This window comes from Amycolatopsis sp. EV170708-02-1 (assembly GCF_022479115.1).
Lineage (GTDB): Bacteria > Actinomycetota > Actinomycetes > Mycobacteriales > Pseudonocardiaceae > Amycolatopsis.
The window spans coordinates 1-56,442 of the sequence record NZ_CP092497.1; the positions used below are offsets into that span (position 1 = coordinate 1).

Consider the following 56,442-nt stretch of genomic DNA (forward strand, 5'->3'; position numbering starts at 1 on the left):
AGCAGCCACACCGCGCACCGAGGCGAACACGGGGTCACCGACAGTTCAGCGTGAAGACGGTCGTGGTGATCCCGCTGCGCCGCAGTGTCAGCGTCGACCACCTCACCCGTCGACTTCGTCAGGTACTTGGTCAGGTAGCCGATATGACGCCCGGATTCCTCCGTGCCGCCAAGATCCCCTTGGAGTGCACCTGACGGCCGAACGTGACCACGTGCGCCGGTTCCTCCACCGCCTCCGAGCTTCGTCGAACGACGGCAGAGGCTCCCGCGTGTCCGGGTCCACAAACGAGCGGGAATCCATGTCCCACAACGGTTCCCGGTCCGTGTACACGATCTCGTCATGGTTGGGCCACCACACCTGATGGTAGGTAGCCTCCGTGACCATCCTGATGACTTCGTGGGAGATGGAGCCCCGGAGCGCGGTGTGCAGGTGCGGAGCCGCCCGCCGTTGGGGTTCCACGGTGGCGAAGTACTGCACATCCCAGCCGACCACGCGCCGCAGGTTCTGCCACCACCTGTCCACCAGCGCCGAGAAGTGCACCGCGTCCCGAGCCGCCGCCGGTAGTCATACGTCGACGGGTTCACCGGCGAACCATCGGACCGCACCGGGCCGTAGGTGTCGCAGGTGAGCGTGACGAACATCGACGGCCGGAACTTCCCCGCGTACTCACGACCCACGGTGGTCTTGGCGACCTTGCGCCGAGGCAGGTTCGGCGCATCCTGCCGCCGCTTCGTGGACCGCTTCACCGGACGCTTCTCCGGAACGTCGAGAGCGGGCAGGCGCCCCGTCATCCCGGACGCCCGCAGCTCCTCGTCCACCGAGGCGACCTCTGCCCGCAGCTCCTCCGCCTCGACCTCATCCCCGGCTTCGATCGCGTCCCGGTAGTGCGCCGCCAGGTCAGCCCGGAACTCCAGTAGCTCCGTTTGCGTCTCTGACGGCCTCTCGCGGGTGATCACGGGTTCTTCGGTCATGTGCCAGCCCTCGCGGCACTGTGCCTGCCTCAGCGCCTTTGCCTTGCGAGCACAGGGAAGGCACACCGACTCCACAGTGGACCCGCACGGCACAGGCACGTAGCGGATCTCGCCGGTTTCGGTGTCTCCGACCTCCATAGTGAACGGCCGAACACACACGCCGTGCTTCTCCGCAGTGGCCTTCACGACCTCCGCTGACAGCGTCCCGCGGCTTACCCTGACCCCTACTCCATTCGGGGGTGCCGGCCGGGCGTCCGCACCCGCTTCTACCTGCGAATTCGTGATTTCGGTGGTGGTCATGCCGTCCCCCTCTCGCCGCGCCGATCTGACAGGTGCACCACCGACGCGCCACCGTTGGTGACGTAGTGCTCCAGATGCTTGACCGTCTGATCGGACACCCAGCCCGCCCGCACACGCAGCGGTTCGCGGATGCCCTCTCCCCACACGTAGCCGACACCGGCCGCCGACTCCGGAATCCGGTTCGCCCACGCCCCGCGCTCGAACGCGCCGTCACCGAGCACCATCGGAACCTGCGACTTGGACGTCACCCGCAGCGCCACCCGCCGGGGCAGCAACTCCCGCACCGGAACGGTTTCCTTCGTCGGCTCCTGCACATAGCCGCGCACCGTGAACAACAGCGCACGGCCTTGCGTGGCCAGCACTGCTACCCGCTCCACAATGGCCTCACGGGTCTTGCGGTCGGTGTAGCGGGTCAACGCGCCGATCTCGTCGAACTCCAGAAGCTCCAACGGATACTCCGTCGAGAGCGGCACCTCACGGGTGTTTCCCGCGAAGACGCGCTTACGGTTCTCCAGCTCATCGATCAGCGCGTCCAGGATCTCCAGAGCCTCCTTACCGCTCTGGCCGTAGCGGGTGAAGATCCCGCGCCCGTAGGACAATTCCATCGCTTTCGGGTCGATCCCCGACACACGCACCAGACCGGCCCGGATGGCCGGGGCAGCCGACACCAGCGGCGACCACATCACCGAGCCCTTACCGGCCCCGGTCGCGCCAGCCACCAACGTGTGCGCGCCACGACCCATCAGCGGCAGCGTCCACGGCGTGCCGTACTCCGTCGACCCCGCATAGACCGCCCGCAGATCCACCCCCGACCCGTCGGTGGGCAGCAGCTCCGGGACAGGCAGGCACGTCACCGCCGCGTCGAGCAGATCACGGCGCATGAAGTCGATGGACACCACATTGGGTTCCAGCTCCCGCACCTGACACCGCTGAACCTTGCGCGCCACCGCCAGCTCCCGCGCGACCTCATCGAAGTCTTCCGGCTTCTGGCCCGGAACCAGCCGGACCCGGACCTCATCCCACGACGGGCCGGAGCGCACGGACAGCAGTTTCGGCACTGCCACCCCGGATGCCTGCCGAGCCTTCGCGACCGCCTCACGCTTACGCCGACGTGACACCAGATTCACCGTCACATCAACGGGAATCGCGTCATCCCGGACAGTCAGGCCGCAGGCGTGCAGCCAACCGGCCAGCTTCCGACCGTAGAGCGCCCAGCGCAGCCACCACCCGCGCAGCCACCGACCGCACCACTGGTCATAGCCCACCTCGTCCAGCCGCCACCACACCAGCAGCACGACCGCCAGCACGCCCACCGTGACGACGAGCGAGATCCAGCCCAGCCAGGTGCACCAGGCCCACAAAGCCAGCAGTGCCAGGCAGGTACGCCAGCGCGTGACCAGTTGCCGAACAATCCAGCCGACCACCCGCAACAGGCCCCACAGCGCCATTCCGAGCACCGCCAGCGCGGCCAATGCCTCCAGCACACTCGCCAGGACACGGCCGACCTTGGCCAGCACCCACAGCACCACCGCCAGACCGCCGCCGACCGCAAGGGTGGTCATGATCTCCTGCGTGTTCATCGCCGACCACCCCGCAGACCAGCAGCGGGAACCACGATCGGCAGCGGCAGCATCCCCATGCACGGGGAGCACTTCTCCTCACCCGGCAGCAGCCGAGCGAACCGTTTGCATTCCGTACAGCGCGTTCGGGTGACCCCCGTTGACGCGCGCCGCGTGTCATCATTTATCTTATTCATTGTTCACTTGCTCCAGTGGACAGGCGCAGAACCGGTTTCAGTTTGCCGACCAAGGCCGGTTCTGCGTTCTTATGGGACACTTTTAGCCGCGTGAGGACGTGTTTATGTATCGCACGTCCTCACGCGCGTTTTTGTTTCTATATTGACTTTTCGTTCGGTCTATCTGAATTAGTAGCGCGAGATTCGATCCGCTCCCCACTGCGTCGAAGCCTGCCTGCCGGGTGGGCGAAGCTGAACACCCTCGGCCAGCAGGACCCGCCGAGTCTGGCCGCAGCTCATGCCATGAATGTCAGCCAGTTGCTGAATCGTGTGGCCGCCGTTGTAAGCGTTCACCAGACCCGGAGGCGCTGGCGGCAGCGGGACCTTTGGGGGGCGAAGCTTGACCTTCGCACCGAGGAGCGCCGTTCGGACCGCCCGATAGCTGAACCCGTATTGCTGAGCCAGGCCCTCGATAGTTCTCCCCTCATTCACGTAACGGTCGGCAAGCTCGACGACCACGTCAGAATCAAGCGCCATCAGCGAGTCTCCGCCTTCTCTTTCGCGATCCTCGCCGCCAGCTCCTCCGCCTTGTCTTCCTCGTGTGCGACCCAGTACCGAATCTCGTGATGATGGAAACGGTCCACATCGGACACTGCGCGGTACATCTTTGCGTTGGCCTGCCGCCATTTCAGCCACGTTGCGAGGTTCGAGCCCGGCAGCGGCCGAGTGGACGCCGCAACGTGGTGAGCATCCTTGAGCGTTTGCGGCTCATTCCTGCCCGGGTAGTCATCACAGACCCCGTTCCTTGCGCGGCTTTCGAGCAGCGCCGCCAGTTCGTCCGCGCAATCGCGGAGTCGGCGAAGGAAGGCGGCTCGGTCCGGCCAAGTGCTCCGGTCGCCCGGGGGCCTGATCAGCAGCAGGCCAGCCGTACCCGACAGCACCAGCGCCGGGGGTGATTCCGGACTCGAACCAGTCTCCTCCACTGTCGCCTCGTCCCACCGGGAGATCACCCATGTCGGACCGAACCCCTCCCGCATACTCGTCACCTCCTGCCCTGCGTTCCCACTCCCGTGCTTGGTCTTCGAACGCTTGCGCGGCCGAGCCCACGGCGGCAACCACCCACCACGGCTGATCACGGTCACCGGCCAACGCCCGCCAGGCCTGCGCGACCGACCGCGACGCCGCCGCCATCTCCCAGGCAACCTCCGGATTCGTGCCCCGCGACCGTGCGTCCGCGTCCGACGCGTCCCGATAGGCGCGATAGGCCGTCTCCCACGCTGATACCCGCTTGTTCGGCATCACGACACCACTTCCCTGTAGAAGTCAGTGCCGTCACGCGGCCTTGGCCGAGGACTCACCCGCCGTCGACCGGGCCGCCTTCCCACCCGGGGCCGAACCCGAGCCACTCGCCGCAGCCTTGAACCCGGTCGCGCGGAACATGTAGGCCAGGTACTTGAACTCGCCCTGCCCGGTCACCTTCGGCTCAGCGGTCAACCCGTCGAGCTCCACCGGCCGCATCCCCGGCATCACCTCCGCCGTCGTCGGCACCGGCTGCACATCAGCCAGCAACGTGATTTCAAACGATGCCCGCTTCGCCTTCGCCTCACCCGGATCGGTCGCCGTGAACTTCCACTGCCGCTTACCCGTCACTTCATCGACCCTCTGCCGCACCGGCCGCCCCTGCGCCTTGTCCTCACGCGACTGGTACTCGTTGTCCGCCGACACCTCTCCCACCATCACCAGACCCATAGGGAACGCGTCGTCGTGCTCGATGCTGAACCGGATACCTTTTTCGATCGCCATGTCGTGTTGAACCTTTCCGCTTGTCGTTTCCGCCTTTACCGGCGTACCTACAACAATCGGCCAAACAGGTGTCCCGTCACGACACCATGGAGTACTCACCTGAACGCATCGCGTGCTCATGTTGTCTCATCTTGTCTTGTCTCGCGTGCTAGATTGGTCTCATGAGCACCGATACGGCCACGTCGGAGGCCCGCCCCATCGTTCTCAAAGTGCTGCTCAGGGGACGGCACTTGCAGAGCTACCGCGCGTTCTGTCGCGAGTACGACAAGGTGGCCGAGAGGGTCGACAAGAGCCTACGAGGCGGCGCCCCCAGCAAGGCCCAGTTCTATCGGTGGCTATCCGGTGACATGGTCGGCCTTCCCTACGCCGACCATTGCCGCATCCTTGAAGCAATGCTCCCCGGCTGGCAGGCCGAACAACTCTTCGAGCCCCACGACGGCGGAATCGAGTTCGTACCCGAACCACCGAGTGCCACCCCGGAGCAGCCCGAGGAAACTCGCCTCGAACCCGAAGTGCGCCGCGCTCCGTACGGAAGCCAAATCGGCGAGGAATTTACTCTATCGGTTCCCCGTGCCGAATTCGGCGAAGCGAAGATCGACGTATTTTCCCTACCAAACCCCCAGCCCGGAAGTCTCCTGGATCTCAACTGGGAAACTTTTGGCCTTGGCATTGAACGACTCGGAAGCCAGATCAAGAACCTCGGAAGCCGTCTCGACGTCGATATTTGCTTCGGCATCAACGAGGCCGGATTGGTAATGGCTACCTTTCTTTCTTCCTCACGGTTCTCGCGATGCCCTATCGGATACCTTCGCTGCAACAAGGTTCGCGGCGGAATTGAACTCGATGACGCTTCCGTCTTCCCGGAATCAAAAGACCATCCCACGATCGTATTGTGCGATTTCGAAGTCAAACACTCGGACGCAATTGGTTACCTCGCAAAACAGGTCCGAGAGCGCTACCCGACGGCAGACCTCTACTTTGCGGTGTTTGGCGCCATGACCCACGGGGACGACCCCCGCGCGTACAGCTTTGACGACCTCGCGGGCGTGCAAAACCTGCGCAAGGCAGACTTCTCGGCTATCTTCATCGCTGCAACCATGAGCCCGCCCGGCATTGAACCCCCATTGGAACTGCGCTAAACCTCGAAGGTGGCCAATCAATGAAGCCCGACAGCTTGATTCCTGATCTGGCGGCAAATATCGCCAATTCAGTCAAGGCAATGATGCTCGAAATACGCCCGCGGCTTGAATACGCCGCCCTTTCAGGCAAGCGTAGTGAGCATGAAAACCTACGACACAGTGACAACTTTCTCTCAGACTTCGACCTCTGGATGCACCAACGCTACAAAGAGGAAATCGCCAAACACGTCCGTTCGTTCGTGTACGCCTCAGAGGAAGCTGATCCCGAGGTGATCGGCCCGGACCCAGACCCCGATCTGTGCGTCTTGGTTGATCCGCTGGACACGAGCGAACTTGCCGTGCGGGGCCTGTACGGCTACACCCACATCATGGTCTACTCGCGCTCGCTTGCGCGACCGATCGTTTCGGTGATCGGAGATATCTTCCATCACATTCAGCTCTACATTGGCGCGCGAGATGCACAAGGCGTGGACCGCGCGTTCATGGTTACCGCCGACTCGACGGAATACGTTCTCGATCGACCGTCCCAAGCCTCTCTGTCGCAAGCGTTGGTCACCAACTACCTCATGCGGCCAGACACACGGTTTGTCTCCCTTGCACAGCAAAGGGATTTTCTCGCTGCGCTCAGCGCGCCGTCCGCCGGGGACAAGAAGAAGGGGCGCATTGGCGTCGACTTCGGCTCGGTGAGCTTGTGTCATGTGGCCGCAGGGATGACCGATGCCACCGTCGAATTTGCCAAGGGTTTCGCCATCTGGGATCTCGCACCAGGCCACTACATACTTCACGCAGCAGGCGGGGCCGTCATCGACCTGCACGGCCGACCGATCCCTCTTGACTACGGCTTTCATTCGCTTGCCGACATTGGTGCAGCGATGGACCCGCGCCAAAAGTTCATCGCCGCCGGTAGCGCCAGCCTTGCCGACGAGATCCTGAAATCCTTGCGCGTGTAGCCCCTCTGTACCTCTCACTTCGGCAGGCGACGGCTACATGCGTTGCCTGCCGAATTTGGCTCTATGGGATCAAGGCGCCGCCGTTGGCGGCGCGCGGGTCACCACCCGTCCGGCGGGCTACGCCCAGGAGGCGACGCCGGCCTCCCGCTCCGCTCCGGCAGGCGCCGCCGGGCGAGCCCGCCGCAGGGCAGCACCCGCAGCGCGCCACCAACGACGACGGAGACCCAGGAGCAACACGGCCAGGTCACCCGACCCACCCGACTGACGTGGAGTGGTCACCGGGGCTCCCTCGCCTTTCAGCGTCTAACACCGGCCCGCCCGCATCAAGGCGGGAAAGCGTGCCTTGACACGACCGAACCGGCGCTAGAGGCAGCAGGGACGAGGGGGACGGGGGCAGAACAGGGACCGGCATTGGGCCAGGACACAGCGATAGCCCCGCCTCTTGTTCTGAAGCGGGGCTATCGTTTCCTGCTTTCCCACATGATCAGGTTGCTAACACCCAGCTCGAACCCGGGCATGACCGCCTGCCCGCCAGGCCGTCTACAGGCCGTCAGACGACAGGACACGGCCGGACACAGCGGGACACAACCGGTCCGAAAGAGGCAGGTCAGAGCACCTTTAGCCCCCAGGCACCGAGGTGGCATCCACCAGGCATCAAGTTGTACGACTTCTACATCTACGCCACGGCCGCGAGCCTCGTCTTCGGCACCGTGTTCTTCCCCGCCACCGGCGACCGGCTGACCGGCGTCGCGGCGGCCTTCGCGACGTACGCCGTCGGGTTCTTCGCGCGGCCGCTCGGCGGCATCGTGTTCGGGCACGTCGGTGACCGGGTCGGCCGCAAGACCGCGCTCGTGGTCACGCTGACCATGATGGGCGTGGCGACCTTCCTGGTCGGCTGCCTGCCCGGCTACGACCAGATCGGCACGTGGGCGCCCGTCCTGCTCGTGGTGCTCAGGTTCGTCCAGGGGCTCGCCGTCGGCGGCGAGTGGGGCGGCGCCGTGCTGATGGCCGTCGAGCACGCGCCGGCGGACAAGAAGACCTTCTACGGTGCCTTCGCGCAGGCGGGAAACCCGGCGGGCGCGTTGCTGGCCACCGGTCTGTTCAGCCTGCTGAGCATCGGCGGCACCGAATGGCTCGCCACCTGGGGCTGGCGGATCCCCTTCTTCGCGTCCGTGCTGCTCATCGGCGTCGGCCTCGTCGTGCGGCTGAAGGTCGAGGAGTCACCGGTCTTCGAGGAGACCGCCGAAGAGACCGGCGTGCCGATCCTCTACGCCGTCCGCACGAACTGGAAGCCGATCCTGCTGGGCATCTGCGTGCTGCCGGTCGCGGTCGGCGGCTACTACCTCGTCACCACCTTCGCGACGGCGTACGCGACCGATCCGGCTGTCGGTGTCTCCGAATCGCTGGTGCTCAACGCGCTCACCATCGCGGCCTTCGTGGAACTGGCCGTGAGCTTCGGCGCGGCCTGGCTCGGCGACCGTTTCGGCCGGGTGCGGGTGGTCGTGATCGGTCTCGTCGGGGTGGCCGTGCTCGCGGCCCCGCAGTTCCTGGTGCTGTCGACCAAGAACGCGGTGCTGATCATCGCGGCGTTCGTGGCGATGCGCCTGGCGATGACGGCGACCTACAGCCCGATCGCCGCCATCCTGTCGCAGATGTTCCGGCCGCGGGCACGCTACACCAGCATCTCGCTGTCGTACCAGCTCGCGGGCGCGCTGTTCGGCGGCCTCTCGCCGTTGGTGTCGACGCTGCTGTTCCAGGCGACCGGCAGCATCTGGCCGGCGATCGGCCTGCTGATCGGGATGTGCGTGCTGAGCATCGCCTGTGTGCTGGCCGCTCCGCAGCACACCGACGAGGTCTAGCGGATACGCAAGCGCCGCATGAGTTTCAGCCCCGACAGCATCCCGTCGACGTACTTCTCGTAGGTCTGGCCGCCGCGGGGACCCATGACCTGCTTCTTGAGCACCGCGACGTTCTTGACGTCGGTGTACTTGAGCAGGCCCTGGTCCCCGTGGCGGGCGCCGACGCCGGAGTTCTTGACTCCGCCGGACGGCGTCCCCTTCGAGGCGTACGCGGTGGCCAGGATGTCGTTGATGTTGACATTGCCGGACTCGATCCGCGCGGCCACGGCGCGGGCGGCGCCGACGTCACCACCCCAGACCGAGGCGTTGAGGCCGTACTCGGTGTCGTTGGCGAGCGCGACGGCTTCGTCGACCGTGCGGTACTTGTGGAGTGCGACAACGGGTCCGAAGGTTTCCGTCACGCCGCAGAGCATGTCCTTCGTGACGCCTTCGAGGATCGTCGGCTCGAAGAACGCCGGGCCGAGGTCGGGCCGGGGCTTTCCTCCACAAAGGACGGTCGCGCCCTTCGCGACGGCGTCGTCGACATGCGACTTGACCCGGCTCATGTGGTCGACGGAGACGAGCGAGCCCATGTCCGGCCCGAAGTCGTAGGCGGCACGGACGTCGAGGGCCTCGGTCTTGGCCACGTACGCGGTCTTGAACTCCTCGTAGCGGGACTCCGGCAGGTAGATCCGCTCGATGTGCATGCAGATCTGCCCGGTGTTGCCGAAAGCACCGAAGATCGCGCCCTGCACGGTCTCGTCCAGATCGGCGTCTTCCAGCACGATCATCGGGTTCTTGCCGCCGAGTTCGAGGCAGCAGCCGATGAGGTTGCGGCCCGCCTGTTCGCCGATCACCCGGCCGGTCGCGGTGGAACCGGTGAACATCACGTAGTTCGCCTGGCCGATGAGCGTGGGTCCGACGTCCGGGCCCTCGCCGCACACCACCTGGAACAGCCCCTTCGGCAGCCCTGCCTGCTCCAGCAGTTCGACGCCGTAAAGCGGGGAGAGCGCGGTCTTGTTGTCGGGCTTGAGCACCACCGCGTTGCCGGCCATCAGCGCCGGGACGGCGTCGGAAATGCCGGTGGCGAACGGGAAGTTCCACGGCGCGATGATCCCGACCACGCCCTTGGGCTGCCTGATCTCGGTGGACGTCGTCAGGAATGGGACCGGTCCCCCGCGTTTCACCGGCGCCAGCAGTTTGGCCGCCCGCGTGAGGTAGTGGCTCATCACCATCGCCGGATCGCAGGTCTCCTCGATCGCCATCCGGCGGTTCTTGCCGCTCTCGACCTGGATGAGATCGGTGACGGCCGGCGCGTTGTCGACGAAGAGCGTGTGCGCCCGTTTGAACACCTCCAGCCGCTGCTTGAGCGGCGTGGCGGCCCACTTCTCCTGCGCGGCGCGCGCCGTGGTGAACGCCTGCTCGATGTCGGCGGGAGTCGACTGGGGCAGCTCGACGAGCACCTCGCTGGTGTAGACCTCGGTGAGTTTCCAGGTCGCGCCGGACGAGCCCGGCACACGGGCGACGAGCCGCCGGAGGAACGCGTCGGTCACCGACGCCGGACGGGTGAGCGCGAGCGGTGTGACGGTCATGGCCCTCTTTCCGTCAGTTGTCCGAAAGGACGAGCTGCGCGCCCATCTCGCCGATCATGATGGCGGGCGCGTTGGTGTTGCCACCGGTGATCGACGGCATGATCGAGGCGTCGCAGACCCGCAGGCCCTCGACACCGCGGACCTTGAGGTCGGGAGTCACGACCGCGAGTTCGTCCACGCCCATCCGGCAGGTGCCGACGCCGTGGTAGACCGAGGTCGCGCGGTTCAGGATCGCGTCGCGCAGTTCCTGTCCCCGCAGTGCTTCGCCCGGGTGCAGTTCCTCCTTGATCGAACCGTTGAACGCCTTCGACGCGAAGATCTCGCGGACCATTTCCGAGCCCTCGCCGAGCACCTCGAGATCGGCCGGATCGGACAGGTACTGGAAGTCGATGAGCGGCGCCGCCGTGGGATCGGCCGAAGCGAGACGAAGCGTGCCGCGGCTCCTCGGGTAGATCAGCGTGGTGAGCACGGTGAGCGCGGGCCGTTTGTCGACGTCGTGCCGGATGGGCGCGTCCTGGTTCGGCGTCACGTACGCCCACGGCAGGAGATGCAGCTGGAGATCCGGGACTTCGGCGGCCTGGGAGGTCTTGAGGAAGGCGACCGCCTCGAAGACCGAGTTCGCCAGGAACGTCGTGCCGGGCCGCATCAGTTCGCTGACGAGGCCGCGCGCGAAGTACGGCGGCGTGCCCCGGTTCTTGCTCGACGACGCGCGGAAGGTCAGCGCGTGGAACATGTGATCGTGCAGGTTGTCGCCGACCGGCAGATCCGCGACGACGTCGATGCCGTGCTCCTTCAGATGCTCGGCGTGGCCGACGCCGGACAGCATCAGCAGCTGCGCGGATCCGACAAAGCCCGCCGAGAGGATGACCTCCTTGCCCGCGCGCAGGATGCGCTGTCCCCCGTTCGCGTCGACGACCTCGACGCCGACGGCACGGCCGTTCTCGATGACCACCTTCTTCGCCAGCACCCCGGACTGGACCTGCAGGGTGGCGGGCGCGAGATGGTGGATATAGCCGCGCGAGGCGCTGTAGCGCAGGCCGTCGGCGGCGTTCTGCTGCATCCGGCTGACGCCCTCTTGGGACTCCGCGTTGTAGTCGTCGAGGATGTCGCAGCCGATCGCGTCGGCGGTCGCCTGGAGGAACTGGAGCGTGCCCTCCTGCGGGGTCTTGTTGCGGGTGACGCGGATCGGGCCGCCCGCGCCGCGGAAGTCGTTCTCGCCGTCCTCGAAGTCCTCCATCCGCTTGTACGCGGCGTTGACACTGTCGGCGTCCCAGCCCTTGTTGCCCTCGGCGGCCCAGGAGTCGAAGTTGGCGCGGTTGCCGCGGACGTAGACCATCCCGTTGATGGAACTGGAGCCGCCGACCACCTTGCCGCGCGGCACCGGCATCCGGCGATCGAGAACGTGTTTCTGCGGCACCGAGTAGTAGCCCCAGTCGAACGGCTTCTTGAGCTGGGGCACCGCGTGCATCGGGCCGACCAGCCCCGGCTTCTTGACGAGCATCTTCTCGTCCGTCTTGCCCGCTTCGAGCACGATCACGCTGGCCCCGGCCTCCGCCAGCCTGCCGGCGATCGCGGCGCCCGAGCTGCCCGATCCGACGACCACGTAGTCGGCCTCGTCGCCGCGCGCAGCCCTGTTCGCCATGTCCGCTCCTCGGTCAGCCCACCGTGCAGAACTGTAACCTGTTCTAGTTCTGTCACCGTATAGCGAGACCGGCCGGTTCCGCAACGGGCGCTCGCTCCCCGGCCGGTCTCCGAGGCCTCAGCGCAGCGGTTCGAGCGCCTTCGCCAGCGGCTCCAGCACGGCGGGGGTGTGCGGCGGCGGAAGGTAGATGATCGCCAGGTCGAGCCCCGCTTCACCGAGTGCTTCGGCCTCCGCGGCGACCTTCGCGTAGTCGCCGTCCGTGCCGAGGCGCACGTGCGAGGACAAGGTGATCTCCTTCGGATCCCGGCCGATGTCCGCGCAGTGCCGGTGCAGCACCTCGCGCTTGTGCGCGAACTCCTCCGGCGTGCCGCCGACGAAGTTCCAGTGCTGGGCGTATTTCGCGGTCGTGCGCAGGGTCCGCTTCTCGCCGCTGCCACCGATGCAGATCGGCGGATGCGGTTTCTGCACGCCCTTGGGTTCACAGCGGGCGTCGGTCAGCTGGTAGTGCTCGCCCTGGAAGCTCGTGGTCTCCTGGGTCAGCAGGCCGACGAGGACCTCGCAGGCCTCTTCGAACCGGTCACTGCGCTCCTTGATGGTGCCCAGTTCCATGCCGTACGCGCCGGATTCCTCTTCGTTCCAGCCCGCGCCGACGCCGATCTCCAGCCGTCCGCCGGAAACGATGTCCAGTGTCGCGGCCATGTTCGCGAGGAGCGCGGGGTGACGGTAATGGATCCCGCTGACCAGCGTGCCCAGCCGGAGCCGTTTCGTGGCCTGCGCGAGCGCCGTGAGCGTCACCCACCCTTCCAGGCACGGACCGGTCGAATCCGAGAAAATGGGGTAGAAGTGATCGAAGGTCCAGCCCGATTCGAAGAGTTCGATCTCGTCGGCGGCCTGCCAGACGGCGAGCATGTCGGACCAGACGGTGTCCTGCGGCGAAGTCTTGATGGCGAATCGCATGATCTCGAGCGTAAACCTGGAGTTCCTCCAGTCGCTCGCGGAAATTCAGCGGGCGATGCCACGGCGAAGGTAGTCGTCGGCGTCCACTCCGGACTCGACGAGCAACGCGCGCGTGTGCTCCCCCAATGCCGGGACGTCGCCCATGCACGCCTCGAAATCGTCGAAGGTCACCGGCGGCAGCAGCGCGTCGACCCGGGCGAATTCAGTGCCGACCTTGCGCCACCGATCGCGCGCCCGCAGCTGGGGATGATCGGCGACCTGGCCGACGTCCTTCAGCTGGGCGGCGGGAACCCCGGCCGCGGCGAGCCGTTCGTCGAGCTCGCCGTTGGTCCACAGTGATGTCCTGGCGGCGACAGCGGCATCGCACTCCTCGCGGTGGGCCACCCGCCGCACGTTCGTGGTGAAGCGTGGGTCGTCGGCGAGTTCGGGCGCGTCGAGGACGTCGGTGACGAGGGTGCGCCAGCCGGTGTCGTTCTGGACGCCGATGAGCATCTGGCCGTCGCGCGTGGGGAAGGCGTCGTACGGCGCGATCGAACTGTGGCTCAGCCCCATCCGCTCGGGCTCGGTGCCGGCGTACATCCGGGTGTTGAGCGCGTACCCCATCCATTCGACGGTGGCTTCCAGCATCGACACCTCGATCGTCGCGCCTTCGCCGGTCCGCCACCGGCGTAGCAACGCCGCCAGCACCGCCTGCGCGCAGTACATGCCCGACGCGATGTCGGCGGTCGGGATCCCGGTCTTCGCCGGCGCGTCCGGGGTGCCGGTGATCGCGATGAGCCCTGCCTCGGCCTGGATCAGCATGTCGTAGGCCTTGCGTCGTTCCATCGGCCCGCCCGCGCCGAAGCCGGACAGATTCACCACGACGAGCTCGGGATGCTCCGCCCGCAGATCGCCGAAACCGAGCCGTTCCGCCGCGCCGGGCGCGAGGTTCTGCACGAACACGTCGGCCTTCGCGACCAGCCGCCGGACGACGTCGCGGCCCTCGTCGGTCTTGAGGTCGACGGCGAGCGATTCCTTGCCGCGGTTGAGCCACACGAAATGCGCGCCGCTGCCGTGCACGGCGTGGTCGTAGGCGCGGGCGAAATCCCCGCCGTCGACGCGTTCGACCTTGATCACCCGCGCGCCGAGGTCGGCGAGGTTGCGCGTGGCCAGCGGTGCGGCGACGGCCTGTTCGACGGCGACGACGGTGACCCCGTCGAGTGGCCGCGTCATGCTTTCTTCTTCTCGGCCCGCACCAGCCCGCCGCCGATGATCAACCGCTGGATCTCGCTCGTGCCCTCGTACAGCCGCATCAGCCGGACATCGCGGTAGATCCGTTCGACCGCGACCTCGCGCAGGTAGCCGCTCCCACCGTGGACCTGCACCGCGAGGTCCGCGGCCTTGCCCGCCATCTCGGTGCAGAACAGCTTCGCCGCCGACGGCGCGATCCGCCGGTCCTCCCCCGTCACGTACGCCCGCGCCGCCTCACGGGCGAGCGCGCGACCGGCGAGCACACCGGTCTGCTGATCGGCCAGCATCGCTTGCACCAGCTGGAAATCCCCGATCGGCGTGCCGCCCTGGGTCGCCGTCGCGGCGTACGCGACCGACTCGTCCAGCGCCCGCTGCGCCGTTCCGACGGCGAGGCCCGCCATGTGGATCCGGCCGCGCGCCAACGACGTCATCGCCGCCTTGTACCCGACGTCGCCGTCCCCGCCGACCAACGCCTCGGGTCCGACGCGGACCTGCGAGAACGTCACGTCCGCAGTCCGGGAACCCTCCTGCCCCATCTTCGCGTCCTTCGCCCCGACCGTGATGCCTGGCGCGTCGGCGGGCACCAGGAACACCGCGATGCCGGTGTCGATGCGCGCGAAGACCACGAACAACCCGGCCTCGGTGGCGTTGGTGATGAACTGCTTCCCGCCGTCGATCACCCAGCCGTCACCGTCCGGCTTCGCGCTGGTCCGCAATCCGGCCGGATTCGATCCCGCGCCGGGTTCGGTCAGCGCGAACGACGCGACGACCTCACCTGACGCGATCCCCGGCAACCATCGGGCCTGTTGTTCCTGGGTGCCGAACCCGACCAGCACCTGCCCGGCGATCCCGTTGTTCGTGCCGAACATCGACCGCAACGCCAGCGACGTGTACCCCAGCGCCATCGCGACCTCGACGTCCTGCACCAGATCGAGGCCGAGCCCGCCCCACTCCTGGGGGATCGCGTAACCGAACAGCCCCATCTCCGCGGCCTGCGCCCGCAGATCGGCCGGAATGGCGTCCGTGTTCATGATCTCCAGCTCACGGGGCATCACCCGGGTGCGCACGAAATCCTTGATCTGGCCGAGAACGTCCGCGAACACGTCGTCGGGGACGTCGGGGTTGCCGGTGTACATGCCCCTCACTATCGATCACCGTCCGGACTTCGGTCCACTCCCCAGAGTGGATCTGGCCGCGAGACCTACCGGAGATGTTGATCACCGTCCTAACGTCGAAGGGCCCGTTTTCCGGAAAGGACACCTTTCATGCGCACACGTACCGCTTTCCTCGCCGTCGCCAGTGCCGTCGCCCTGTGCTTCACGATCCCCGCGGTGGCCTCCGCGGCCGAAGGCGAATTCACCTACCGCTACTACGACGAAGACGAAGAGATCCAGATCGGCGTCCTGGTGGATCCGCCCAGCGGCGAATGTATCGAGCTCCCCGAAATAGCCGACTGGGACGTCGACGCGTTCCGCCCGCGCAACGACACCGACTCGACCGCGGTGGTGTTCCTGGACGACGATTGCGCGAGCGACTCCTACTTCTCGCTCCGCCCCAACGGCGGCCGGGGCTCGGACAGACTTCTCCTGCGCTCGGTCATCTTCAGTTAGGCCAAGCGGATCTCGACACCGCACCCCGCGCGGCGAAGGATGAGTCGCGGGGGTGGTCGTCGTGGCACGACGCGGACTTGTCTTCCTGGCCCTGCTCACGATCTTCCTGGGGCTGCTGGTGCCCCGCGCCTCGGCCGCCGGCCCGGCCGGCAGGTACGAGGGCGAACTCGAAGGCGCACGCTATCTGGTGCTGGTGCCGGAAAACTGGAACGGCACCCTCGTGCTGTGGAGCCACGGGATGTACTCCCTGGCCTATCCGGAGCCGGATCGGATCGCGCTGACCTCACAGCCCGCGACCGAGTCCTTCCTGCTGGAGCAGGGTTACGCGCTGGCCGCGTCCCAGTACCGGACCGTGCGCGGCTGGTCGATCGAGGAGGCGCTGACCGACCAGACCCGCTTGCACGACTGGTTCACCCGCACGATCGGCCCGCCGCGACGCACCGTCGCGGCGGGCGAATCGGTGGGCGCCATCACCGCGACCCTGCTCGCCGAGAGGAACCCGCGCCGGTTCGACGGCCTGATGACCTTCTGCGGCAACCTCGCCGGCGGGGCCGCGCACTGGAACTCGTCACTCGATCTCGGGTACGCGCTGAACACCCTGCTCGACGCGCGGCTCCAGCTGGTGCGGATCACCGATCCCGCCACGAACGTGAGCAGATTCGTCGACGTCGTGCAGGCCGCCACCGCGAACCCGGAAGGCCGGGCCCGGCTCGCCCTGGCGAACGCCCTGGCCGAGATCCCCGGGTGGTTCGACGCCACCCAACCCAGGCCCTCGGATGTCGCCGATCAGGTTTTCTGGCAGGGCGTATGGGATCGCTTCTACCGCGCCGGCGCGTTCGGCGTCGACAGGGTCGCGCTGGAACAGCGGGCGGGCGGCAACCCGAGCTGGAACGTGGGCGTCGACTACCGGCGGATCCTGGCGAAGTCCGGCGAGCGATCGCTGGTGGAACGGGCCTACGCGGAGGCCGGCCTCGATCTCGGCACCGATCTCGACAAGCTGGCGGAAGCTCCGCGAATCACTCCCGACGCGGCCGCCGTCGGCTATCTGGCCAGGTTCGGGTTGCCGCTGGGTCGGACGCGGGTCCCGGTGCTGACCATGCACACCGTCGCGGACGGCACCGCGCCCGCGGCGCACGAACGCGCCTACGCCGAACGAGTGGGGCCGGACGGCGATCTCCGTCAGCTGTTCGTGAACCGCGCGGGTCACTGTGTGTTCACCGCGTCCGAGGAGATCACCGCCCTGCGCGCCCTGGAACGGCGGCTGGACCGCGCAGAGTGGCCGTCGACCCGCCCTGCCACGCTCAACGCCGAAGCGGGCACGCTCGCCCCGGAGTACCAGACGATCTTCGACAGCGTCCGCGAAACCCGGGTGACGACCACGCCGGCGTTCGTGCGGCATTCGCCTCCCCCGTATCCGAGGGCACTGCCGTTCTAGGCTCCGGCGAGGATCGTCAGCCCGTAGGCCGACAGGACCCGGTTGACCGGGTAGAAGAAGGTGGAGCCGCCGCTCGAGCAGTTGCCGGTGCCACCGACCAGCACGCCCTGCGCCTGCGTCCCGCTGACGAACGGCCCGCCGTTGTCCCCCGGCTCCGCGCAGACGGAAGTCCGGGTCAAACCGGTGAGCGTCCCTTCGGGGAAGGTGATCGTCACGTTCTTCGCCTGGATGATGCCGCAGTGCCAGCCGGTGGTCGCGCCGTACCTGCACACCGACGCGCCGACCGGGGCCTCGACCGACCCGGTGATCGTCACCCGGCTGTCGGTGGGCGGGATGGAGCCCACCAGCCGCCAGTCGGTCGTGTTCGTCACCCGGATGACGATCGCACCCGTCGGCGGGGTCTGGGCGCCCACGACCACCCCGACCACCCGGCCGGCGCTGCGGATCGTGTCACCGGGCTTGCCGCAAGCCGAACTCGCGATCAGGTAGCCGACCTTGCCCTGCACGGCGGCGAACCCGGCCGTGCAGCGCGTCGCGGCGCTGCTCTGCAACACGCTCCCACCGCCGAGCGGGGCGGGAGCACTCGCTTGCGCTGTCGACGGAAGCGCCAGGCCTAAGGCCAGAACCAGGCAGGACAATGATCGGGGCAGTCGCACGGGACCCTCCGATGGCCGGGGATCCCCCGATCGTAACGAGCGGGACGCCCCGGCCCATCCGCCGAACCGCGCATTCTCAGCGCCAGCCGAGCTCCGGCGCCACGTGCGTGAGGATGCTCTCCAGCCACGTGCGCGTTGTACTCGACGCCGAGCTGGTTCGGAATGGTCAGCAACAGGGTGTCCGCGGCCTCGATCGCCTCGTCCTCCTTGAGCGCCCGCACCAACTCGTCCGGCTCGGCGGCGTACGACCGCCCGAAGATCGCCCTGGTCGTCTCGTCGATCATGCCGACCTGGTCCCGCGAGTTCCGGTCGCGGCCGAAGTAGGCGCGGTCCAGGTCGTTGGTCAACGCGAAGATGCTGCGGCTGACCGACACCCGCGGCTCACGCGAGTGACCGGCCTCCTTCCAGGCTTCGCGGTAGGCCTCGATCTGCTTGCGCTGCTGAACGTGCAGCGGCTCCCCCGTCTCGTCGTCCTTGAGGGTGGAACTCTGCAGGTTCATGCCCTGCTCCGCCGCCCACACCGCGGTCGCGTTGGAGCTGGAACCCCACCAGATCCGCTCGCGCAACCCCTCCGAGTACGGCTCCAGCCGCAGCAACCCCGGCGGATTGGCGAACATCGGCCGCGGATTCGGCTGCGCGAACCCCTCGCCCTCGAGCAGCTTGAGGAAGACCTCGGTGCGCTGCCGGGCCATGTCCGCCGCGGTCTGCCCCTCGGCGGGCCCGTACCCGAAGTACCGCCAGCCGTCGATGACCTGCTCCGGGGATCCCCGGCTGACCCCGAGCTGGAGCCTGCCGCGGGAGATGAGGTCGGCGGCGCCCGCCTCCTCGGCCATGTACATCGGGTTCTCGTAGCGCATGTCGATCACGCCGGTGCCGATCTCGATCTTCGACGTCCGGGCTCCGATCGCCGACAACAACGGGAACGGACTCCCCGCCTGCCGCGCGAAGTGATGCACCCGGAAGTACGCCCCGTCGACGCCGAGCTCCTCGGCCGCGACGGCCAGGTCGATCGACTGATGCAGGAAGTCGGCCGCGGACCGCGTCTCGGAGTGCGCGCCCGGTGACCAGTGGCCGAAGGACAGGAAACCAATCTTCTTCACGCCCGTGTAAGCGTCCGGTGACCGGGTTTGATTCCCCACCCTCCGTAGCCGTCGGTCACACTACGCACTTTCGGCTTCCGACCTGGGGGAACTTGCCCTTCCGGCCCCCTGGAAGCTGTCGGAGGGTAACCAATCATCGTCTCAATGTAGGTCTGCGTGACTATACGTACCCCCCTGATTGAGGCCTCCCAGGCGACGTATACTCTTCTCACATCAGCAAGTCCGAGTGGCGGAATGGCAGACGCGCTAGCTTGAGGTGCTAGTGTCCTTAACGGACGTGGGGGTTCAAGTCCCCCCTCGGACACCGCTTTAGGTGAGATCTCACCAGTTGCGAGAACCTTCACTCAACTCTACCGAGTGAAGGTTTCTTCTATTTCAAGGCCCGGGGCCGACGTCACGAGTACGCACGGCTGCGGCCATCGGATCAAGCGCGCGATGGCGTCGTGTGAGCTGGAATCCCCGGGCGCGGCTCAAACAAGTACCCCACGCCCAAAATGGCCTGTTGAGCTGCGGATCTCCGCGACGACCGTGATTGAGCGGCACCGCCGCAAGGCCAGGTGACCGCCATGAACAACCCGAACGGGGCAGCATCATTCGGCCCGTTTCGTAGCCTGACTCTGGCGGTGCAGTGCGGCTGCACCGCCTGGGTCGCTGTTGGCGCCACCTACGCCTCGTACCGCCACGGACGAGACTTCGCCCTCTAATTCGGCGCCGACCACACCACCGCCGCCATCTGGCCCCTCATCATCGACGGCCTCCTCATGATCGCCACCGTCGAACTCTGAAAACCCACCGACACCGAACGAACACGAAGCCGCTGGACCGCGTGGCTCGCCTTCACCTTCGACATCTCCCTCTCGCTCTGCGCCAACATCGGCTCCACACCCGACCTCAGTGTCTTCGGAGTCACGGTCGCCGCCTGCCCTCCACTGGCCCTGCTCCTCGCCGTCGAACTCCTGAATCGGGCACTCAGCCGAACCAGAACCGATGCCGAAGGCCCGACCAAACCACAGAGCGACGACAACGACGAACCAGGCCCGCACGGCGACACCACCGTCAGCCGGCACATATGGGCGAACAGGCAGGCATCACCTCTCGAGCAGACTGCCGAAGAACGCATGCGGGCCCGCTCCATCGCCGAACAAGCCAATGGCCGAACGCCCACCGGCGCCGACCTCGATCGCGTCGCCGGAACCCACAACTACGGCCGCCGCACCCCGGAAATGGCGTCATCAAGGCACTCTCATGCGGACCGCCGCAGCCGAATTACCCGTACATGTGAAACGCCACTCCGGCCGAGACAACGACAACACCCAACCGACGTCCTCACACCAACTCCCCGGGCCGAGCACCTGCCGAATCAGCACCCTGAGTTTCGATCCGCCCCGGATCAGCATGAGGAAATGGCGACGCTAGGGGCCTGTGTCCTCTGGGGTAAGGACCGACCCCTGAAAGCCGTCGACCGTCACCTCCGCCGGACTCAACTGAATCGAACGATGCTCAGCCACCGTTGTGCGAGGCTCGGCGCAGGTCAGCACCGACGAGATCCGCGTCGTCAGGATGAGGGAAGATCCAGCGACGCGTGTTCCGGATCGTCGCGGAGTTGAAGGCGTTGGCGAGCCGAGAAGTCCCTCGTTCCTGTACATCCAGGCCACCTGCGGCCACACAGTCGAACTTCGCGAGTTCACCCAAGACATGTAGGTCGGCCATGAGGATTCCTGCAGTGCGCGCCAGCGGGAAAGTGATACCCCACGCAGCCGCCCTGCGCGGCCCCAGGCCACGCAAGCCGGGCGGCGCACTCGCCTGCTTCGCCGGCGGCGCCGTGGCCGACGACCTCTTCACGCTCACCGACGAGGAGATCGTCACCCGGTTCACCGCCGATCTCCTCTCGCTCTACCCCGAACTCGAGGGAAAACTCGGCGACGGGATCGTCCGGCGCCACCCCCGCGTCGTGCCGTTCTGGGCGCCCGGCGGACGCGCCTCACTACCGACGCTGCGCGAACACCTCGGCCCCATCTATCTCGCAGGTGACTACCAGCTCGACATGCCTTCACTCGCCGACGCGGCCTCATCAGGCGAACGAACGGCCAAAGAGATTCTGGCGAGCCTGGCACGTTGACGAAAGAGACCCATGCCGTCCACACGGTACGGAACGGACTGGCGCCACGTCCAACTATTCGAGGGGTGGACACGAAACTCGCCGTTTCCCATCGACACCTGGCTGACGGAGGGAAATCTTGTACCGCGCACCAGAAGGGTCACCAGCCGAATTCTTCTCCGGTTGACAATGCTCATCACTCCCGTTGACACAACCACACCCAGTGGTCGATCCTTCACCCAGTGGGCCGTGCCAGTAGTGGCAAGTCACATACCGCGGACTCGAGGCACACCAAAGCTCGAGCGCATGCTCAACGAGCGGAACCCTCAAGGATGCGACACTGTGAAAGAAGCCACAATCCCGACCGCGATCGCCGATTTGGCTTTCTTTCGACGCTTTTCCGCCGAGGAAATCAGCCGGGTCCTGCGATACGGGCGCAGGGTCACCCTCCCTCAAGGGTGGCCATTGATGTCCGAGGGCACCCCCGGCGATGTCGCCTATATTCTGCTCGAAGGACAACTGGCCATCTGGTGCGGCAGAGAGCTCACCGCGACCCTGGAGCCGGGCAGCCTCGTCGGGGAGATCTCACTGCAGCAAGGCACTCTTCGTGCGGCCACCGTTTCCGCGGCGACACCGGTCACCGTGCTTCGGCTGAGTACTCGGACCTTTACCCGCTTGATCGCGAACTCCCCCGTTTTCGCGCGGACGGTGGACGAGATCGTCGCGCACCGGACCGCATCACCTGTTTCCGAGGTGTCGGCCGAGTGCCGGCCGGGCGACTGGAGCCCGCGCTGCGCGGTGATCTTCCTCCTGTGCTGGCTCTTCGTCTGCTCGGCGTCACGATGCCGGCCGGTCCAGGAACCGTTGGTACGGCTGATTCCCCTGATGGAGCCTGCTCTCCGGATGGTGTCCGGTCCCGCTCGGCCCGCTGCGCCGCGACGAGCACAGGCGACACAGCGAACCGGCAAAGCCCGGAACGGCAGCTGAGGGGAGCTCTCAGCCGACGATCTGGGTGGTGCCGAGCAGTGTGTCCTGGGTGGGCGGGGCGAGTACGAGGTTGAGGTCGAACTCCCCCAGGCCGCTGTCGGTCACGATGTGCGAGGTGGCCTTCGGTTCCACATTGACCTTCGTCTCTCCGGTGGGAACGCCGCGGGGAACGGTGAACTTGAGCCCGCCCTTGGCTTGGAAGGTCAACGGGCCTTGGGCCGGCACCGGGGTGTCCGGGATCGGGAGCCGGACGGCGAGCGGAACACTCAGCCCGTTGCTCACCGTGATCCGCGCGGCCGACCTGATCTCACCGGAGATCTTCGTGGCTCCGACCAGGCGCAAACCGTCCGCCGCGGCGTCTCCCCCGTTCACATCCAGCGTGAACGGGACATCGAGTGGTCCGCCGAGCGTGACGTTCGCGGGGATGTCGACGTGGACGACCACCTTCACCGTCTGGATGCCGATGATCGGGAACTCGCCCTCGAAGGTCAGTTCCTTGTCCGCGGCCGCGGCCGTCCCCGCGGTGAGGACACTCGCTGCCACCACGGCGGTCGCCGTGACGGCAACGGCCTTCACCGCGCCGCGTGCGCTGTCTCTCAAGGCTTTCACAGACATTCCAATACCCCTTCTTCGCGGATGATTCCTTTGTCGGGCAACCGGATCAGCGGGCACCGAGGACCGGCTCGGACTCCACGAGGCCGACGTCGTCGGGCGCGCGATTCTCCTTGAACACCCGTTCACGCTGTCTGGCCCTCAGTTCGAGGTGCGCCAGCGCGGGCGGCGGGTAGCCGTACCGTTCACGGGCTTGAGCGGGAGTGAGGGTTTCTTCCGTGGCGGGCGGGATGCCGAGCAGCACGGGCGCCACGATCGGCAAGGTCGATGGTGAGAGCAGGCGCAGGGCGGCCAGCTGGAGCCAGCTGCTCAGGCGGATGACCCGGAACGACAGCCGCATGACCGGTACCACCAACGCGTCCAGTAGCCGGCTCTGCCGGATCCCCGCCAGATCCCGCATCCAGTGCGGCATCGACGCGATGGTCGCGACGCGAAGAGTACGGGTGATGACCAAGACGGCGGGCCAGTACGCCGGTGGCATCGGGGGCAACATCACCTCGGCGTGCAGGAGGTGGTCCATGGTCGAACGCGCGACAGGTGAGCCGATCAGCTGGGGACGCATGCGTTCGAAGTAGGCGCGGACGCCGTCGCGGTCACGGGGGACCTCCGCCGGGTCGCAGGTCTGGAGTTCGGCCGCCGCGGCGCAATCCGCCCAATAACGAGCCTCGTCCTCCGCGCTGAGCTTTCCCGGCCCGTACTTTTCGTAGGCGTAGAGGATCGAGTGCCACGCCGTCAGATGGATCCACAGCTGTGACGCTGGATCGTTGGCGTCGTAACGCTTTCCGGTGACCGGGTCGACACCAACCCCTGTCGAATGGACCTTCACCAGGATGTCCGACGCCTTCATGGTGACGCGGGTACCGGCGAAGGCGACCATCGCGAAGTAGCGCAGGGTCCGGTCATAGCGCGTGTGCGAGCGGGTCCTCAGGGCCTTGGTCTTGTCGACGGCGGCGACCAGCGCCGGATCGAGCTCCTCGACGACGACAGCGCGCTGGAAACCCACGGTAAGCGAAGTCGGGTAGGTCCACACCTTCCAGGTCACCGACCCCGGGCCGAAGAAGCCCCGGTCGTCATGAGGCGTGATCTTCGACCGGATGCCGCGTGCGAGCTCCCACGCCGATGCCTCCGACGGCGGTTGGCCAGGCTTGCCGGTGGTCACCGCGGTCAGTACCGGACGCACGACACGCGCCAAACCCAGCAGCACCAACCCGAAGAAGCCGGTGCCGAGCAGCAAGACCATGGCCGCGACGACGATCAACGCCCCGCGCGTGCCCCACCGCAGGTCTCCCGCGTACCGCAGGACTCCCACCAGGGCCAGCAGTCCGAACACGACCAGCGCCGCGAGCCCGACCGCCGCCTGCCGGAGATCACCGACGACCGCGGCGTACACGATCAGCAGCCCCAAGGTGATCGACCAAACCGACAGTTCGCGCAGATCGAGCGCGCTCACCGGCCACGGCCACCACGCCACGTAGGGGCCTGGGCGGACCGTGGCGCCGATGCCGGCGACGAGCAACCCCATCCCCTCGATCCCCGCGAAAACCCGTGCCCACGCAGGGATCGGTGTCGCGGCCGCGACACCGTCGACATCGACACGGCGAAGAAGCTGCGCGGGCACTGTCAGCACGGTGAGCAGGATCGTGATCCCCAGTGCGATCAACCAGATGTCAGGGACGGGCACGCTGAAGGCCGTCCCTGCGATGGCCAACTCGCGGGCGGGTTCAGCTCCGCCTGATAGCGCTTGGTCACGACGAGGCTTCCGGCGGCCATCACCAGCGGCGCGAAACTCGCGATGCGGGCGTTCGTCCATCCCGGTTCCAACGCGGCGAGGAACAAGAGCACGACCGCGGCACCGAAACCGGCGCCGACGGTCGTGGCGGTGAGGGGGCTCGCCATGGTCCACGCGAACCACACGTCGGTCGCACCACTACCCAGGTACAGCACGAGGAACACCACCGCACAGGCCAGGACGAGTGGCGCGAACAGGCCGTCGCGGACCGCGGGGTGCAGGTTCTTGCCCGGTTCCTGTGGCACCTTCAGCCGGCTGTCGACGTCTTCCGCCGACGGATCCGACGTGTCCATGACGCCTCCTGGAGGTGACCGCAACCGACCGAAGTGGCCTGCGCACAAAGGAAAGGCCGGACTTGCCCGCTAAACGCGAAACGGTCCGGCGGCCGACTCTGAAAAGAGTTTCAAGTACTTGTCCGTACTCTGCGTACGCTAGCGTTCTCCAAAAGTCCCGACAAGGGACGCCGATATGCTTGGCCACGATTCGAGTAGAGAGCACAGTTTCCCGGCCTCGCGATATCAGCGACGGCACAAAACGACGACGAGCGTCACGATCCTGCCGGGTCCGCGCTCGCTCGACGCGCGTGATGAGAAGGTGGTGCCATGAGTGAGCGGCCGGCGTTGACCGGCGTGGAGGCCCTCGCCACGGTGGGGCAACGGCTGCCGAGCCGGCACGGACTCACCGCGGAAGAGGTCGCGGCGTCGCAACGGGCGCGGATTCTGGTCGGCTTCATGGAGGTCGCCGCGGAGAAAGGGTACGGGGCGGCCACGATCGCCGACATCGTGGAGCGAGCCGGAGTGTCACGTCAGACCTTCTACACCATGTTTCCCACCAAACAAGCGTGTTTCGTCGCCGCTTTCCGGGCTGGTGCGTCAACGGCCTTGGGGGAAATCACGAAACCCTTGAGCGAGCTCTCCTATCTGGATTGGCGAGCCGCCGTGACGCTGACGATGGAGCGTTACCTGGCGAAAATGGCCTCGCAGCCGAAGGCGACCTGGACCCTGCAGATCGAATGCCTTGCCGCCGGCCCGGAGATCGCCGCGATGTACCACCGCCGGATCGCCCGTATCGCCGAGTTGTACCGGATCACCTACAAACACGTGGTGCGAAAAGAGGACCCGTCCAGGCCGGAACTACCGGACGAGGCGTTCGATCTGCTGGTCGGCGGGATGTCCGACCTGATCCGTCAGTGTCTCTACACGAAAGGCGCCGAGGCGATTCCCGACCTGGCGCCCGTGTTCCTCAGCACTCTCATGGCCCTCTTCGGCGAACGCGACACTCCCTCCGCCTGATCGCACCGAGATCCGGCCCGAAAGTTGCGAGCGGCAGGACGCCCCCGGAAAATGGCACCTTCGCCCGGTGAGCCGCAGCAGCGAGAAGGGACTGGAATGAGCCTGGCAAAGTACTCCGGCGGCTCAGGACGGGTACCGGCGGAGTCGACCACCTTCGTCGGCAGGAAGACCGAACTCCTTCGGCTGTCCGAGACCTTCCGGAGCGGCCCGATGGTGACGTTGACCGGGCCTGGAGGAGTCGGCAAGTCACGCCTCGCGGCGCATTTCGCGACTTCGGAACAGGCAGGATTCGCCGACGGCGCGTACTTCGTGGCGCTGGCCGATCTCAACGAACCGGCGTTGCTGGCGAGCACGGTCGCCGAGGCGCTGGGGCTGACGGATCGCTCGGCCCGTCCGGCGGTCGAGCTGCTGGCCGAATGGCTGCGCGATCGGCACGCCCTGCTGGTGCTGGACAACTGCGAGCACCTGGCCGACGGCTGCGCCCGGCTGGCAGGCACCCTCCTGGCCCGATGTCCGGGCTTGGCGATCCTGGCGACCAGCAGGCATCCCTTGAAATCGGCTGACGAGAAGGTCTTGCCGGTACCTCCTCTCGCCGTCCCCCGGCCACGGATGGGTCTGCGGGAGCTGTTGGCGGTCGACGCGGTGCGCTTGTTCGCCGATCGGGCGTCGGCCGTGCTGCCCTCGTTCGAGATCAGCGAGAGCAACGCCGAGGACGTGGCCCGGCTCTGCGAGTGCCTGGAAGGTGTGCCGCTCGCCATCGAGCTCGCCGCCGTGCGAATACGGGCGCTGTCGGTCCGGCAGATCACCGAACGCCTGGACAAGCAGCTCGCGCTGCTGACCACGAGCGCCACGAGGCACGGTCCGGAGCGGCACGGAACACTCCGGGCGATGATCGACTGGAGCCATCAGCTGTGCTCCGGGCCCGAACGCCTGCTCTGGGCCCGGGCGTCGGTGTTCTCCGGAGGATTCGAGGCCGATGCGGCGGCGGCAGTGTGCTCCGACGCCGGACTGACGGCCGAACAGACACTCGAGCTCATCGACAGCCTGGTCGAAAAGTCGATCCTGATCCGCGATGAGCGAGACGATGTCGTGTGGTACCGCCTCCTGGAGACGATCCGTCAGTACGGCCACGAAAAGCTCGCCGCCGCGGGCGACGTGGCCCGTATGCGGCGGCGCCACAGCGAGTGGTACCTGGCTCTCGGCCGGCAGTGCGGGCAAGCGTGGATCGGCCCGGATCAGCTGAGCTGGAGCCGGCGGCTGCACCGCGAGCACGCCAACTTGCGGGCGGCACTGGACTTCTGCGGCGAGAACCCGGACGACGCCGTCGACGGGATGTCCATGGCGTTCCAGATCAAGGAGTTCTGGCTGATCCATGGCCTCACCTCGGAGGGCAGGCTGCACCTCGGCAAACTGCTCGACGCGGCTCGCCCGGACGCCCCGGGACGCGCGAACGCCCTGCTCACCTATACCTTTCTCGCCTTGATCCAAGGGGATCGGCCCGCCTACGAAACGGCACTGGAACAGACAGCGCAAGCCGCCGAGCAGGAACGCGACGACTCCGTCAAGGCCTACCTCCTGCTCGTTCGCGGCTACGACGCCCTGACCGCGGACCGCATGGCCGAAGCCTCCGATCTGTTCGCGCGATCCGGTGCGCGACAGCACGAACTGGACGATCTCAGCGGCGAGCTGTGGGCACGCTTCAACCACGGCATTTCGACCGGGCTTTCCGGCGACCTCGACCACGGGCGCCGGATACTGCGTGAGTGCGTCGCCGAGTACGCCTCCCGCGGCGAGATCTTCTGGCGATCGTGGGCACTGTGGTCGCTGGGCGCCACCGAGTACCTCGTCGGCGACCTCGAGAAAGCACGGGATGCCTGCCGTGAAACCCTGCAGCTCGAACAAGAGGTGCAGGACAAGGCCATCCTCGCCTTCGTCCTCACGGTCAGCGCGGGCGTCGCCGCCCGCACCGGACAGCACCGGCGGGCAGCGACGGTATTCGGTGCTGCGACGGCGATGTGGGCGACGATCGGCATGTCCCCGGCTCGGTACGCGGCCTTCACCGACCCGATCCAGAAAGACACCGAAACCGTCACCACCCAACTCGGTCTCGACGCCGCCGCAGCCGCCTTCACCCGGGGCTACACCATGCCCACGCACGAAAGCATCGCCTACACCCTCGCCGACGAGAGCCCTTCGCCGCATACCGGCGCTCGTCATCCCTTGACCACACGCGAGACCGAAGTCGCCAACCTGGTCGCCCAGGGCATGACCAACCGTCAGATCGCCGAGACACTGTCCATCAGCCGGCGGACCGCCTCCACGCACGTCGACCACATCATGACCAAGCTGAACTTCACCAACCGGACTCAGATCGCCACCTGGGTCATCACCGACGCACCTGGTTGACCGCGCACCCTGGAGGCCCCTGATCCTCCCGCACACCGGTCACCCGACGCGCACAAAGTCACGCCGAGGAAAGCGGATTCCCGTGGGTAGGCGAATACCGGTGCGCCAGAGCCGAAAGCTCCTTTCGTCCCATCAGACTCGGAGAAAGGAGCCTTCAGCCCACTGCGGCCCCGCCCACGAACCCGACATGTTCGCCTTACCCCTCAAGGGAGCCAACCTGTCGTAGGGGACGACAAGCACCAGCGGGCGTCAGTATCGCTGCGCGATGAACTTCGCGGCCAGGTCCACGCTTCCGTCCCTTCCGTACGACAGATGGCCCACCCCCGGACCGCGGGTGCCTTGGCCGCCGTAGACCGTGTCGCCGGGGTTGCAGAGTTCGAGTGCTTTCGGCCCGTAGGTGGGGCTGGTGGACTTGATCGTCTGTCCGTATACGCCGCCGAGGGGATTGCCGAAGACCCCACGGCTACCACACGCCCGGCCAGCTGACTCGGTATCACTTCGCCGGTTCCGAGACCCGACTTGATGCCGATGGCGATGTCGGTCACGCTCGCCCCCTGGGATAGGCCGCCCAGGACGAACTGTGTCTACCTGGCGATCATGAGCCTGGGCCCCACCGGCACCGGCCGCAAACGATGGACGATGCGGTGGAAACCCGCGTTGAACGCGTTCGAGATCGCCTTCGACGGCCGTCTGGCCGCCGGACGCAAATAGTTTCCCTCAACCCGAGTTACACCGTTCGTCTGACAGCCCCCGAACGTCCAGTTGAGCACTCATCCAAACGTGTTCCGGAACCTGGAGCGTGGTGAGCTCAGCTAGGGCCGGTCACCATGATTTCGGGGGCGATGTCCAGCACCAGCAGTGCGGCTGCGACATGGGTGGGGTTGTCCTCGACTTTGACGACCGAAAGTTCGTTGGCCCGCGAGACTCGCCGCTCGACGGTGTTGCGGTGGGCGTAGAGGTTGGCGGCTGCCCGGGTGGTGTTGAAGCCGCACTGCACGTAGGTGAGGAGTGCCTGCCGTAGCGCCGAGTCGGCTTCGGCGAGCGGGCCGAGGGTGTTGAGGACGAACCGGCGTGCGCTGGCGCGGTCCTTCGTGAGGGCGTCGATCAGCTCGACGTCGGCGTAGGCCGTGAATCGGCGTTCGGATCCGAGGCGGACGATCAGCGCCTGGGCCGAGAGGGCGTCTTGGTGGCTGGACCTGAACCCGTCGAGTCCGCGTCCAGGCCTGCCCACCGCAACGCGAATCTCGCCTGCTGTCCCCACGATCTTCTCGGCCGGGTGCAGGTCCGGGGGCTCGGCTCCCGACAGCCAGATCCAGCGCGATGTGGTGCTGGCACGGGCGACCAGCGTGCTCCGGTCCGCGTCGGTGGAGCGCAGGGCCGCGATCGCTTCGTCCAGCGTGCCCGCCAAGCCGGGACCATCGACCCACAGCACGAGACCGACGTGCCATCGCGCCATCCGGTAGCGCAGGCGTTCCTCGGCGAAGTCCTCCGCCATCGGCGCCCCGCTGGCGATCATCTGGATCAGGGCGATCGCCTCGGCGTCCGCGTTGCCCATCGCGGCGGCGAGGCTGACCTCGCGCAGGGTCGCGACCGAGTCGAGGGCGTACTGCATCAGCGACTTCGCCGACACGTCCAAGACGTCCACGAGAAGGTCCCGGTCCGCGCAATGCGCCGAGCATTCCTCCAGCCATCGGCGCCAGCCGATCCCCAGCGCGGCCCGCCACCCCGCGGCGAAGTCGGGTGCGATGCCGCGGGCCACGAGATCGCCGATGTACGCGGTGATCCGCGGGCCGATGTAGGGCTCCACCCGCCGCCCGGGGTGCTGGATGTTCGAGGTCAGCCATTGGACGAGATCCGAGTGGTTGAGGTCGCGGTCCTCCTCGCCCAGCGATGCGTCCGACAGCACGGCCGGGTCGTACTGCACCCTGCGGGCGGACAAGGAGAGGGCGTCGGCCAGTACTTCCGCGTCCGGCAGGAGTCGCTGGCACACAGACCGGATCGCCTCGGCGGCCTCGGGTGTCGGCGGGGGCCACAGCTCTTCCATCCCCGAAGTGTGCCTTCCCGGCGATGAGTCGGCACGACATGTCGGGAGGAGTGCATCGTGCACCGGCTCCGGGCAAACCCTGTGCACGGTGTCGTTGTGACCGGAGTCGCAGCTGGCGACAGTGGACGCCACATCAGCAGCCGGCTCAGCGAGGAGAGGCAGACATGACAGCTGAAATGTCGGACGCGGTCGAGGAGTTCGACGTCGTCGTCATCGGCGCGGGAATCTCCGGAATCGGCGCGGCAACGTATTTCAGCCGGGAGCTGCCCGGCAAGTCGCTCGTCGTGCTGGAGGGCCGCGACAACATCGGCGGCACCTGGGATCTGTTCCGTTACCCGGGCATCCGGTCGGACTCGGACCTGCACACCTTCGGCTACGAGTTCAAACCGTGGCGCCACGAGGCCGCGATCGCCGACGCTCCGCTCATCCGGGAGTACCTCCAGGAAACAGTGGAGGAGAACGACCTGCGGCGGTTGATCAGGCTGTGCCACCGGGTCGTCCGGGCGGAATGGTCCACAACGGACTCTCGATGGACACTGCTCGTCGAAGCGTCGGATCCCGCCACAGGGTCGGCCACGACGAAGACGATCCGGGCGGAGTGGGTGTTCGCCGCCACCGGCTATTACCGGTACGACAAGGGTTTCACTCCGGAGTTCCCCGGGCGTGACGACTTCGGGGGGACGATCGTCCATCCGCAGCACTGGCCAGAGGACCTCGACTACCGCGGCAAGAAGGTCGTCGTCATCGGCAGCGGCGCGACCGCGATCACGCTGGTGCCTGCCATGTCCGCCGGGCCGGACGCCGCCCGGCACGTCACGATGCTGCAACGCACCCCCAGCTACGTCATGGGGCTGCCCCGCGTCGACCGGGTCGCCACGACCCTGACGAAAGTGCTGGGAGAGAAGCGCGGGTACGCCGCGACGAGGTTCAAGAACATCTGGATCGAACACGGGATCGTCAAGGGCCTGCGGGCGTTCCCGAAGATCGGTCGAGCGCTGATCCGGCGGGAGAACATCAAGCGGCTGCCCAAGGGATTCGACGTCGACAAGCATTTCAACCCGCCGTACGACCCATGGGACCAACGCTTGTGCCTGGCCCCGGACGGCGACTTCTTCGACGCGATCTCGGCAGGTACCGCCTCCGTCGTCACCGACGCCATCACCAGGTTCAGCGAACGCGGCATCGTCCTGGGATCGGGCGAGGAGCTGGAAGCCGACATCATCGTCACCGCGACCGGGCTGAACATGCGGCTCTTCGACGGGATGCCGATCCTGGTCGACGGGCGCGAGGCCGACATCGCGGACTCGGTGTCCTATCGCGGGATGCTGCTGAGCGGGATTCCCAACTGGGCGATGGCGATCGGCTACACGACCTCGTCCTGGACGCTCAAGGTGAGCCTGATGTGCCGCTACTTCATCGACCTGCTCCGGCACATGGACGCCCACGGCTACGACCGGGTGGTCGCGGTCGCGTCGCCCGGGATGCCGCGCAGGCCGGTCATGGACCTGCAGGCCGGCTATGCCAAACGCGCCGAGAAGCGGCTGCCCAAACAGGGGCAGGACGCCCCGTGGCGGATGGCGATGTCCTTCCCCGAGGACGCCAAGGCGCTACGCGGCCCGGTCGCCGACGAGCACCTCGAGTTCGGCACCGCCAGGCCGGCGGCGCTGCCCGGGGAGAGGCGGTCGGCTCATGTCTGAAGCGAACGCCGACCAGTACGCCGCGCTCCCGTCCGGCACGACGATCTGCTTCCGCGACCACGGTGACCAGGCCGACCCCGCGATCGTGCTCGTCGCGGGGCTGGGCGAGGACCTCACCTTCTGGCCCGGCTCGTTCGTCGGTGCGCTGGTGGATCGGGGTTTCCGGGTCGTCACGATGGACAACCGCGACGTCGGCCAGTCCACGTTCGCGGACGCCCCGCCGCCCGCCCTGTGGCGCCAACTGCTCGCACGCCCCCGAGCGGACGCCTACTCGCTGGCGGACATGGCCTCCGACGCCGTCGGCGTCCTCGACCACCTTGGGATCGAGCGGGTTCACCTGGTCGGCCGCTCCATGGGCGGGATGATCGCGCAGACGGTCGCCGCGGCCGAACCGGCCCGGGTCCTGTCCCTGACCTCGATCTTCTCGACCACGGGCGCGAAGAAGGTCGGTCGGCCGGCGTGGTCGACGATGCGGCTGCTCGCCGGGCCGCCGGCGCGGACCAGAACCGCGGCGGTACGCGCCCACCTGCGGATCACCGGCCACATCGCCGGAACGGGATACCCCATCGACGACGCGGCCGAGGCCGCCGTCGCGGCGGGCGGCTGGGACCGCGCCGCCGGTGACCTCGCCGCGGGCTCGGCCCGGCAGATCCAGGCGATCCAGGCGTCCGGGGACCGGACCGCCCAGCTGAGCCGGATCAGCGCCCCCACTCTGGTGCTCAACGGCGACCGGGATCGGCTGGTCGCCCCCAGCGGCGGCGCCGCGACGGTGCAGGCGATCCGCTCCGCGCAGCACGTCGTCATCCCCGGGATGGGGCACCACATTCCCGAGGCCCTGGTCAAGCCCATCACCCAATACATCTCCGAACACGCCAAGCGCGTGACCTCAGGGGGAAACCATGTCCGGCTCTCCTGAGCGGAAAGCGAGCGCAGCCACATGAAGACCGACAACGTCGAATACAGCACCTTCAGCGGATGGATCGACCCGCCCGCGGACGTCCTCCCCAGCCTCGACGGCGACCTCACGTGCGAGGTCGCGGTCATCGGCGGAGGCATGGGCGGCATGGCGACCGCGCTCCGGCTCGCCGAACGCGGCCAGGACGTGGTGCTGCTGGAGGCCGAGTTCTGCGGCTACGGTTCCAGCTCCCGCAACGGGGGCCAGATCGCGAGCGTCCCAGGAGGGGACCTCCGTCTGCTGAGCCTCTTCTATCCCAAGAAAGTGCCCGGCATGGTCCGGCTGGCCGAGAATTCCGCCGGCTTCGTGGAAGACCTCATCAAGACCCACGACATCGACTGCGACTACGAGCCCAACGGCCTGGCGTTCGCCGCCGTGGGACACGGGCAGATGCTGCGAACGCGGACCTTGGCGGCGATTCTCCGGCGGGCCGGCGGACGCGGTCACGTCGGCACGAGCGAGGAACTCGGCATTCCCCGCGCCTTCGTCGGCGGCATGCGCGAGGCCGTGGGAGGAATGCTGAACCCGGGCAAGCTGAGCCGCGGGGTACGCCGTGCCCTGATCTCGTCGCCGGCCCGGGTCTTCGAACGGACCAAGGTCACCGATGTGCGGCGCGACGGCGGCAAGGTCGTGCTCTCGACCCCCGCCGGCACCGTGCGCGCGAACAAGGTGGTGCTCGCGACGAACGCCTACTCGGGAGAGTGGGACATCACCCCGAACGTCTCTCGGTGCCGATGTGGCTCATCGAGGTGGAGACCGAGCCGATCGCTCCGGAGCGCCTCGCCGCACTGGGCTGGAGCAGCCGGTCGGGAGTGATCACCCAGCACCAGGTCATGGAGCACTACCGCCTCACCGCGCGGGGCACCATCGTGTTCGGCGTCCGGCGGGTCGAGCGCGGCATGACCTATCCCCTGCCGGCGAAGGCCCCGGACCGGAAGCTGGTCGAAGAGCTCGCCGGCGCGTTCGCGACCCGTTTCCCAGCCCTCGCCGACGTCGCCGTGGAACGGGCGTGGGGCGGCTGGATCGCGATCACCTCGTCGTGGTTGTCGATCGCCGGCCGGATCGAGGACGACATCTACTACTCGATCGCGTGCAACGGGCACGGACTGGCCCAGGCGCCGTACGTCGGGTCGCTCATCGCCGAGCTGATCGTGGACGGGTCACGGCACGAGGATCTCGACGGCATTTGGGCGAAGAAGCCGAAGTTCCCTCCCTTCACGATGGTCGGCCCGCGCGGCCTGCGCATGGTGTGGGCACTCGACCGCTTCACCGATCTGATCAACGGAAGCCGGCGCCGCGCTCTTCGCGCCGCCGCTCGGGCGCGCTGAACCACGCACCACCTCTCGCAGCACGCGAACCGCGTGGGCAAAGGAGAAAAGCATGTCGAGTTCTCGTAAAGCAGGCTCCCACCCCTCAGTCGACGTCGTGATCGTCGGCGCCGGGTTCGCCGGCCTGAGCGCCGCGGAGCGGCTCGTGAGCATGGGCCGGTCCGTCCTCGTACTGGAAGGACGCGACCGCGTCGGCGGCCGATCGCTCTCCGGCGAGGTGGCCGGGGTACCGGTCGATCTCGGCGCGACCTGGGTCTCCCGGCGGCACACGGCGATCCGCGACCTCGCGAGCCGAGCCGGATGCACCACGACCGGCCAGTTCGACCGAGGACGCAACGTCCTGTGGGCAGCCGGGCGGCGCCGCACCTACCCGGGCACGATTCCCACGGTCTCGCCGGTGGCGCTGGTCGACATGGCCCGCGTGCAGCTGGCGCTGAACAAACTCGTCGCGGGTATCGATGTCGACGCGGCCTGGAACTCCCCCGAGGCCGGTCGGCTCGACGCGATCTCGTTCGGCGAATGGCTCGACCGGAAGAACGCGCTGCCCGCCACCCGTACCTTGATGACCATCGTCAGCAAGGTGCAGTGGGGCTGCAGCCCGGGGGACGTCTCGATGCTGCACGCGTTGCGCTACATCCGTGCGGCGGGCGGAGTCGACCATATGCTCGACGTGGAGGGCGGCCAGCAACAGGAACGGTACGCCGAAACCACCCAAGAGATCGCGAAACGGGTCGCCGAGCGACTCGGTGACCGCGTCGTCCTCGGGACACCGGTCCGCCGGATCTCCCAAGACGGCAACGGCGTCACGGTCCGCACCGATTCGGAAGAAATCAAGGCGAAGTACGCGATCGTCACGGTCGCGCCGGCGCACCGCGCCGGGATCGGCTTCGACCCGGCCCTGCCCGAGCAGGCCGGAGGGCTCGCCAAAACCTGGCGCATGGGCGTGCTGAGCAAAGCGTTCGTCGCCTACGACAAGCCCTTCTGGCGGGCCGACGGACTCTCGGGCGAGGCACTGACCGACACCGGGGCCGTGTTCATCACCTTCGACGTGTCACCTGATGCCAACGGGCCAGGCGTCCTGATGGCGTTCTGCGACCCTCGCGTCTTCGACGGCTTCGACCTCGAGTCGAGGCGCAGCAGGGTCATCCAGCAACTCGTCCAGCTGTACGGCACACGAGCGAGCGTGCCCATCGACTACCTGGACCATTGCTGGGGTGAGGAACCTTTCGCCCCGGGCGGCCCGAATCCGGCCGTCGCCCCGTACGCGACCACGAGCTACGGCCCCGCTCTCACCGAGCCGCACGGGCGCGTCCACTGGGCAGGCACCGAAACCGCGGGCGAGTGGGCGGGCACCATGAACGGCGCCGTCCTGACCGGCCAGCGCACCGCCGAGCGCGTCGCGGCCGCGGTGGCGCGCGAGTCCGAGGAGGTGTCGGTGCGATGAAGGACGCTCTATTCCTGCTCGCCGATGTGTGGATGATCTTCGCCGGCTACTTCTTCGGCTGGAAGTTCATCCGCCGCTACGGCAATTACCTGCTCGGCCTCGAATGGATGGTCGTCGCGACCTCGGGCAGCAACTTCCTGCTCTGGTCGTTGCTCGGTGCCAGCCCGGACAGCCTCCTGTACGACGTGGCGTACTTCTTCGACGCCTTCTCCCGGTCGGTCGGCATCACGCTCATCCTGGTCATGGGCCTGATGAAGGTCACCCATCGCTACAAGCCGTCTCGCACCGTCGACGTCGTCGTGTTCGCCTTCGCCACCGTGGCCGGGCTGTTCCTGCGCCAGTTCCACGGCGAAGACCCGCGCGTCGACGATGTCGCGTTCGCCGTCGCCACGTTTTACGTCGTGGTCAACCTCGTCACGGCCGTCTTCCTGGCCTACTTCGCCAAGCGGCTCTGGGACATCGGCGCGAAATGGCCTGCGTTCTGGACCGGGCTGGTGACCGCGGCCGCCACCACCATCGCGATCACCTACGACTTCTTCCCCTTCCCGTTCGACGACGCGAACCGCACGATCTTCTACACCGCCGCGCTGGCGACCTGGGGAACCCAGGGATTCGTCTACTTCTTCGCCTATCGCGCGCTGCACGACCACAACGTGGCCTCGGCCTCGAAGACGACACAGGAAGCGGGTGCGTCGTCATGAACGCGATCACGCAGCGGTACGCCGTGGTCGACCCGGCCACCGGCGAACTCGTACCGGAAGGGTCGGAACAGACCACAAAGGCATAACCGACGGGAAGGCGCGGGCGAACGACCTCGGCACCCAGCGTGATCGACCAGGGCTGATCGCCGCGTCTTCCCCGGTGCCGCAACAGACATCGAGGGCGCGGCACCACGCCGAGAACCGGCGACGACCACCGTGGCGACACTGCTGGGTCCCACAAAGGGCGGCCGAGAGCGCCGAAGGCGCCACGGGTTCGGCCTGTCGCTCGCAAGCATACAGTGATGATAATCATTGCCAAGTCTGCGCAACCTGGATCCACTACTGTTGATAACGATTATCGAGTGCAGTTAAGCTCCGGTGTCCTTCCCCCACAGATCGATCGGCGTCCCCCATGGTTGTTCGTTCGCGGCCGTCCGCGTCGCCCTCGGGCGTTCGCGACCGGCAGGCGGCACTTGCCCGGTCCCGCCTTCTGCACCGGGGGACGGTCACGGTCCTCGCCGTCGCGATCCTCGTGCTGCTGGTCGTATCCGGTTCGGTGGGGACGGTCGAGGTCGGGCTCACGGACACGGCGCGGATCGTGGCCGGTCATCTGGTGCCGGACGTGCCGTGGATGTCGGACGGCAGCCTGACCGTGTTGCAGGACCAGGCGGTATGGCAGTTCCGGCTCCCTCGCGCGCTACTGGCGGGGCTCGCCGGGGCGGGGCTGGCGCTCGCCGGGGCGATCATGCAGGTGATCGTGCGCAACCCGCTCGCGGAGCCGTATCTGCTCGGCGTGTCGTCCGGGGCGGGGGTCGGCGCGGTGCTCGTGATCACCTTCGGTTCGGCCGCCGTGGGCGGGCTTCCCCTGGGCGCGGCGGCCTTCGCCGGGGCTTTGGTGGCCAGTGTGTGCGTCGCGCTGGTCGCCCGGCATCGCGGCATCCTGTCGCCGACCAGGATGATCCTGTCCGGTGTCGCGCTGGGTTCCCTGTTCAGCGCGATCACGAGCTATCTGACGTTGACCACCGAGGCACAGAACGTCTTCAGCGTCCTGTTCTTCTTACTCGGCAGCGTTTCCGCCGCCTCGATGGCTTCCTTGGCCGTGCCGGCGGTGGCGTTCGCGGCCGCCTGTGTCGTCGTGGGACTGCGGACCAGGGCCATGAACGCGCTGCTGAGCGGCGACGAGTCCGCGACCGCGCTGGGAGTCGACGTGAACCGCCTCCGCGCCGTCCTTCTCGTGACCGCCGCCCTCCTGACGGGGTCGATCGTGTCGGTCAGCGGCGGCATCGGTTTCGTCGGTCTCGTGATCCCGCACGTGGCGCGGATCCTCGTCGGCTCGGACCATCGCCGGATGCTGCCGGTCGCGGTACTCGGCGGCGCCCTGTTCCTCATGGTCGCCGACCTGCTCTCGCGCACGGTCGCGGCACCCGGCGAAATACCGATCGGGATCCTCACCGCGGTCGTGGGCGCGCCGTTCTTCCTGTGGCTGATGCGCCGGGACACCGCCACGCGAGCGGGGTTCGGCCGGTGAAGGTCCATTTCCACGAGGTCAGCGCCACGCTGGGCGGCAACCGGGTACTGCGGAACGTGGACATCGAGGTCCGCTCCGGCCGTTTCCTCGGGCTCGTCGGCCCGAACGGCAGCGGCAAGTCGACCTTGCTACGCACGCTCTACCGCGCCGTCGCACCGTCCTCGGGCCGGGTGCTGCTGGGCGAGCACGACGTGTGGCGCACCGACAGGCGGACCGTCGCCAGGGCGGTGGCGGTGATGACTCAGGAGACGTCGTCCGAGTTCGACCTAACGGTCCTCGACGTCGTGCTCCTGGGCCGGGTGCCCTTCCAGCGCGGATTCGGCCGTGACACCGAAGCCGACCTCGATCTCGCGTGGGCCGCGCTCGACCGGGTCGGCGCCACCGACATCGCTGACAGGCCCATCGGACGGCTCTCGGGCGGACAGCGGCAGCGGGTGATGCTGGCCCGCGCGCTGGCGGCCGACTCCCCCGTCCTCGTCCTCGACGAACCGACCAACCACCTCGACATCGCCTTCCAGCTGGAACTCATGCGGATCGCGGCCGGGCTCGATCGCACCATCGTCGCCGCCCTGCACGACCTCAACCTCGCCGCCACCTACTGCGACGACATCGCGGTACTCGACGCCGGCCGCGTCGTCGCCACCGGAACGCCGGACGAAGCGCTCACCCCACGCGTCGTGGAAGACGTGTTCGGCGTCGCCGTCGACCAGCTCACCCACCCGCGCGACGGCAGGCCGGTGCTGGTCTTCGGCCGTCGCACGGAGACCCGTTCACCTCTCAGCACTCCCGGAAAAGAGAACCATGCGTAAAACCCTGTCCTTTGCTGCGTTCGGTGCCGGCCTGTCGCTGATCGCGGGGTGCGGTACCTCGGTCACTCCGGCCGCGCCGTCGAACAACGCCGGCACGGCGGTCACCGTCTCTAACTGCGGCCGGGACGTCACCGTCGGCGCCGCACCCCGCGCCGCGGTCGGGCTCAGCCCGTCGCAGACGGAACTGTTGCTGCGGCTCGGTCTCGCGGGCTCGCTCGTCGGACAGGCACAGACCGCCACCGCACCGCTCCCGGAAGACGTGGCCGCCCAGGCCGCCGCCATCCCGGTGCTGAGCGAGTCCGGGCCGCCGAGCAGGGAGAAGCTCCTGGCCGCCAAGCCGGACTTCGTCTTCTCCCCCACCACCTACGAATTCACCGCGGAGAAGGGCTTCGCCAGCTTGGAGCAACTGCGGCAAAGCGGCGTCGCCGCCTATGTCGCCGCTGGCGGCTGCGCCGAACGCCGCATGAACGGCACGGTCGAAGATCTCTTCACCGACTTGGAGAACCTCGGCAGGATCTTCGCCGTGCCGGACAAGGCCAAGGCTCTGGTCGATCAGGGCCGTACGGATCTGGCCACTGTGGACAAAGCGATCGCTGGCCGCCCCCGCCCCACCGTCGCCCAGGTGTTCCTGGAGGGCACCACCGTCACCGCGATCGGCGCCGGCATCGAGTACGACATCATCCGCAGGGCGGGCGGGGACAACGTGTTCTCGCCGAAGGACCCGCAGTTCGCCAAGTTCTTCGCCGCGCAGATCACCCCCGAGGCGCTCGCCGCGAAGAATCCCGACGCGATCGTGTTCGCGGTCAACGGGCCCGCGCAGAAGCAGGCGAGCATCGACTACCTCACCCGTACCTTCCCCGCCATGACCGCCGTCCGCGAACAGCGCTTGATCGCGATCGACGCCGCCGACACCTATCCCGGCACCCTCGGGAACATCTCGGTGGTGCGGGAGATCGCGCAACGACTCCACGCGGACGCGTTCACCCGGTGATCCATCGCAGGCTCCTGCGCCTTGCGGGTGTCGTCCTCGCGCCCGTCCTGCTGCTCGCGCTGCTGTCGATACTCGTGTCGGCCTGCTACGTCGGCGGAGCGGTCCTGACGGCGTCCGTCCTCGCCGATCTCACCCGAGGCGGGGACTTCACGACGGTGGCACCCGCGATCGCGGCCTTGACCGGCGTCGTCGGGGTGCGCGCGGTCCTGCTGTGGACACGGGAGGTGGCCGCGGCCAGGTTCGGCATCGCCATCCGCACCCGGCTGCGCGGGGAGTTACTGCGCCGCATCGCCGCACTGGGACCGGCCTGGACGCGAGGAGAGCGCACGGGCGCCATCACGCACACGGTCGTCGACGGGGTCGAAGCCCTCGACGCCTACTACAGCCGCTATCTGCCGCAGCTGCTCGTGACCTGTCTGGTTCCTGCCGCCATCGCCGGGTGGTTGTTCACCGTGTCGGTCCCCGCCGCCGCGATCCTCGCGACGGCTGTCCTGTGCGCCGTGGCCGTCCCCCGTTTCTGGGACGCCCGGCTGCTCCGGACGGGCCGAACCCGGTGGAGCGCCTACGAAAGGCTGGCCGCCGACTATCTGGAGGCGACCCAGTCGATCGGTGTCCTCCGGCTCTTCGGCGCGGGACGCCGGGCAGGCGAGGCACTGGCCCATCGCGGCGATCGCCTGCACCGGGTCACGATGGCCCAGCTGCGCGTCTCACTGGTGGAAGCGGGAGTCAGCGCCCTGGCACTGCACCTCGGCCTCGCGGCCACGATCGTCGTCGCGTGCGCCGGGGTCGTCAGCGGTCCGGCGCCCGCCGCATCGGTGTTCCTGTTCTTGTTGTGCGCCAGGGAATGTTTCCGCCCGGTACTCGACCTGTCCGCCCACTGGCACGTCGGTTATCAAGGGCTGGGCGCGGTCGAGGGCATCGACGAGATCATGACGGCTCGTCCGCAGGTCGCCGACACCGGCACCCGCACCGAACCCGCTCGGCACGGGGCTCGGCTGCTACTGCGGGACGTCGGGTACCGGTACCCGAACGGCGCGGGCGTTTCCGGCATCGGCTTCGAATGCGCGCCGGGGAGCACGACCGGGATCGTGGGCCCGTCGGGTGCCGGGAAGAGCACGATCGCCCGGCTTCTCGTCCGCGAGGCCGACCCGCAGCAGGGGACGATCGAACTCGACGGAACCCCGATCACCGGGTACACCCTCGCCGCGCTCCGCGCGAGCATCGGCGTCGTCGGCCAGCACAGCTATCTTTTCCATGGCACCGTGGAAGAAAACCTCCGGCTCGCCCGTCCCGGCGCCACACACGACGAGATCCGCGCCGCCGCCCACGTCGCGGACGCGATCGAATTCGTCGAGGCACTCCCCCACGGCTTCGCGACGGTCCTCACCGAGAACGGGACCCAGCTGTCCGGCGGTCAGCGGCAACGCCTCGCCATCGCCAGGGCCGTGCTCGCCGCGCCTCCGGTGCTGCTGCTCGACGAAGCGACCTCGGCCCTGGACGTCGACACCGAGAACCGCGTACTCACCCGGCTTGCAGAGCATTGCGACGGCACCACCCGGATCGTGATCGCCCACCGCGAGACCGCCCTGCGTGACGCCGGTGCGATCGTCACGATCGAGTCCGGCCGCGTCACCGGGCAGGCGGTCCACTCGTGAGCGGGCCGCTCCGGCGGCTTCTGCCGGTCATCGGCGAGCAGCGGGCCACCTTCGTCTGGACGGTCGTGAGCAACGCGGCCGTCCAGCTCGGCGCGCTGACGACGACCGTGCTCGGCACGTGGCTGGCCGGGCGGGCTGCGGCGACCGGCACCGCGCCACTGGCCATCGTCGTCACCGTCCTGTGTGGCCTGGCCGTGGTGACCGCGGCGATGACCTGGCGCGAGTCCTGGGTCTCCCACGATCTGGCCTACCGGCTGATCGGCACCCTGCGTGCCCGGGTGTTCGATCGGCTGCGCGTGAGCCTGCCCGACCGCCGGAAGCCCCGCCGGAGCGGCGATCTCGTATCCGTCGCCTTCGCCGACATCGACCGTCTCGAATGGCTCTACGCGCACACCGCGGCCCAAGCACTCACCTCGGCCATGATGCTCGCCGCCACCGCGACCCTGTCGCTCCTCGTCACGCCGTGGCTGCTGCTGGCGTGGGTACCGTTCGTCGCCGTGACCGCGGCGCTGCCGTGGCTTTCCGGCCGGGCGGGAACGCGGCAGGGCACCGAACTCACCGAGGCCGCCGCGACCCTCAACGCCGAACTCGTCGACACCGTCCGCGGACTCGGCGAACTCAGCAGTGCGGGCGCCCTGCACCGTCGCACCGCCGCCCTGGAGGAACAGACGCGTGCGCTGACCGCCGTGCAGACGAGGATCGGCTCCCGGATCGGTGGGGAACGCGCCGTCACGGACGCCGCTCTGGCGCTCAGCGCGATCGGCGCGCTCGCGGTCTGCGCGGCGAATCTCGACGCGATCGACCGCGCGCTCGCACCGGTCGCCATGGTGCTGGCCACCGCGGCGCTCGGCCCGATCGCGCAGATTTCGGATCTGCTGCGCAACGTCGGCACGTTGCGCGCCGCCGGTACCAGGATCACCGAAATCCTCGACCGGGCACCGGCGGTCCACGAGCCCCGCGTACCCCGGCCGCTGCCGCCCCGCGAGCGCGCGACCGGACTCGTCTTCGATCGCGTGTCCTTCGGTTACCGCGACGGCGCTCCACCGGTCCTGCGCGACGTGTCGTTCACCGTCCGCCCCGGTGAAAGGGTCGCCCTCACCGGGACATCCGGCGCAGGCAAGACCACGTGCGCGCTGCTCGCGACCCGGATGTGGGACCCCGACACCGGTCACATCACCCTGGACGGCGTCGACCTCACCGAGCTGACCGACGACGACCTCCGCCGCGCGATCAGCGCCGTTCCCCAGGAACCCGGCCTGCTCACCGGGACGATCGCCACCAACATCCGGCTCGGAAAACCCGAAGCCGACGACACCGAAGTCGAACGGGCCGCGCGGCGGGCGGGGATCCTCGACCCGGGAGCCGGATTCCCCGCCGGACTCGCCACCGCCGTCGGCGAATCCGGTGACGGACTGTCCGGTGGACAGCGAGCACGAGTCGCCGTCGCCAGGGCACTACTGGTGAACCCGCGCATTCTCGTCCTCGACGAGGCCACCGCCAACCTCGACCCCGAGGCCGACGAAGCCATCACCGCGGCACTCGCCTCAGCCGGGAACGACATCGGTGTCCTCGTCATCAGCCACCGCCCCGCCACACTGGCAAGCTGCCACCGCGTGGTCGCGCTGCGAGAAGGATCGGTATGCCGGACGGCCACCTGACCACGTACGAAGGCAATGACACGTGCCAGGACTACCGCGGCGAAACCGTCATCCAGGCAGATGCGGCCCACAACCCCAGCGTTGACCCGACGAGATAGCAACAGAGGGGCGTGACCGCCACTGCGAAGATCCGTCCGGTGTTCGAAGGGCTCCTTGCGGGACGGGCCGTGGTACTACTCCTCCCGCTCCACGATCCTGACCTTTCTGCGTACCAGCAGAACCCGCCGGATTGATGCGACGAGGGTCTTTGGCAACAGCGGCCAAGACTTGCCGGCATCTCGAGCGTGGGCGATGTCCTGCTGAAGCCGCCCGATACGGGCGGTGTTACTCCGGGTTCGCGCTCGGCGAGCCCTGGAGCGCGTCGATCCGGCTGGCCGCCTCCCGGCCAGCCGGATCTACAACCGCCTCGGCGCCTGAACGCGGCTGACGACGCTCTCCCTTTGTGACACCGAAGCCCAGTGGCCTGTGTCACAAGGGCGTTCTGTCACGGGAATCGGGTCACCGGGATCTCTTGGGCACGACGCCAAGAGAAAGGAAAACCACCCATGTCAACGACGACGGGCCCGCGATCCCGGATGCCCGACGCCGAGATCGCGGCCGCCGGCGGCTTCCTGCCGAGCCCGCACACCAAGCTCGTGGACCCCACGTTCACCGAGTGGCTCGACGTCCAATCCTGAACCGGAAAGGCAGAAAATGACCGAAGCAATGCCGCTTCACATGCGAAGGAACGGTCTCAACCCGGTCGCGGAGTTGGCGAAGGCCCGCGACGGCGAGGGGGTCGTGCGGGTCGAGACGCCTTTCGGCCTGCCCGCCTATCTGGTCAGCCGCAAGGAAGACGTCCGTGAGGTGCTGGCGGATCCGGCCCGGTTCAGCAGCGCACTGACGCCGGTACCGGGGGACGCCCCCACGGCGGGGCAGCTGATCCGGCTCGACCCGCCCGACCACACGCGCTTGCGACGGCTGCTCACGCCCGAGTTCACCGTACGGCGGATGGGCAGGCTCGAGCCGCGGATCACCGAGATCGTCCAAGCGACCCTGGACAATCTGGAGCGAGCCGGCAGGAATGCCGATCTGGTGACGCACTTCGCGTTGCCGGTGCCGTCGCTGGTGATCTGCGAGCTGCTGGGTGTCCCGTACGCCGACCGCGGCGAGTTCCACCAGCGTGCCGTGCGGATTCTCGACACCTCGCTGCCGATGGACCAGCGAGTCGCGGCGCAACGGGAGGACCACGACTACATGGCGGGCCTGGTGGCCCGCGCCCGGGCGAATCCCGGCGAGGACCTCCTCGGCATGCTCGTGCGGGAGCACGGCGACGAGCTCGGTTCGGACGAGTTGACCGGCATCGCGGGACTTCTGCTGCTCGCCGGGCACGACACGACCGCGAACATGCTCGGCCTCGGCACACTGGCTCTGTTGTGGCACCCGGACCAGCTGGCGATGCTTCGCGAGGATCCCGGGCTGATCGAGCCCGCCGTCGAGGAACTGTTGCGCTGGTTGTCCGTCGTCCAGTCGCTGCCGCCGCGAACGACCACGACGGACATGGAGATCGGCGGGCACCGCATCCCCGGGGGATCGCTCGTGATCTGCTCGCTTCCGGCCGCCAACCGCGACCCCGCCCTGATCGACGATCCCGAGACGTTCGACATCACGCGGGGAACCACCGGCCACGTTGCCTTCGGGCATGGTCCACACCACTGTCTCGGGGCGCCACTGGCGAGGATGGAGCTGCGCATCGCCCTCCCCGCGCTGCTTCGACGCTTTCCCGGTCTCGCCTTGGCCTCCCCGGAAGAACCGATGGACTTCCGTGTCTTCAGCCTCGTGTACGGCGTGCGCGCTTTGCGGGTGACCTGGTGAGCGACATGCAGCGTCCCCGGTTCTACGGCCTGTTGAAGGTGAGCACGGTGTTGCTGGCGGCCACGCTGCTGGTGCAGGGGATCACCGCCGGTCAGCTCCTGTCCGGCGGAGGCGGCGGCTCGGTGCACCACGCCACGGGCCCCCTCGTCACGGCGGCGATGATCGTGCAGATCGTCGCCGCGCTCCTGGTGTGGCGTGTGGGCCGCGGATCGGCGCGGCACGCGGCCATCAGCGCGATCCTTCTGGTGCTGATCGGCGTCCAGTTCGTGGTCGGCGGCAGCGGCGACCTCGCCGTCCATGCCCCGCTGGGGGTGGCGTTGTTCGGGGCGAGCACCGTGCTGGTCGCGCAGGTTTGGTCGCCCCGTCTCGCAGGCTGATGCCCTCGCCCCGTTTCCCGCGGACAAGAACGGAAGCAGCAAATGAAACTGACCATCTTCGGACCGACCGGCCTGGTCGGACGGCAGATCCTGGCTCAGGCCATCGCCGCGGGCCACGACATCACGGCGGTGGCCCGCGATCCGGCGAAACTCGGCGCCCAGGTGCGCAGTGCGCCGAACGTGCGGGTGGTGACCGCAGACCTGAGCCACGCGGATCCGGCCCCGCTCAAGGCCTCGGTCGACGGCGCTGACGCGGTGCTGTCGGCGATCGGACCGCGCAAGAAAGCCGAGCACGGCATCGTCTCGAAAAGTGCCAGGGCGCTCGCCGCCGCGGTGGAGTCCGCGTCGGTACCCCGCCTGCTCGTCGTCAGCGGGGTCGGTGTCTCGACCGTGCCGACGCCCGGCCGCCCGCACCCGCCCAAACGCGAACCGGGCGCGGGGCTGATCATGCACTACTTCGCCACACCGGTGGCCAAGCGTGTGCTCGGCGCTCATTTCATCGATGTCGCGCTGATGGAGGATTTCATGCGCGGCTGTGACCTGGACTGGACGGTCATGCGGGTGCCGTACGTGATGGACCGACCGCCGACCGGCCGCTACCGGACGGCCTACGGGCACACCCTGCGCGCTGCCCTCCGCATCGCGGCCGCGGACGCGGCCGAATTCATGCTGCGGCTGATCGACCAGCCCGAGGCGAGCAGGAAGGTCGTCACAGTCGCGTACTGACCGCGCTACCGGTAGCGGTGCGTGGACGCACTCCTCGGTTCCGCTGTCCATAGCGATCAGGACCATGCCGTAGGAACGGTTGCGGCACAACACGAAAGTCGGCGTCCCGGTCTCGCCACGCGCTGACCTACTGAGTCGAGGTGGCCCACTACATGCCGAACCCGCGCTATCGGAAGAGGTCCTGCGCGTCGCCCGAGAACGCGCGACGGGGTGACCTCGGTCATCCGGCCGTCCCCCACCCGGGAGGCTCCACCAACGCAGCCCATGGCTCCGGACTGGGCAAGGTCCGCTCGGTGACAGAGCGGGTGCGCCGAGGTACTTGCGATCGAGTGAGGTGACCTGCAGCAACCTGCTTGGCCGTCACCATGGCGGCGACCGTCCCGTACCTCGCCGGCCGACAGAACCGCGGGCGCACAAGCGGCCTCGACCGAGTATGTCGACGAGTTTCAGCATCGTCGCCGACGCGGTAGACCCCGCAACCGCCGCTCAGCGCATTGCCGAACTCGTCCACTCGAACGACTGAGGAGCCACATGAAGATCTCGCCGCTTCGCCAGGAGTTCATCTCTCAGGCGGTCGACCTGATGGAACTCGGCGCATGCTTCGGGAGCGCGTCGACCACAGCCGCCACGATCGGTCGGGCCTCGCGGCCCGAGCGGTCATGGCGCGATCACGGGGAAATAGGTCTGAACTTCGCCGGTCGACGGCTCGAAGTAACCCGCCAGTTCGAGATCTCGCCACATACCTGACCATAAGCCGGTCGTCTCGTCGCGAAGTGCGGTCGGCGACGTCCAAGCTCCCTGGCCCGCTGCCCGCACGTCGTCGGCGGTCCAGTCCGCCGGGAAATAGGTGTGGGTGACGAAGAACGGCTTGCTCATGTCTTCGGCGGAGTCCTCGAAATGGCGCACTGGCGCTAGCGGGTATCCCTCCGGGCGATCCAACCCCGGCTGCCCCGCAGTGGCCTCCAGGAACGACTTCAACCCGTTGAGCACGGGCCAGAAGACCGACTGCGGCAGAACTTTCCGCGACCACCGGCTATAGCGGCTCTCCAGCACGACGAGATCGTTGACGAAATCGATCATGCATCCGTTCCCGACCAGGGTCCGTTCCTCGGCGTGGCATCGCTGCAATGTCGCACCGAGCTGATCGAGCATCGAGAGGTTCGGTTGCACGTCGGTGTAGAGCCAGGCCGCGAGCGGCAAGAGTTCTTCCGGCGCCATGATCCGCAACCGGCGATGATCGTCGAAGGCGAGCCCGATCGAGTCCCCCACGGTGAGAGGCGAGCTCAGGGTGGGAGACGTCATTTGCGCGGGTTCTCCTTCGTCGTCACGGGAACTTCACCGGCGGATCCAGCCTGCCGTCGGGATAGTAGGTGGGCGGGCTGAGGAATCCGCCCGGCCCCGCCATTCCGTTCGGGTTGGCGAAGCCCGAGATGTTGATGGTGCTGCCCGCGTTCGGATGGTTCCCGCTGCCGCTGCCGTGGTTGGCACCACCGGGATCCCAAATAGGTGTGAAGGGGATCTGTCCCTGCCCCTGCCACTGGTAGCTCTGCTGGCCTCCAGGCCTGACCGGCATCGGCGTGATCCCCCCGTTCGGGTTGCCACCGTTCCACGCCTGATCCCCGAGGTTCTGCACGGTTCCCTGGTTCAGGCCCTGCGGGAACATCGTGCTCATCGGCTTGCCCGCCACGCCGCCGTTCGGGTCGGCCATCGTCGGGTGGTGCAGGTTGTAGACACCATTGGCGTCAGGGTATGAACCATACGGTCCCGTGCCGGGCGGCGCCGGTGGCGCGTTGTGCGGCGGCGGGCCGACCGGGCCCTGGTACACCGGCGGGTTACCGCCGTTCACCCCGGCTCCGTGCCAGTTGGGGCGGCCACCAGGCCCGGGCGTGTTGTGCGGGGCGGTGCCCGGGGGCAGGTCGCTGTTCAACATGTGTCCGCCGGTGAACCCCCAAGGCCTCGGCGGCGCCGTGCTGCCGGGTGGCCGTGGCCTCGGCGGCTTGAGGTTCCCCAGGCTCACGTGGTCGTGCGCGGACTGGGGGACGTCCACGCCCCCGTAGGGATGCTGGTCCGGTTTGCCCGGTGACTGGTCGAGCGAGCGCGATCCACCGCCCGAGCTGCTGGGACCGGTCCTTCCCGGGGACAGCGAGCCCGGCGGTCGCGCGGCCGGCGGTTTGCCGGTCTTGATCTTCTTGAGCCCGTCCGACGCCTTCCCGAAGACGTCGTCCGCCTTGCGAATCAGCACCGACAGCTTCTTGAGCGCGCCGATGAGGCTCTTGACGATGCCGGCGATCTTGGTCGCGGTCTTCGCGACCAGCGCCGCCACCTGCGGCACCACCCAGGTCAGCCCGATCCCGCAGGTCGCGATCACCTGCAGGGCCCAGGAAACCAGGTGTGCCACCACTTCCGCGATGATGTCGCGGACGAGTCCACGCACTGCCGCGACCACCTCGCCCGCGGTCTGGACCCCGCTCCCCGCGCCCGCGCTCGCCTCCCCCGCAGCCGAGATCAACGTGGCCAGCTCGGTGCTCTGCGCGCGGTAGGCGTCGGCGCTCGTGCCCACCCAGCTCTGCACGTCGGCGTCGACCTGCATGACCAGGTCTTGCCCCACGCTCTCGAGCTCCTTCGCGATGTTCTGCCAAGTCTGCGCTTGCGCGGCGACCTGATCCGGATTGCCCGCGAGTTCGTCCAGCGCCTCCTTGAGCGGGCCGACGTGCTCCATCAACCAGCCGACGCCCGCGGCGAGGACCGAACCGAACGGATCGGCCACCACCGACAGGGCTTCCAGCGCCGTCCCCGCGACACCCATCACCGCCGAAGCCCAGTCACCGCTTTCGATGCTGGACTTCACTCCCTGGGCTTCCTCCAGCAGCGGGACCCCGGTCGCCCACGTCGTCGAGCTGACCGTCTCCGCGACCAACGGATTCGCCAAAACCAACCATCCCCAGTAGCAGGACTCACTCGTGCCCGCCCAGGCAAGCACGAGCCGGCGCACACCACCAGTCACCAGATCCGACTATGCCCGTTCATCGCGAAAGAGTGCCCGGAACGGCCATGCAATGGCACGAAGACGACAAAGCACCCGAGCCGACCAATAGCCAGACGCACTGCACCCAAAGCGTGGGCGGCACTAGACGAGGCCGGCGCCGTGGAACCGCACCGCGCAGTCGGCCACATCCCCAGCCGTCCCCCTCCGGAATGGCAGTCCCGGGACATCGTGTTCGGCGGACCTCGCCAATCCGGTCATGCGTCCTTTCGCCCGAGATACTTGAACGCGCAACCAAATGCGAGTACTAGTGGCACCAGGACCGATAGGGTCCGTCCGCACTTCAGGGGAGTATTGATGCGTCTTGGATTCAGCCTTCCGGTATTCGGCAAGGCGGCGGCCACACCGGGCGGAATCGCGCGATACGCGCGTACGGCGGAGCAGGCCGGGGCAGCCAGTCTCTGGGTCGGCGACCGGTTGCTGTCGCCGGTAAACCCGGAGGTGTCCTACCCGGGCTACGACACCATGCCCGAGGAGTTCTGGACCGCCCAGGATCCGTTCACCGCACTGGCCGTCGCCGCCGCCGTGACCGAAACCGCGATCCTCGGGTCCAGCACCATCAACGCGACGCAGTATCAGCCTGCCAACTTCGCCCGGCTGCTGACCAGCATCGACGTGGCCAGCAACGGCCGGCTACTCCCCGGCCTGGGCATCGGCTGGTCACCCGACGAATACGCGGCCGTCGGCATTCCGATGGCGGAACGCGGCAAGCGACTGGACGACCTACTCGATCTTCTCGACACCTGGTGGACCAAGGACACCGTGTCCCACAACGGCATCGGCTACACCATCCCGGAGACCCACGTCCACCTGAAACCGGCACGCAAGCCGCCCGTACACCTGGCCGGGTTCGGCGAGAAGGCCCTGCGCCGGGTCGCCGAGCGGGCGGACGGCTGGCTGCCGGTCTGGACGGTGCCCGAAACCTTCCCCGCCGACATGCTCACCTCCACCCTGGCCAAGATCCGGGCCGACGCCGAACAAGCCGGTCGCGACCCGCAGACACTGGGCGTGGCGCTGCGAGTGAACGCCGCCCCGGACACGAAGCCGGAACTCATCGCCGAGTCAGTGACGAAGATCGTCGCGACACTCGACCCGGACCACACCTTCGTCGACCTCACCTACCTGACCGGCAGCGTAGACGAACACATCGACCTCACCGGCCTCCTGCTGGAACTGACCGCCAGGGGCTGATCTGTCCGCCGCGGCACCCGCGACCCAGGCGACGATGGAAGGGCGACCTCGGCAGACACGCCGGCGCCAAAGTCGTTCGGCACACATCCCCGACCGCGTCCCGATCTGGATCGCATCACTCCGCCGGAAAGAGAGCCGCAGCACCGGCGCCTGCGTGGTCATCGCAAGAAGCCCCCTCGACTCAGCGATTCCGGCGGGCGGCGCGCAGCCCTTGGGCGGGACCGGAACGCCGGCAGCCCCAGGCATCAGCTCAAGCAAGGTTGGGTTCAGTCCCCCACCCGGCCGGTGTCGTACGCCCACATCGCGATCTCGACCCTGTTTCGGACGCCGATTTTGGTCAGCAGGCTGGCGACGTGGGTTTTGGCGGTCGTCAAGCCGATGAACAGCTCGGCGGCGATCTCGGCGTTCGTGCGGCCGCGGGCGACCAGCGTCAGCACCTGTTCCTCGCGTTCGGTGAGCGGCTCGATCGGTTGGGTCCGCCGGCTCGACGGTTCCCTGGCGGCGAACGTGGCCAGCAGCCGCCGGGTGATGTTCGGCGCGATCAGGGCATCGCCGACGGCGGCGGCATGGACGGCCTGGACGAGCAGCTCCGTCCCGGCGTCCTTGAGCAGAAAGCCTCGGGCGCCGGCCCGGAGCGCACCCTGGATGTACTCGTCGAGGTCGAATGTCGTGATCACGACTACCGCGATCGGGTCCGGAACGCCCCGCCCTGCGAGGAGCTTGGTCACTTCGATGCCGTCGAGCCCGGGCATCTGGATGTCGACCAGGCACACGTCGGGGTGGAGCCGACGCGCCAGCTCGACGGCGGCGTGGCCGTCGGCGGCTTGGCCGACGACCTCGATACCGGGCTGGGCGTCAAGGATCATCGACAGGCCGGTGCGCACCAGATCCTGGTCGTCGGCCACCAGCACGCGCACCGTCATCGGCGTACTTTAGTCGGCAGTTCGGCGTCGACCGTCCACCCGCCCTCGGGCGCCGGCCCGGCACGCAGCGTGCCGCCGAGCAGCTGCACACGCTCGGTCATCCCCAGCAGCCCGAAGCCATGGTTCACCGACCGTGCCGGGTCGATCTGCCCGTCGTCGGTCACGCGCAGCCGCAGCGTTCCCGCGCCCTCCTCGACCCGGATCTCCACGCGTGAAGCGTTGCGGGCGTGCCGCAGGGCGTTGGTCAGCGCCTCCTGCGCCAGCCGGTAGACCGCCGTGTCGATCTGGGGCGGAAGTTCGTCCAGGTCATCCGGCAACTCCACGTCGACGACCGGGGCCGGGGCGCGTCGCGCGAGGGACATCAGGTCGGCAACGCCGGGCTGGGGGGCGTACCCCGCCGGTGCTCCGTCGCGCAGCACCCGGACCATCGCCCGCATCTCCGCAAGTGTCCGCGACGCTTCCCCTTCGATCGCCGCCAGCACGTCGAGTGCCGCCTCGGGTCGCTGGCCGGCCATCGCCCGGCCCGCTTGCGCCTGCACGGCGATCGCCGAGACGTGGTGGGCGACGATGTCGTGCAACTCGCGCGCGAGACCGACCCGCTCCTGGCCGCGGATTTGGTCCACCGCCCGGCGACGGCTCTCGGCGCGGTAGCGGAACGCCGCTCCGCCCGCCGCCGCCGCGGCGAGGATGGCGAGCCCGCCGAAGATCTCGGTCGGCCCGATGTGGTCGGGGACCATTCCGATTCCCGCGGCGACCGCCACCACCGCCAGCCCGATCGCGATCTCGCGCCCTGAGCCCCAGCGAACCAGCGCGTAGACGAGCACCAGGACGTAGATCATCGTGTCGAGGCCCACGCTCGGGGCCCCGCCCAGCAGACTCGCCAGTCCCAACGCCGTCGCGGTGCCGAAGGCCACCACGACACAGGCCAACGGGTGGGTACGCCGCCACAGCAGCACCGGCGCGAGTCCGACCGCCACGATCGTCGCGAACGGCCGCCAGGCGACGTCGTCCCGGAGGGCTCCCTCGAGCAGCGCCGTCACGATCAACGCCCCGACCAGCACCCAGTCGCGCGGCATCCGTCCGGGAGCGTCCGTGGCGCGCGGTTCGGTCCACAGCGAGCGCAGGGTGTTGGGGGTCACGCGCCCAGCCTAGGGACCGCCGAGGCGCCAGGGACCGACCGAAAGAACGAGACGCCGCTCCTCCCTGCGGCCGGGCGGGTCCGGCCTCGACGCCGATGTGCCCGCGGCCGGGCTCGGCGATCGTTGGCCCACCGGTCCTCACCACGACAACGGAGCCCACGATGACAACACGTCAAACCACCACGACCGCACTGGACGAGCAGCGGATCCCGGTGAGAGCCAAACTCGCCGCGGCGTGGACGAGCCTGGTGCTCCTCTACGCCTATGTGGACATTCTCGCCTTCTACAAACCCGGCGTCATCAAGGACATCGAGGCAGGCGTCGTCTTCGAGTTCGACATCAGCCAGACGTTGTTCGCCGTCTTCCTCACGCTCATGGCGATCCCGGCCCTCATGGTCGTGCTGTCGATGACCCTGCCCGCCCGGGCGAACCGCACCACGAACCTCATCGTGGCCTCGATACAGGTCCCCTTCGCGGCGTTCAACGCGGTGGGCGAGTCCTGGAGGTACTTCTACGGCCTCGGTGTCGCACTGGAATTGATCGTTCTCGCCCTCATCCTGCGGTGCGCCTGGACCTGGCCCCGCACCGCACGGTGATCTTGTCTACACCGCGAGCGCGACCGCCAGGACCAGGTCCGCCTTGTGCGTGATCGAGACCTGAACCTCCACGACGCCGAGCGCGGCGGCGCCCGCGGCCGCCGCGCCGGTGAGCACCACCAGGGCCGCTCCGGAATCGGCTCGTTCGACGGCGATCTGGCGCGGCGCGACGCCTCCGGCGAAACCGGTGCCGATCGCCTTCGCGACGGCTTCCTTCGCGGCGAACCGGCCCGCCAGGAACTCCCGGCGTCGATCGGGGCCGAACCCGGCCGCGGTGGCGAGTTCGGACTCGGCGTAAACGTAGGCACGGAACCACGGCCGTGCCAGCAGCCGGTCCAGTTCGCCGAGGTACAGCAGGTCGGCCCCGATCCGCATCAGGCTTACCCGGCCGGGAAGGTGAAGGCCGCGGCGTGACTGCGTCCGTTCATCGGATCGGTGTCGCAGAGCACGACCTTCCGGTATGTCTCCTGCCACGCCGGCCAGTTTCCCGCCAGGGCGAGCCACACACTGGTGCAGTACGAGCCCGGCGCGACCCGGTGGACGTCCCCGGCATCGACGGTTTCCGTCACCCACGGGCCGAGGACCACGAGCGTGCCGGGCTCCCGATGCGGCCCGAGCAACTCGCCGACCGTCCCGCCGGACGACACCGACGCCAGACGTGGCCCCGGCCCGGTGCCGAGGACCAGCGCGGCAGCCGAGTCGACCAGCCCGCCGTCGTCGACCAGGGGATGCGGGGTCGGGAGCGTCGTCTGCTCCAGTACCGCGACGACCGCCTCCTCGCACCGTCCCGAGCGCTGATACGCCGCCACGATGCGCAAGGCCGTGAACGGCGCGGCCAAACCCTGCTGCGCCACGGAGAACGTGGTCGCCGTGACGTCCAGCCGGTCGGCGAGGTACGGCGCCACGGCGGTGAACGGGAGAACGTCGGGCAGGGCGTGGGTCACGATGATCAGCTGCGGGCGGCTCGCACGCACGCCCTCGGCTTCCAGCAGCCGGTCGGTCAGCGCCTTGTGCGAGACGTGCGCGCCGCGTTGCCAGCGTTCTTCGTCCACTTTGGACCCGAACGGTTCGACGAGATCCGCGAGGAACCTCGAGACCGCCGCGTCCTCCCGGTAGCCGGGCCCCGGCGGTGAGATCACCGCGTTCGTGCCGCGCAGGGTCGGTTCGCCGCTCATGCCACTCCTTCCCCGATGGCCTGCCTGGATTCGACGTAGTCGGCGAACGAACGGACGGTACGGAGGTGATCGATGTCGAGGTCGTCCGGATCCACCGTGATGCCGACGGCCATCTCCACCAGCATCAGCAGTTCCAGTACCTTCGACGAGTCCAGCCGCAGGTCGTCGAACAGCCGTGTGTCCTCGGTCAGCCCGGTGATCTCCCGCTCCAGGACGTCCCGAGCGCGTCCCCGATCGCCGACACCACCTCGTCGCGGGCCGTCATGTCCCGCTCCCCGCGTCCGATGGGTGATCACCATGGCGCCGAACGTCGCACCGAGACCGACCGTGACGAGCACGTAGCGGGCACCGTCGACGAGCCTGCCGTTCTCCCGCAAGGTCGTGTAGTTGAGGAACACGTCCGACGAGAAGCAATGGCTGAGCTTGGGGATGTTCTCCAGGAAGAACTTCTCCGGCGGCGCCTCCAGCGCCTTCACCGTCTGCCGCCAGGCGAGGGCGTTGACGTTGTGCGGGATCACCAGATCGATATCGTCGAACCCGCATCCCGCCTCTGCCACCGCCGCCAGGATCACCTCGGCCAGCCGCGGCCCGTAGAGCTGGCCGAACTCGGTGTTCTGCTCCGGGGTCAGCGCCAGCCATTCCGCGTACTCCCCCAGCGTCTTCGTGACGAAGGAATGCACGACGTCGCCGTCGCCGTCCACCGTCAGCAGGCACGCCGAGGCCGCGTCCGCCATGATCGCGGTGTTGGGGATCAGCTGCACGATCGGCGAGAACGCCCGCTCGCCGGTCACCATCAGCGCGTAGCCGCCGGTCTTGCCTTCGGCCCGCAGCAGCTCGGCCGCGACGTCGATGGCACCCAGACTGCTCACGCACGCCTGGTGGGACAACGCGAACGCCTCGACGTCCACCAGCCCCAGCCGCCGCGCGAGCTCCTGGGCGATGTCGACGTCCGCCGGCGCGAGCGCCTGGGTCGTATGCGCGAACACCAGCCTGTCGATCCTCCGGCCGGCGGGCAGCGCCGCCAGCGCCCGCTTCGCGGCGGGCAACAGCAGGTCGAACAGGTCCATCCCGGGATCGAACCGGAGGGTGTCGAGGCCGTAGAACTTCCGGAACACGCCGAGTTCCGCCCGGCGCAGCCCGAGGTGCTCGCCGAGCTCCTCGATGCGCACGCTGCGCTCGGGGACGAACGATTCGACCCGTTCCAGGGTGGTCGCGCCCATCAGCCCTCCAGGTATTCGGCCCGCAAGAGCCAGAGCCGGTTGGCGCCGCGGCGTTCCGGCGGCTGTACCTCGTACGGCCAGCGGCCCTCACCCGCGCCGGGCTGGCCGGGCTCCTTGATCTCGTCGACCTTCCAGCCGTGGGCCAGCAGGAACTCCTCCGGCTTGTCGGTGCCGAAGATCCACGGTGTCCCGTCGTCGGCCAGCCGGTCGAGGAACGGCTTCGAGAACGGGCTGCGCAGCAGGGCACGGCCGAGGATGTCCAGCGCCAGCCTGCTTCCCGGGACCGACACCGAACCCAGCGTCTCCAGCAGACCGCCCGCCTGCTCCGCGGTCAGGAAGAAGGTGAGGGCCTCGGCCACCCACAACGTCGGGCGGGCCGGGTCGAAGCCCGCCTTCTCCAGTTCCGGCAGCCATTCGCGGGTCAGGTCGGCGGGGACGACCCGACGATCGACCCGCGGCTCGGCGCCCAGTTCGGTCAGTCGCCGCTGCTTCTCCACCAGCAGCGGCTCGTGGTCCACCTCGAAGACGACGGTGTCCTCGGGCCAGTCCAGCCGGAACGCCCTGGTGTCCATCCCCGCCGCGATCAGCACGACCTGGCGGATGGCGGGATCCGACCGCAGCTCGCCGATCGTGTCGTCGAGGAACCTGGTGCGGATGCTGATGAACGGCAGCAGTCCGCCACCGGCGTAGCGCTCGATCAGCCGGAACCCGTCCGGCGCGGCAAGGGCGCTCGCCAGCGGGTCGACGAACAGCGCGTCCTCGCGCTCGGACTCGAGCGAACGAGCGGCCGCCATCCACTGCGCGGTATAGGAAACGGCGTGCATCAGCTGACTCCCGCTCCGGCGAAGAACGCCTTCTCGATGGCCGACAGGGTTTTGAAGTCCGCGATGTCGATGTTGTCGAAGTCGACCTCGACGCCGCTGGCGTCCTCGATCACGTAGACCAGTTCGACGAACGACAGCGAGTCGACCAGGCGGCTTTCGATCAGGTCCTCTTCGAACGCCAGCTCGGTGCGTTCCGGGTGCCTGCCGAGGATCCAGTCACTGACCTTTTCGATACCGGGAGTGGGCATGTCTTCTCCTTCGAGGTTGGTTCCTTCTCAGTCCGCGGCGGACACCGCGACCGCGATGGCGTACGCGTCGTCGTGGGTGATGCTGATTTCGATCTCGCCGAGCCCGGCTTCCCGGGCCAGCCGCGCGGCGCGTCCGGTGAGCCGGACCACCGGCCAGCCGCCGTCGCTCTTGAG

Annotated in this window: 50 protein-coding genes, 1 tRNA gene and 3 pseudogenes (1 of these 54 only partly in view); 28 read left to right on the forward strand and 26 right to left on the reverse strand. The window is 68.0% G+C overall.

The window, feature by feature from the left end:
* The 5 genes and pseudogenes from MJQ72_RS00005 to MJQ72_RS00025 all read right to left on the reverse strand — a co-directional run.
* A pseudogene (locus MJQ72_RS00005) lies at positions 1-1,271 on the reverse strand (replication initiator); the annotation flags it as partial.
* Positions 1,268-2,851: an FtsK/SpoIIIE domain-containing protein gene (locus tag MJQ72_RS00010; protein WP_240596917.1), complete on the reverse strand. Its 1,584-nt coding sequence runs from the start codon at positions 2,849-2,851 to the stop codon at positions 1,268-1,270. The pseudogene MJQ72_RS00005 and the gene MJQ72_RS00010, both read right to left, overlap by 4 nt.
* A 344-nt stretch (positions 2,852-3,195) precedes the next feature.
* Positions 3,196-3,543, reverse strand: a complete 348-nt coding sequence (locus MJQ72_RS00015; RefSeq protein WP_240596918.1) for a helix-turn-helix domain-containing protein — start codon at positions 3,541-3,543, stop codon at positions 3,196-3,198.
* Complete coding sequence (locus MJQ72_RS00020) at positions 3,543-4,043, reverse strand: AMED_5909 family protein (protein ID WP_240596923.1); 501 nt, start codon at positions 4,041-4,043, stop codon at positions 3,543-3,545. Before MJQ72_RS00020 ends, MJQ72_RS00015 begins: the two co-directional genes overlap by 1 nt.
* Positions 4,044-4,338: 295 nt before the next feature.
* On the reverse strand, positions 4,339-4,809 hold the full coding sequence (locus MJQ72_RS00025) for a hypothetical protein (protein ID WP_240596920.1): 471 nt from the start codon (positions 4,807-4,809) through the stop codon (positions 4,339-4,341).
* Positions 4,810-4,970: 161 nt separating this feature from the next.
* Here MJQ72_RS00025 and MJQ72_RS00030 point away from each other — a divergent pair, with 161 nt between their 5' ends.
* From MJQ72_RS00030 to MJQ72_RS00040, 3 genes are all read left to right on the forward strand, one after another.
* On the forward strand, positions 4,971-5,948 hold the full coding sequence (locus MJQ72_RS00030; RefSeq protein ID WP_240596924.1) for a hypothetical protein: 978 nt from the start codon (positions 4,971-4,973) through the stop codon (positions 5,946-5,948).
* A 20-nt stretch (positions 5,949-5,968) separates the two neighbouring features.
* Positions 5,969-6,898, forward strand: coding sequence for an inositol monophosphatase family protein (locus MJQ72_RS00035; RefSeq protein WP_240596922.1), 930 nt, complete (start codon positions 5,969-5,971; stop codon positions 6,896-6,898).
* Positions 6,899-7,557: 659 nt separating this feature from the next.
* Positions 7,558-8,757 carry an MFS transporter gene (locus MJQ72_RS00040; protein WP_240596925.1) on the forward strand — a complete coding sequence of 400 codons (1,200 nt, stop codon included), beginning with the start codon at positions 7,558-7,560 and terminating at the stop codon, positions 8,755-8,757.
* Here MJQ72_RS00040 and MJQ72_RS00045 read toward each other — a convergent pair.
* The 5 genes from MJQ72_RS00045 to MJQ72_RS00065 form a co-directional block, all read right to left on the reverse strand.
* Entirely contained in the window at positions 8,754-10,328 is a 1,575-nt protein-coding gene (locus MJQ72_RS00045) for a succinic semialdehyde dehydrogenase (RefSeq protein WP_240596926.1), read from the reverse strand. The genes MJQ72_RS00040 and MJQ72_RS00045 overlap by 4 nt on opposite strands.
* 13 nt (positions 10,329-10,341) lie before the next feature.
* A complete protein-coding gene (locus MJQ72_RS00050) occupies positions 10,342-11,970 on the reverse strand; it encodes a GMC family oxidoreductase (protein WP_240596927.1) in 1,629 nt (542 codons plus the stop codon).
* A 117-nt stretch (positions 11,971-12,087) separates the two neighbouring features.
* Positions 12,088-12,927, reverse strand: a complete 840-nt coding sequence (locus MJQ72_RS00055; RefSeq protein ID WP_240596928.1) for an LLM class F420-dependent oxidoreductase — start codon at positions 12,925-12,927, stop codon at positions 12,088-12,090.
* Positions 12,928-12,972: 45 nt separating this feature from the next.
* On the reverse strand, positions 12,973-14,139 hold the full coding sequence (locus MJQ72_RS00060) for a CaiB/BaiF CoA-transferase family protein (RefSeq protein ID WP_240596929.1): 1,167 nt from the start codon (positions 14,137-14,139) through the stop codon (positions 12,973-12,975).
* On the reverse strand, positions 14,136-15,293 hold the full coding sequence (locus tag MJQ72_RS00065) for an acyl-CoA dehydrogenase family protein (protein WP_240596930.1): 1,158 nt from the start codon (positions 15,291-15,293) through the stop codon (positions 14,136-14,138). The genes MJQ72_RS00060 and MJQ72_RS00065 overlap by 4 nt, the downstream gene beginning before the upstream one ends.
* A 129-nt stretch (positions 15,294-15,422) precedes the next feature.
* On the opposite strand from MJQ72_RS00065, the gene MJQ72_RS00070 reads away from it, so the two are divergent.
* Positions 15,423-15,767 carry a hypothetical protein gene (locus MJQ72_RS00070; RefSeq protein WP_240596931.1) on the forward strand — a complete coding sequence of 115 codons (345 nt, stop codon included), beginning with the start codon at positions 15,423-15,425 and terminating at the stop codon, positions 15,765-15,767.
* Positions 15,768-15,828: 61 nt separating this feature from the next.
* Entirely contained in the window at positions 15,829-17,202 is a 1,374-nt protein-coding gene (locus MJQ72_RS00075; RefSeq protein WP_240596932.1) for a DUF6351 family protein, read from the forward strand.
* Here MJQ72_RS00075 and MJQ72_RS00080 read toward each other — a convergent pair.
* Positions 17,199-17,756 (reverse strand): S1 family peptidase, encoded by a 558-nt coding sequence (locus tag MJQ72_RS00080; protein WP_240596933.1) that lies wholly within the window; start codon positions 17,754-17,756, stop codon positions 17,199-17,201. The two genes, MJQ72_RS00075 and MJQ72_RS00080, sit on opposite strands and share 4 nt — an antisense overlap.
* A 178-nt stretch (positions 17,757-17,934) precedes the next feature.
* A pseudogene (locus MJQ72_RS00085) lies at positions 17,935-18,958 on the reverse strand (LLM class flavin-dependent oxidoreductase).
* A gap of 220 nt (positions 18,959-19,178) precedes the next feature.
* Here MJQ72_RS00085 and MJQ72_RS00090 point away from each other — a divergent pair.
* The 3 genes from MJQ72_RS00090 (at position 19,179) to MJQ72_RS00100 (ending at position 22,043) form a co-directional block, all read left to right on the forward strand.
* Positions 19,179-19,262 (forward strand) — tRNA-Leu (locus MJQ72_RS00090).
* Between the two features lie 1,419 nt (positions 19,263-20,681).
* Positions 20,682-21,077 carry an FAD-dependent oxidoreductase gene (locus tag MJQ72_RS00095; RefSeq protein ID WP_240596934.1) on the forward strand — a complete coding sequence of 132 codons (396 nt, stop codon included), beginning with the start codon at positions 20,682-20,684 and terminating at the stop codon, positions 21,075-21,077.
* 285 nt (positions 21,078-21,362) lie between these two features.
* Complete coding sequence (locus MJQ72_RS00100; protein WP_240596935.1) at positions 21,363-22,043, forward strand: Crp/Fnr family transcriptional regulator; 681 nt, start codon at positions 21,363-21,365, stop codon at positions 22,041-22,043.
* A gap of 9 nt (positions 22,044-22,052) precedes the next feature.
* Here MJQ72_RS00100 and MJQ72_RS00105 read toward each other — a convergent pair whose 3' ends face one another.
* From MJQ72_RS00105 to MJQ72_RS00115, 3 genes are read right to left on the reverse strand one after another with little or no spacing between them, the layout of a single operon-like run.
* Positions 22,053-22,658: a DUF6801 domain-containing protein gene (locus MJQ72_RS00105; protein WP_240596936.1), complete on the reverse strand. Its 606-nt coding sequence runs from the start codon at positions 22,656-22,658 to the stop codon at positions 22,053-22,055.
* A gap of 46 nt (positions 22,659-22,704) precedes the next feature.
* Positions 22,705-24,336, reverse strand: coding sequence for an oxygenase MpaB family protein (locus tag MJQ72_RS00110; RefSeq protein WP_240596937.1), 1,632 nt, complete (start codon positions 24,334-24,336; stop codon positions 22,705-22,707).
* The gene (locus tag MJQ72_RS00115; RefSeq protein ID WP_240596938.1) at positions 24,312-24,737 is read right to left on the reverse strand and encodes a hypothetical protein; all 426 of its coding nucleotides are present in this window, start codon (positions 24,735-24,737) and stop codon (positions 24,312-24,314) included. Before MJQ72_RS00115 ends, MJQ72_RS00110 begins: the two co-directional genes overlap by 25 nt.
* 309 nt (positions 24,738-25,046) lie before the next feature.
* Between MJQ72_RS00115 and MJQ72_RS00120 the strand changes: the two genes are divergently transcribed.
* The 3 genes and pseudogenes from MJQ72_RS00120 to MJQ72_RS44975 all read left to right on the forward strand — a co-directional run.
* Positions 25,047-25,736 (forward strand): TetR/AcrR family transcriptional regulator, encoded by a 690-nt coding sequence (locus MJQ72_RS00120; protein WP_240596939.1) that lies wholly within the window; start codon positions 25,047-25,049, stop codon positions 25,734-25,736.
* 96 nt (positions 25,737-25,832) lie between these two features.
* Positions 25,833-28,142, forward strand: a complete 2,310-nt coding sequence (locus MJQ72_RS00125; RefSeq protein WP_240596940.1) for a LuxR C-terminal-related transcriptional regulator — start codon at positions 25,833-25,835, stop codon at positions 28,140-28,142.
* 579 nt (positions 28,143-28,721) lie between these two features.
* Positions 28,722-28,853 (forward strand): annotated as a pseudogene (locus MJQ72_RS44975) (IS256 family transposase); the annotation flags it as partial.
* Between the two features lie 97 nt (positions 28,854-28,950).
* Here MJQ72_RS44975 and MJQ72_RS00130 read toward each other — a convergent pair.
* On the reverse strand, positions 28,951-30,186 hold the full coding sequence (locus tag MJQ72_RS00130; RefSeq protein WP_240596941.1) for a CdaR family transcriptional regulator: 1,236 nt from the start codon (positions 30,184-30,186) through the stop codon (positions 28,951-28,953).
* 164 nt (positions 30,187-30,350) lie between these two features.
* Between MJQ72_RS00130 and MJQ72_RS00135 the strand changes: the two genes are divergently transcribed.
* The 15 genes from MJQ72_RS00135 to MJQ72_RS00200 all read left to right on the forward strand — a co-directional run bounded on the left by MJQ72_RS00135 (position 30,351) and on the right by MJQ72_RS00200 (position 45,909).
* Complete coding sequence (locus MJQ72_RS00135) at positions 30,351-31,883, forward strand: NAD(P)/FAD-dependent oxidoreductase (RefSeq protein WP_240596942.1); 1,533 nt, start codon at positions 30,351-30,353, stop codon at positions 31,881-31,883.
* Positions 31,876-32,799 (forward strand): alpha/beta fold hydrolase, encoded by a 924-nt coding sequence (locus tag MJQ72_RS00140; RefSeq protein ID WP_240596943.1) that lies wholly within the window; start codon positions 31,876-31,878, stop codon positions 32,797-32,799. The genes MJQ72_RS00135 and MJQ72_RS00140 overlap by 8 nt, the downstream gene beginning before the upstream one ends.
* A gap of 21 nt (positions 32,800-32,820) precedes the next feature.
* The gene (locus tag MJQ72_RS00145) at positions 32,821-33,654 is read left to right on the forward strand and encodes an FAD-binding oxidoreductase (protein WP_240596944.1); all 834 of its coding nucleotides are present in this window, start codon (positions 32,821-32,823) and stop codon (positions 33,652-33,654) included.
* Positions 33,567-34,166 (forward strand): FAD-binding oxidoreductase, encoded by a 600-nt coding sequence (locus tag MJQ72_RS00150; protein WP_240596945.1) that lies wholly within the window; start codon positions 33,567-33,569, stop codon positions 34,164-34,166. The genes MJQ72_RS00145 and MJQ72_RS00150 overlap by 88 nt, the downstream gene beginning before the upstream one ends.
* A gap of 52 nt (positions 34,167-34,218) precedes the next feature.
* Positions 34,219-35,610: a flavin monoamine oxidase family protein gene (locus MJQ72_RS00155; RefSeq protein ID WP_240596946.1), complete on the forward strand. Its 1,392-nt coding sequence runs from the start codon at positions 34,219-34,221 to the stop codon at positions 35,608-35,610.
* Positions 35,607-36,311 (forward strand): transporter, encoded by a 705-nt coding sequence (locus MJQ72_RS00160; protein ID WP_240596947.1) that lies wholly within the window; start codon positions 35,607-35,609, stop codon positions 36,309-36,311. Before MJQ72_RS00155 ends, MJQ72_RS00160 begins: the two co-directional genes overlap by 4 nt.
* 412 nt (positions 36,312-36,723) lie before the next feature.
* Positions 36,724-37,839, forward strand: a complete 1,116-nt coding sequence (locus MJQ72_RS00165) for an iron ABC transporter permease (RefSeq protein ID WP_240596948.1) — start codon at positions 36,724-36,726, stop codon at positions 37,837-37,839.
* Positions 37,836-38,648 (forward strand): ABC transporter ATP-binding protein, encoded by an 813-nt coding sequence (locus MJQ72_RS00170; RefSeq protein WP_240596949.1) that lies wholly within the window; start codon positions 37,836-37,838, stop codon positions 38,646-38,648. The genes MJQ72_RS00165 and MJQ72_RS00170 overlap by 4 nt, the downstream gene beginning before the upstream one ends.
* On the forward strand, positions 38,641-39,639 hold the full coding sequence (locus tag MJQ72_RS00175) for an ABC transporter substrate-binding protein (RefSeq protein ID WP_240596950.1): 999 nt from the start codon (positions 38,641-38,643) through the stop codon (positions 39,637-39,639). The genes MJQ72_RS00170 and MJQ72_RS00175 overlap by 8 nt, the downstream gene beginning before the upstream one ends.
* Positions 39,636-41,294: an ABC transporter ATP-binding protein/permease gene (locus tag MJQ72_RS00180; protein WP_240596951.1), complete on the forward strand. Its 1,659-nt coding sequence runs from the start codon at positions 39,636-39,638 to the stop codon at positions 41,292-41,294. The genes MJQ72_RS00175 and MJQ72_RS00180 overlap by 4 nt, the downstream gene beginning before the upstream one ends.
* Positions 41,291-42,952 (forward strand): ABC transporter ATP-binding protein, encoded by a 1,662-nt coding sequence (locus MJQ72_RS00185; RefSeq protein ID WP_240596952.1) that lies wholly within the window; start codon positions 41,291-41,293, stop codon positions 42,950-42,952. Before MJQ72_RS00180 ends, MJQ72_RS00185 begins: the two co-directional genes overlap by 4 nt.
* Positions 42,953-43,497: 545 nt before the next feature.
* Positions 43,498-43,629 carry a hypothetical protein gene (locus tag MJQ72_RS44565; protein WP_256464096.1) on the forward strand — a complete coding sequence of 44 codons (132 nt, stop codon included), beginning with the start codon at positions 43,498-43,500 and terminating at the stop codon, positions 43,627-43,629.
* 40 nt (positions 43,630-43,669) lie between these two features.
* A complete protein-coding gene (locus tag MJQ72_RS00190; protein ID WP_396426918.1) occupies positions 43,670-44,806 on the forward strand; it encodes a cytochrome P450 in 1,137 nt (378 codons plus the stop codon).
* Complete coding sequence (locus MJQ72_RS00195; RefSeq protein ID WP_240596954.1) at positions 44,803-45,183, forward strand: hypothetical protein; 381 nt, start codon at positions 44,803-44,805, stop codon at positions 45,181-45,183. The genes MJQ72_RS00190 and MJQ72_RS00195 overlap by 4 nt, the downstream gene beginning before the upstream one ends.
* Before the next feature lie 42 nt (positions 45,184-45,225).
* Entirely contained in the window at positions 45,226-45,909 is a 684-nt protein-coding gene (locus MJQ72_RS00200) for an NAD(P)-dependent oxidoreductase (protein ID WP_240596955.1), read from the forward strand.
* Between the two features lie 657 nt (positions 45,910-46,566).
* On the opposite strand, the gene MJQ72_RS00205 is transcribed toward MJQ72_RS00200, so the two are convergent.
* Both MJQ72_RS00205 and MJQ72_RS44760 read right to left on the reverse strand, forming a co-directional pair.
* On the reverse strand, positions 46,567-47,178 hold the full coding sequence (locus MJQ72_RS00205) for an EndoU domain-containing protein (RefSeq protein ID WP_240596956.1): 612 nt from the start codon (positions 47,176-47,178) through the stop codon (positions 46,567-46,569).
* A 55-nt stretch (positions 47,179-47,233) separates the two neighbouring features.
* On the reverse strand, positions 47,234-48,838 hold the full coding sequence (locus MJQ72_RS44760; protein WP_315860818.1) for a WXG100 family type VII secretion target: 1,605 nt from the start codon (positions 48,836-48,838) through the stop codon (positions 47,234-47,236).
* 411 nt (positions 48,839-49,249) lie between these two features.
* On the opposite strand from MJQ72_RS44760, the gene MJQ72_RS00215 reads away from it, so the two are divergent.
* Positions 49,250-50,143 (forward strand): TIGR03619 family F420-dependent LLM class oxidoreductase, encoded by an 894-nt coding sequence (locus tag MJQ72_RS00215; RefSeq protein ID WP_240596957.1) that lies wholly within the window; start codon positions 49,250-49,252, stop codon positions 50,141-50,143.
* A 266-nt stretch (positions 50,144-50,409) separates the two neighbouring features.
* Here MJQ72_RS00215 and MJQ72_RS00220 read toward each other — a convergent pair whose 3' ends face one another.
* Both MJQ72_RS00220 and MJQ72_RS00225 read right to left on the reverse strand, forming a co-directional pair.
* Positions 50,410-51,066, reverse strand: coding sequence for a response regulator transcription factor (locus tag MJQ72_RS00220; RefSeq protein ID WP_240596958.1), 657 nt, complete (start codon positions 51,064-51,066; stop codon positions 50,410-50,412).
* A complete protein-coding gene (locus MJQ72_RS00225) occupies positions 51,063-52,205 on the reverse strand; it encodes a sensor histidine kinase (RefSeq protein WP_240596959.1) in 1,143 nt (380 codons plus the stop codon). The genes MJQ72_RS00220 and MJQ72_RS00225 overlap by 4 nt, the downstream gene beginning before the upstream one ends.
* Before the next feature lie 161 nt (positions 52,206-52,366).
* On the opposite strand from MJQ72_RS00225, the gene MJQ72_RS00230 reads away from it, so the two are divergent.
* Positions 52,367-52,801: a DUF6326 family protein gene (locus tag MJQ72_RS00230; protein WP_240596960.1), complete on the forward strand. Its 435-nt coding sequence runs from the start codon at positions 52,367-52,369 to the stop codon at positions 52,799-52,801.
* 6 nt (positions 52,802-52,807) lie between these two features.
* Here MJQ72_RS00230 and MJQ72_RS00235 read toward each other — a convergent pair whose 3' ends face one another.
* The 6 genes in view from MJQ72_RS00235 to MJQ72_RS00260 are tightly spaced (at most 27 nt apart) and all read right to left on the reverse strand, a layout consistent with a single transcriptional unit that may run on beyond the window.
* Positions 52,808-53,176, reverse strand: a complete 369-nt coding sequence (locus MJQ72_RS00235; RefSeq protein WP_240596961.1) for a holo-ACP synthase — start codon at positions 53,174-53,176, stop codon at positions 52,808-52,810.
* A 5-nt stretch (positions 53,177-53,181) separates the two neighbouring features.
* Positions 53,182-53,976: a hypothetical protein gene (locus MJQ72_RS00240; RefSeq protein ID WP_240596962.1), complete on the reverse strand. Its 795-nt coding sequence runs from the start codon at positions 53,974-53,976 to the stop codon at positions 53,182-53,184.
* The gene (locus MJQ72_RS00245; RefSeq protein ID WP_240596963.1) at positions 53,973-55,196 is read right to left on the reverse strand and encodes a 3-oxoacyl-[acyl-carrier-protein] synthase III C-terminal domain-containing protein; all 1,224 of its coding nucleotides are present in this window, start codon (positions 55,194-55,196) and stop codon (positions 53,973-53,975) included. Before MJQ72_RS00245 ends, MJQ72_RS00240 begins: the two co-directional genes overlap by 4 nt.
* Complete coding sequence (locus MJQ72_RS00250; RefSeq protein WP_240596964.1) at positions 55,196-56,020, reverse strand: SAM-dependent methyltransferase; 825 nt, start codon at positions 56,018-56,020, stop codon at positions 55,196-55,198. Before MJQ72_RS00250 ends, MJQ72_RS00245 begins: the two co-directional genes overlap by 1 nt.
* Positions 56,020-56,268, reverse strand: coding sequence for an acyl carrier protein (locus MJQ72_RS00255; protein ID WP_125737615.1), 249 nt, complete (start codon positions 56,266-56,268; stop codon positions 56,020-56,022). The genes MJQ72_RS00250 and MJQ72_RS00255 overlap by 1 nt, the downstream gene beginning before the upstream one ends.
* A gap of 27 nt (positions 56,269-56,295) precedes the next feature.
* Positions 56,296-56,442, reverse strand: partial view of a holo-ACP synthase gene (locus tag MJQ72_RS00260; RefSeq protein ID WP_240596965.1) — the 3' portion only. 237 nt of this gene lie beyond the right edge of the window; the window shows 147 of its 384 coding nt (coding positions 238-384); the start codon falls outside the window, past its right edge; the stop codon is at positions 56,296-56,298.

What these genes read in the sequence shown, in the direction of transcription:
- MJQ72_RS00120 (WP_240596939.1), top strand. Translation starts at nt 25,047, where the DNA reads ATGAGTGAGCGGCCGGCGTTGACCGGCGTGGAGGCCCTCGCCACGGTG.
- MJQ72_RS00165 (WP_240596948.1), top strand. Translation starts at nt 36,724, where the DNA reads ATGGTTGTTCGTTCGCGGCCGTCCGCGTCGCCCTCGGGCGTTCGCGAC.
- MJQ72_RS00030 (WP_240596924.1), top strand. Translation starts at nt 4,971, where the DNA reads ATGAGCACCGATACGGCCACGTCGGAGGCCCGCCCCATCGTTCTCAAA.
- MJQ72_RS00130 (WP_240596941.1), bottom strand. Translation starts at nt 30,186, where the DNA reads ATGGAAGAGCTGTGGCCCCCGCCGACACCCGAGGCCGCCGAGGCGATC.
- MJQ72_RS00045 (WP_240596926.1), bottom strand. Translation starts at nt 10,328, where the DNA reads ATGACCGTCACACCGCTCGCGCTCACCCGTCCGGCGTCGGTGACCGAC.
- MJQ72_RS00025 (WP_240596920.1), bottom strand. Translation starts at nt 4,809, where the DNA reads ATGGCGATCGAAAAAGGTATCCGGTTCAGCATCGAGCACGACGACGCG.
- MJQ72_RS00200 (WP_240596955.1), top strand. Translation starts at nt 45,226, where the DNA reads ATGAAACTGACCATCTTCGGACCGACCGGCCTGGTCGGACGGCAGATC.
- MJQ72_RS00230 (WP_240596960.1), top strand. Translation starts at nt 52,367, where the DNA reads ATGACAACACGTCAAACCACCACGACCGCACTGGACGAGCAGCGGATC.
- MJQ72_RS00135 (WP_240596942.1), top strand. Translation starts at nt 30,351, where the DNA reads ATGACAGCTGAAATGTCGGACGCGGTCGAGGAGTTCGACGTCGTCGTC.
- MJQ72_RS00015 (WP_240596918.1), bottom strand. Translation starts at nt 3,543, where the DNA reads ATGGCGCTTGATTCTGACGTGGTCGTCGAGCTTGCCGACCGTTACGTG.
- MJQ72_RS00020 (WP_240596923.1), bottom strand. Translation starts at nt 4,043, where the DNA reads ATGCGGGAGGGGTTCGGTCCGACATGGGTGATCTCCCGGTGGGACGAG.
- MJQ72_RS00245 (WP_240596963.1), bottom strand. Translation starts at nt 55,196, where the DNA reads ATGGGCGCGACCACCCTGGAACGGGTCGAATCGTTCGTCCCCGAGCGC.
- MJQ72_RS00140 (WP_240596943.1), top strand. Translation starts at nt 31,876, where the DNA reads ATGTCTGAAGCGAACGCCGACCAGTACGCCGCGCTCCCGTCCGGCACG.
- MJQ72_RS00115 (WP_240596938.1), bottom strand. Translation starts at nt 24,737, where the DNA reads ATGGACACGTCGGATCCGTCGGCGGAAGACGTCGACAGCCGGCTGAAG.
- MJQ72_RS00070 (WP_240596931.1), top strand. Translation starts at nt 15,423, where the DNA reads ATGCGCACACGTACCGCTTTCCTCGCCGTCGCCAGTGCCGTCGCCCTG.
- MJQ72_RS00105 (WP_240596936.1), bottom strand. Translation starts at nt 22,658, where the DNA reads ATGTCTGTGAAAGCCTTGAGAGACAGCGCACGCGGCGCGGTGAAGGCC.
- MJQ72_RS00155 (WP_240596946.1), top strand. Translation starts at nt 34,219, where the DNA reads ATGTCGAGTTCTCGTAAAGCAGGCTCCCACCCCTCAGTCGACGTCGTG.
- MJQ72_RS00065 (WP_240596930.1), bottom strand. Translation starts at nt 15,293, where the DNA reads ATGTACACCGGCAACCCCGACGTCCCCGACGACGTGTTCGCGGACGTT.
- MJQ72_RS00250 (WP_240596964.1), bottom strand. Translation starts at nt 56,020, where the DNA reads ATGCACGCCGTTTCCTATACCGCGCAGTGGATGGCGGCCGCTCGTTCG.
- MJQ72_RS00190 (WP_396426918.1), top strand. Translation starts at nt 43,670, where the DNA reads ATGCGAAGGAACGGTCTCAACCCGGTCGCGGAGTTGGCGAAGGCCCGC.
- MJQ72_RS00010 (WP_240596917.1), bottom strand. Translation starts at nt 2,851, where the DNA reads ATGAACACGCAGGAGATCATGACCACCCTTGCGGTCGGCGGCGGTCTG.
- MJQ72_RS00125 (WP_240596940.1), top strand. Translation starts at nt 25,833, where the DNA reads ATGAGCCTGGCAAAGTACTCCGGCGGCTCAGGACGGGTACCGGCGGAG.
- MJQ72_RS00055 (WP_240596928.1), bottom strand. Translation starts at nt 12,927, where the DNA reads ATGCGATTCGCCATCAAGACTTCGCCGCAGGACACCGTCTGGTCCGAC.
- MJQ72_RS00220 (WP_240596958.1), bottom strand. Translation starts at nt 51,066, where the DNA reads ATGACGGTGCGCGTGCTGGTGGCCGACGACCAGGATCTGGTGCGCACC.
- MJQ72_RS44565 (WP_256464096.1), top strand. Translation starts at nt 43,498, where the DNA reads ATGTCAACGACGACGGGCCCGCGATCCCGGATGCCCGACGCCGAGATC.
- MJQ72_RS00255 (WP_125737615.1), bottom strand. Translation starts at nt 56,268, where the DNA reads ATGCCCACTCCCGGTATCGAAAAGGTCAGTGACTGGATCCTCGGCAGG.
- MJQ72_RS00235 (WP_240596961.1), bottom strand. Translation starts at nt 53,176, where the DNA reads ATGCGGATCGGGGCCGACCTGCTGTACCTCGGCGAACTGGACCGGCTG.
- MJQ72_RS00215 (WP_240596957.1), top strand. Translation starts at nt 49,250, where the DNA reads ATGCGTCTTGGATTCAGCCTTCCGGTATTCGGCAAGGCGGCGGCCACA.
- MJQ72_RS00160 (WP_240596947.1), top strand. Translation starts at nt 35,607, where the DNA reads ATGAAGGACGCTCTATTCCTGCTCGCCGATGTGTGGATGATCTTCGCC.
- MJQ72_RS00050 (WP_240596927.1), bottom strand. Translation starts at nt 11,970, where the DNA reads ATGGCGAACAGGGCTGCGCGCGGCGACGAGGCCGACTACGTGGTCGTC.
- MJQ72_RS00100 (WP_240596935.1), top strand. Translation starts at nt 21,363, where the DNA reads ATGCTCAACGAGCGGAACCCTCAAGGATGCGACACTGTGAAAGAAGCC.
- MJQ72_RS00035 (WP_240596922.1), top strand. Translation starts at nt 5,969, where the DNA reads ATGAAGCCCGACAGCTTGATTCCTGATCTGGCGGCAAATATCGCCAAT.
- MJQ72_RS00240 (WP_240596962.1), bottom strand. Translation starts at nt 53,976, where the DNA reads ATGAGCGGCGAACCGACCCTGCGCGGCACGAACGCGGTGATCTCACCG.
- MJQ72_RS00175 (WP_240596950.1), top strand. Translation starts at nt 38,641, where the DNA reads ATGCGTAAAACCCTGTCCTTTGCTGCGTTCGGTGCCGGCCTGTCGCTG.
- MJQ72_RS00145 (WP_240596944.1), top strand. Translation starts at nt 32,821, where the DNA reads ATGAAGACCGACAACGTCGAATACAGCACCTTCAGCGGATGGATCGAC.
- MJQ72_RS00060 (WP_240596929.1), bottom strand. Translation starts at nt 14,139, where the DNA reads ATGACGCGGCCACTCGACGGGGTCACCGTCGTCGCCGTCGAACAGGCC.